The following is a 44,736-nucleotide window of genomic DNA, read 5'->3' on the forward strand; positions in this document are numbered from 1 at the left end:
CCTGAATTTTAATGCGTTATTGGTTGCCAACGAGCAGCAGGCGCAGCTGGTGGTGCCGCAGCTCCAGGCGTTTAATCGCGCGGTGCCGGAAAAAGTCATGGTGTTCAGCCTGGCGGGCTCGTTACAGCTGCCCGGTATTCCGACGATTCCGGCGATTGAATATTCCATGGACGCGATGGCCAGCCAGATAGTCAACTGGCTGACCGAGAAGACGCAAATGCTCGCTAGCAGCCCGCTGCGCGGAGATTTGATCATTCCGAACCGCTAATGGTGACGCCTCCGCGCCCGGTGCTAGGGCGTTGGGCACTGAATGCCGCTAATGGCCTTCTGATAAGCGGCGCTGTTGTTTTTATCCAGCGCCCGCGTCGCGCTTTGTACGGCGGTCTTATTTTCCGCTGATTCCAGCACGCGGTTAGCAAACTGCGTATCATCCAGCGCGCTGCTGGCAGGGCAATTTTTCCTCACATCTTTCACTATCTGCTGCTTTTGCTGTTCAAACTTCAGCCCGGAGAGCGGTGCAGCTGTCGCCACGCTGGAGAACATCAGACTGGCTGCCAGCGAAAGCGCAAAACTCATTCTCTTCATTACGGATATCCTTATTTTTATTAAAGGGTTCCTCTAACTATAGACGCATTCCTGAACCAACATTTTGCGCGCTGGTTTCCATAAGAATGAGTCTGTTTCAGCCGCTGAAATTTATCTTTCGTAGCGGCAAGCAAAGCCGTTGATGCGCAGGTGTTTGCGCTTTTTGGGACGGATATATTCCAGCCATTACGTTTCAGGGATGGCGGACCATGACGCAAAAAGGAACCCCCTCGACGCCACACGATGCGGTTTTTAAACAGTTTTTATCGCATCCCGAGTGCGCCAGGGATTTTATCGAGATTCATCTGCCCGCTTCGCTGCGCCAGCTGTGTAATCTGCAAACGCTCAAGCTGGAGTCCGGCAGCTTTATTGAGGCCGATTTGCGCGCCAGCTACTCCGACGTGCTGTGGTCGCTGAAAACCCGCGACGGCGACGGCTATATCTATGTGGTGATTGAACATCAGAGCACGCCGGATGCGCATATGGCATTCAGGCTGATGCGCTACGCGCTGGCGGCGATGCAGCGTCATCTGGATGCCGGGCATAAAACGTTGCCGCTGGTGGTGCCGATGCTGTTTTATCACGGCGCGAAAAGTCCCTATCCCTTCTCGCTTTGCTGGCTGGATGAGTTTACTGATACGCAGACGGCGCGACGACTTTATGCCGCCGCTTTCCCGCTGGTGGATATTACGGTGGTGCCGGATGACGACATTATGCAGCACCGGCGCGTGGCGCTGCTGGAGCTGATTCAAAAGCATATTCGCCAGCGCGATTTACTTGGCCTGGTGGAGCGATTAGCCGAGCTGTTGGTTAAAGGTTGCGCTAATGACAGCCAGCTGAAAGCGCTGTTTAATTACATGCTGCAGTGCGGCGATGCGCCTCATTTTGGTGAATTTCTTCACGAGGTCGAGCGGCGCGTTCCTCAACATAAGGAGGTACTCATGACGATTGCGGAAAGGCTACGGCAGGAAGGGAGACAAGAAGGCAAGTTGGAGGGCAAGTTAGAAGGTAAACAAGAGGGTAGACAAGAAGAAGCGTTGCGTATTGCTCGTTCATGTCTGGAACAGGGATTTGAGCGCGAGCTGGTGCAGGTGGTTTGTGAGCTGTCGGATGACGACCTGAAGATGCTGCAAACTCAGGTCGCAGCCTCTCCTGGCCGATAATCGTCAGGCCGTTTTAACCCGCCGCCGCGAATCCATGGCGATCAGCACCACCGACGAGAGAATCAGCAGCGTGCCCAGCCAGTCCGGGAGAGTAAAAGTGATGCCGAGCAGCAGCAGGGAGAGCAGGGCGCTACTCAGCGGCTCCGCGCAGCTGAGGATCCCCGCCTTCGCGCCGCCAATCTTCTGCGCGCCGTTCAGATAGAGGCTGAAGGTCAGCGAGGTGCCGATGACCACCAGGTAGAAAAAGGCCAGCAGCAGGCCGCCGGTCACCACAAAATGGTTGCCCTGTCCGGCGTAGAACGGCAGCAGCATCGCGCCGCCGAGCAGCATGCTCCAGCCGACAATCGGCAGCGTGCCGTAGCGGGCAATCAGCGTCGAAGGATAAGTCGTATAAAAAGCGGCGGCAAACGCCGAAGCAATCCCCCAGAATAGCGCCGTGGGGGAAATCGACAGCGTCGTCGGGTTGCCGTGGGTCACCAGCAGGAAAGTGCCCGCCAGCGAGGTGGCGATGGCCGCGAGCACCAGCGGGCTGGGGCGCGTTTTGCGGGCGATGGCAAACCAGGCGACGATAATCGTCGGCGACAGAAACTGCAGCACCGTCGCGGTGGCGGCGTTGGATTGCTCGATAGTCATCAGAAAGGTGTACTGCACGGTAAGCGCGCCGAACAGCGAAAAAATCAGCAGACTGACGGCGTCTTTGCGGTTTTGCAGGACGCGGAAAATCTTATCGCCGTGGAAGAACGAGAGCATCAGAAGGATCAGGCCGGCGAACAGCAGGCGCGTCATGGTCAGAAACGGCGATGACATCTGGCTTTGCTGCATAATATATTGCGCACAGACGCCCGAGCTGCCCCACAGTACGGCGGCGATCAGTACGTTCAGCATCCCTTTTTTGCTGGAGCCCATCTTTCCCTCAGGTGAAAATAGCGCGAAAGCAGTATCATAGCATGAGCACGCGCGGGAAGCGGGGCAGGAAAGGGTAGTCGGAGTATTTGCGTGCCCCTTGCGGCGGAAGATCGTTGGGTTTGGCGATCTGACGCGTAAGCTTGTAGCGAGTTAGATCCCGTCGAAAAGAAAATCCATTGAAGCTTTAACGACTTCGCGCTGGTGATTCAGATTACAAACTTCTTCACCCAGAACACGATGTGGGATGCTGGCGAGTTCGTGAGTCATCACGACGTATTCTTCCCCTTCTACGGTGACAAGCGGTGTTAAACGATCGGCGCGTGGACCTTTATAGTTTTTCAGTGGAAACAGTGGAATCACGACCCGAGTATTGCGCTTGCCGATAATGTCACTCTGTACATCAAGGAGGTAAGGATACGCAGCAATTCGACCTGTATTCTTATAAACGTAATACTGCATATTTAGAACGTCCTGTATTCATCAGAGAGAAGTCCATTTTCCTCAGTTAAATTATTGAGGTAGTCGATTGCCTGGGCATTTTCTTTTTGCCAGCGGGCTATTTCGAGGCTGTGGATTTCGCTTTTTAGAGCGTTAGTCAACGTTAGAGACAGATTGATGCCGACCTCACGAGCCTGTTTAACCAGGCCTGGGTCCAGTGTCACGCTGACGTTCTGCTTATTGCGTTTTGCGGCTGGCATAGGGAATCTCCTGTGTAATCTACACGTGTAGATTACACAGAAATAAATAAACCCGCCATTCGGCGGGTTAAAAAAGATTCAATTTTTATGCGCCGGACGCGCCTCTTAGCTCAAATCAACGTTTTTACTGCCGAACAGCCAGGTCAGGGCGAAGCCGCACAGGTAAGAGACCGCCAGCCCGGCGGCATACACCGCCATTCCGGCGTAAATCCCGCTGCCGGAGGTCATCAGCGGCAGCGCCACCAGCCCCGACGGGCCAAATACCGTATTCAGGCCGACCGGTAGCCCCAGCCAGGCGATGAGCCCGAGGAAGAAACCGCCGCAGGCGCCGCCGAGGCAGGCGGTGATAAAGGGCTTCATGCGCGGTAGCGTCACGCCGTAAATCAGCGGTTCGCCGATGCCGAGAAAGCCGGGAATAATCGCCCCTTTAATCTGCGTGCGCAGCAGAGAACCGTGCTTCGCCCGCCAGAACAGCGCCAGCGCCGCACCAACCTGTCCGGCCCCGGCCATGGCCAGAATCGGAAACAGCGAGTTAAACCCCTGGGCATCCACCAGCGCGAAATAGACCGGCACGAAGCCCTGATGGACGCCGAACATCACCGCCAGCAGGAACAGGCCGGCCAGTACCGCAGAGCCGAACGGGTTACCGTTAAGGTGCAGAAACAGCCATGACATCCCGGTGAACAGCCAGCCGCCGATAGGCATAATGACGGTAAAGGTGATCGCGCCCATGATCAGCAGCGTCACCGCCGAGGTGAGGATCATATCGAGGTTGGCAGGCATGATGCGGCGTACCTGTCGTTCCACCCACGCGCCGATAATCGCGGCGATAAGCACGCCGATAATATTGCCGCGCGGGTCAATACCGTGGCCGAAGAAGGTGGAAATCCCGGAATAGAAGCCGCTGGTGGCTTCCGGGTTATAGCCGAGAACAAACAGCGCAGCGATGATGGCCCCGTTGACCCCGGAGCCGCCGAAGGCTTTCTGGGCGTTATAGCCGATCAGGATACTCAGGAAGGTAAACATCCCTTTGCTGAACACCTTCATGTAGCCGATCAGCGCCATCAATGTCGCGTTCGGATGCGCGTTTTCGAGGACAAATATCTGCTCCGCCAGGGTCGCGAACCCCAACAGCAGGCCGACGGCGATAAAGCCGGGAATGAGCGGGGTGAAGATGGTGGCGAATTTCGCGAGGAATTTTTGAATACCGCTGGTTTGCTTGCTCTTCAGCGCCTGTTTCTTTTCGGCGGCGACATCGGCCAGCGATGGCGCATCCGCCGGGGCCTCTTCCAGTAACGCATTCATCATTTCCGCCGCGCTTTGCGCCTTGCCGGGCCCAAGGACGACCTGGAACTGTTCATCGCTAACGATCACCCCCATTACGCCGTCAATCTGGCGGATGGCGGCGCTATCGGCCCGTGATTCATCGCGCAGGGTCAGGCGCAGCCGGGTCATACAGTTGCCCGCCTGCGCGACGTTCCCGGCTCCGCCAACGTGCTGCAGGATCCGCGCTATCATCTCTTTATTTATTTTTGCCATTGCAGATTACCCGTGAGTCAGCGGTCAGGAGTGGCTCAGCGCCTTGCGGATATAGCCGTTATTTTTTGCCAGCAGCGCCTGGGCATCCGCGGCGCTTAAATCAGCCAGCACCATCACAATCGCCGTTTTGCAGTGGCGATCGCAGGCTTCCAGCGCGCTCTGGGCGGTTGCGCGATCGCATTCGGTCGCTTCCATGACGATGGACACCTGGCGCTCGATAAGCTTGGCGTTGGTCGCTTCCACGTCCACCATCAGATTGCTGTAGACCTTGCCGATGCGGATCATCGCCCCGGTAGAAATCATATTCAGCACCAGCTTCTGCGCGGTGCCCGCCTTCAGGCGCGTTGAGCCGGTCACCACTTCCGGACCCACGACCGGCGTAATAGAGACGTCCGCCAGCTGGGCCATTTCGCCGTGCGGGTTACAGCTGACGATGGCGACAAAAGCGTTCTGGCTGTGGGCATACTCCATCGCGCCGATGACGTACGGCGTGCGTCCGCTGGCGGCCAGGCCGACCAGCACGTCGCGGCTGCTAAAGTTCAGGTTCTGCAGGTCCATCGCCCCTTGCGCTTTGTTGTCTTCGACGTTCTCTACGGCGCTCAGTATGGCTTTATGGCCGCCCGCGATAATGCCCACCACCTGCTCCGGGCGGGTGCCGAAGGTCGGCGGACACTCGCTGGCATCAAGGATCCCCAGACGCCCGGAAGTGCCCGCGCCAATGTAAATCAGTCGACCACCCGCCTGCAGCGCCGCCGCGACCTTATCCACCACCTGGGCAATTTGCGGCAGATAGGGGGTGATGGCGTGAGCCACCTGCTGGTCTTCCTGGTTAATCACCGTCAGCATCTCTTCGGTGGTGAGGATATCAATGTTGGCGCTATTGGCGTTGCGGCGCTCGGTCAGCAGTTTGCTCAGGTCGATACTCATAGGAACCTCTTTATTCACGGTGGCGGGCAGTATAAGGAATTAATTATTCCTTTCCTGTGAAGGTTATCACGATTGGTGTTGAAGGAATAATAGGAGATTACAGTACTGGCGGGAAAAATAGGGGTAATAAAATTGGAATATTTTATTACCCTGGAGGAGGTTATGCGATGGGGCGCGGCTTTTTCAGGCCAATCAGCAGCGCGGCCAGATAGCAAAGGGTCATCGCGAAGCTCATTTTGAGCATCGTTTCGCCGCCGAGACCGGCCAGCGGCGCGGCAATACCGCCGAACACAAACATCAGCGTGCCCATCAGGGCGGAAGCGGTGCCGGACTGGCGGGCGTGAATGGCGTTCATCGCTTCCGAGCCGGCAACGGTACTGATACCGCTCATCATGGAAACGGTAAAAAACAGGCCGACCAGCGCCAGCGTCGGCTGCGGTAGCCAGGCGAAGAGCAGGGTGATGGCGGCAAACGCCACCGCCAGCAGCTGGCCGCCGCGCAGCAGGGCTTCGGCGCTGAAGCGGCGCGCCAGGCGGGAAAAGATCAGCGCCGCGATAATCAGCCCGATACCGTTAAGGCCGAACAGCAGGCTGAACTGCATCGCGCTCATGGCATATTCGCTCTGGATAACGAACGAAGACGAGCCGATATACGAAAACAGCCCGGCCATCATAAAGGCCTGAATCAGGCAGTAGCGCATAAAGCGGCGGTTTTTCAGCACTGGCGCATCAGCCTGCTGCCGCGTAGCCGAGGCGGCGCTTTTGGCCGGCAGCGTTTCGTGCAGCACCGTCAGGCTGAGCAGCAGCAAGACAACGCCGATCGCCGCCATCGCCCAGAACAGGATACGCCAGTCGAAGGCGGTAATGATCCAGCCGCCGAGTACCGGTGAAAGCACCGGCGCAATGCCGTTAACGGTCATCAGCAGGGCGAAAAACTGGGTCAGCAGCGTACCCTGATACCTGTCGCGGGCGATGGAACGCGACAGCACTGAGCCGCCCGCGCCGGCGAAGCCCTGCAGAAAGCGCCAGGCGATCAGCATATGGATATCGTAGGTTATCGCGCACATCGCCGAGGAGAAGATAAACAGCAGCAGGGAGAGCGCCAGCGGCTTTTTACGGCCAATGCGGTCGCTCAGCGGGCCAAAAAACAGCTGTCCAAGGCCGAGGCCAATCAGCGCCGCGGTCAGCGAAAGCTGGGTCTGCGTGCCGGTGGCGCTGAGCTGCTGGGTGATTTCCGGCAGCGCGGGCAGATAGAAGTCGGTACACAGCGGCCCAATGGCGCTGAGCAAACCGAGAACCACGACCCAGGAGAGGGAAATTCGGGACATATCAACGGGCTCCTTGTCATCAAACCGGGCGTTGCCGCCCGGCAAAAGCGTTAGCTGGCGCCGCCTCCCAGCGACTGCCAGAGGGTAATGCGGTTTTCCAGATCCGTTTGCTGGAGAGAGATAAGCGTGGCCTGCGCCGACCACAGCGTCCGCTGGGCGGTCAGCACCGACAGATAATCTCCGACCCCGGCCTGATAGCTCTTCATCGCGATATTCAACGATTTCTGCTCCGCCGCGACGTATTTATTCTGCGCGTCCAGCTGTTCGCTGAGCGTTTCCCGGCGCGCCAGCGCGTCGGCGACATCCTTAAAGGCGCTCTGAATCGTCTTCTCATAGGTGGCGATCAGCCCCTTTTTCTCCGCTTCAGCATAGCGCAGCTGCGCCAGGTTGCTGCCGCCGGTAAACAGCGGCAGGCTGATGGACGGCGCGAATGACCACACCTGCATGCCGTGGCTGAACAGCGACGAGAGCGAGTCGCTGCCGACCCCGGCGCTGGCGGTCAGCGAGATGGACGGGAAGAAATTGGCCCGCGCCGCGCCGATATCGGCGTTAGCGCTCTTCAGATTATGCTCCGCTTCCTGGATATCCGGGCGGCGCAGTAGTACCGATGAAGAGACGCCCGCCGGCACCAGGGTGATACTCCGATCGCCAAGGCTTTCCAGCGTGCCGGGCAGCAGGCTATCCGGCACGGTTTCTCCGGCCAGCAGGTTGAGCGCGTTTTTATCCTGGGCCACCAGCGTGCGGTAGCTGGCGACGCTGGCGCGCGCCTGCTGATAAACGCTTTCGGCATCGCTCAGGTCTCCTGCCGAGGCGGTGCCGACTTCCATCTGGCGGGTGACGATGCGGCGCGAATTCTCCGCGCTGGCCATGGTGTCCTGCGCCAGCACCAGATTGCTGTTGTCCGCGGCGAGCGTTATCCACGCGGTGGTCAGATCGGCGATCATCGTCAGACGCGTATTCTGGGCGGTGAATTCGCTGGCAAGCCAGGTTTCCCGCGCCGCGCGCGTCAGGCTTTGGTTCTTGCCAAACAGATCCAGCTCGAAGCTGGAAACCGCGCCGTCAGCTTCCGCTGACGAGGTGAGGCCGCTGGCCACCGTTCTACTGCGGGTATGGCTCAGCTCGGCGTCGAGGGTCGGAAACAGCGAGGCGCGGGTTTCGCCAAACTGGGCGCGCGCGGCTTCGATATCGGCCAGCGCTTTCTGCACGTCGCGGTTGCTGGTCAAGGCGATGTTCACCACTTTTTTGAGGCGGGCGTCATTCACTACCTGCTGCCAGTCGCTGACTACCGCGGTTGCCTCGCCGTGGCTACCCGGCAGGGTCGCCGGGACAGGCGCGGCCGGACGTTCATAGTGCGGGTCGAGAGAGACGCAGCCCGCCGTCAGGAGCGCAACAAAAACTAAGGTAAAACGAAACATAACTTACTCCTGAGAAGAACGATGGCGGGTGAAGAAACGTTTCACCAGCACAAAGAACAGCGGCACGAAGAACACCGCCAGCAGCGTCGCGGTCAGGGTGCCGCCGATAATTCCGGTACCGATCGCCACGCGGCTGTTGGCCCCGGCTCCGGTGGCGATCGCCAGCGGCAGCACCCCGGCTATAAACGCCAGCGAGGTCATCACAATAGGGCGTAGACGGGTCTGCGCGGCGCGCATGGCGGCACGCGACAGGGAGTAGCCCTCTTCCACCGCCGATTCAGCGAATTCGACGATCAGAATGGCGTTCTTCGACGACAGGCCGATGGTGGTTAATAGCGCCACCTGGAAGTAAACGTCATTGCTCAGACCGCGCATCCACGCCGCCAGCGCCGCGCCGAGCAGCCCAAGCGGGATCACCATGATCACCGAGAACGGTACCGACCAGCTCTCATACAGCGCCGCGAGGCACAGGAAGACCACCAGAATCGAGATAGCGTAGAGGCTCATCGCCTGGCCGCTGGCGAGTTTTTCCTGCAGCGACATGCCGCTCCACGCCCAGGTGGTACCGGCGGGCAGGTTATTGGCTAAGGCCTCCATCTTGTCCATTGCCGCGCCGGAGCTGAAGCCGCTGGCGTTCTCACCCTGGATTTCAAAGGCGGCGGAACCGTTGTAGCGCACCAGGCTTTCCGGACCGTATTGCCAGCGGGTGGTGGCGAAGGCGGAGAACGGCGTCATGCTGTCGTCGCTGCCGCGCACAAACCATTTACCGAGGTCGGACGGCACGGCGCGGGCGTCGCTTTCGCCCTGGATATAGACCTTCTTCACGCGACCGCGATCGATAAAGTCGTTAACGTAGGTCCCCCCCCAGGCGCTGGAAAGGGTATCGGTGACATCGCTTAACGACAGCCCGAGCGACACGGCTTTGTTATTATCGATATCCACCTGCAGCTGCGGCATTTGCGGCAGATCGTTGGCGCGTACCGACTGCAGCTCGGTACTTTGATTCGCCGCGGCCAGCAGCTGGCTGCGCATTTTCATCAGGCTATCGCGATCGGTGCCGCCGCTGGCCATCAGTTCGAAGGTGAAGCCGTTGCTCTGCCCCAGGCCATCTACCGACGGCGGGGTCATGGCGAACAGGGTGGCGTCGCGAATGCCGCCGAGCTCTTTGGTGGCGCGCAGGGCGATGGCCTGAGCGGTATTTTCTTCGCCTTTACGTTCGGACCAGTTTTTCAGCGACACGAAGGCCATCCCGGCGTTTTGTCCGCTGCCGCTAAAGCTAAAGCCGTCGACGGTAAAGATCACGTCGGTATTGGCTTTCTCTTTCGTCAGGAACCAGTCGGTGACCTGGCGGCGAACCTCGGCGGTACGTACCGCCGTCGCCCCGGCGGGCAGCGTGTACTGGACCATGATTTCGCCCTGATCCTCCGTCGGCAGGAAGCTGCCCGGCAGTTTCCACATCGCCAGCGCCATGCCGCCGCAAATCAGGACAAAAGCGCCCATCATCATCGCCGAGCGGCGCAGGCCGCCAACAACACGATGCTGATAGCCCTGCTCGGTGCGTCCCCACAGGCGGTTAAAGGCGCCAAAGAAGCCTTTGGTATGCGGTTTAGAATGGCTCAGCAGCGCGCCGCACAGCGCCGGGGTTAAGGTTAAGGCGACCACCACGGAGAGCATCATCGCCGAGATAATGGTCACCGAGAACTGGCGATAAATCACCCCGGTTGAGCCGCCGAAGAAGGCCATCGGCAGGAACACTGCCGAGAGCACCAGGGCAATGGCGATCAGCGCGCCGGAGATTTCGCCCATTGATTTTTCGGTGGCTTCGCGGGCGGGCAGCCCCTCGTCGCGCATGATACGCTCGACGTTTTCCACCACCACGATGGCGTCATCCACCAGCAGGCCTATCGCCAGCACCATCGCAAACAGCGTCAGGGTGTTGATGGAGTAGCCGAACAGCGCCAGCACGCCGAAGGTGCCCAGCAGCACGACCGGAACCGCCACCGCCGGGATCAGCGTGGCGCGGAAGTTTTGCAGGAACAGATACATCACGCAGACTACGAGGATAATCGCCTCGAACAGCGTCTGAATCACATCCTCCACCGAGATTTTGATGAACTCGGTGCTGTCTTTCGGGTAGGCGATATCGTAACCCTGCGGCATCTGACGCTGGAACTCGGCAATCTTGTTTTTCACCAGCGTCGCGGTATTCAGGGCGTTAGCGCCCGGCGCCATCATCACCGCGATCCCGGCAGCCGGATGGCCGTTGAGATTGGCGGAGGCGGTGTAATCTTCGCTGCCCATCTCAACGCGGGCGACGTCGCTCAGGCGCACCACCGAACCGTCGCTCTTGCTCTTGACGATAATCTCTTTGAACTGGGCGACGGTTTGCAGCCGCGACTGGGCACGCACGGTGGCGGTCAGCTGCTGCGCGTTGGAGGCGGGTAGCGCGCCGATTTTACCGGCGGACACCTGCACGTTCTGCGCCTCAATGGCCGATTGCACATCGGATGGCATCAGCGAATATGAGGCCAGTTTGGTCGGGTCCATCCAGATGCGCATGGCGTATTCCGCGCCGAACACCTGCAGGCTGCCGACGCCTTCAATACGCGCCATCGGATCCTGCATGTTGCTGACCAGCCAGTCGGAGATGTCGGAGCTGGTGGCTTTGTTGTTTTTGTCATACACCGCGAGGATCAGCAGGAAGCTGCTCTGCGATTTCTCCACCGTTACGCCGGACTGCTGAACTTCGCTCGGCAGACGGGATTCCGCCTGCTGCACTTTGTTCTGCACCTGAACCTGGGCGGTATCCGGATCGGTACCCTGCTCAAAGGTGACGGTAATGCTGACCGAGCCGTCGGAGCTGCTGGTGGATGTAAAGTAGAGCAGGTTGTCCAGTCCGGTGAGCTGCTGCTCAATAACCTGGGTGACGCTGTTTTCCAGGGTTTCCGCAGAGGCCCCGGTGTAGGTGGCGGAGATTTTTATCGCCGGCGGGGCGACGTCAGGATACTGGGCGACCGGCAGGGTGCGGATAGCCAGAATCCCGGCGAGCATAATCAGAATGGCGATAACCCAGGCGAAGACCGGGCGTCGCACGAAGAAACGGGAGAACATCAGGCGTTGCCTCCGTCATTTTTGACTTCGGCGGCTTTGACCTGCTGGCCCGGCGCCACTTTGCCGGTTCCTTCGACAATCAACCTGTCGCCGCTCTTCAGGCCGTTGACGATAAGCCATTTGTCGCCGTAGGTTTCGCCGGTTTCCACGCTGCGCTGTTCAACCTTGTTATTAGCGTCAACCACCAGCGCGGTGGCATCGCCTTTGGCATCGCGGGTGATGCCCTGCTGCGGGGCGAGGATCGCATCGTTCATGATGCCTTCGTCTATGCGGGCGCGAACGAACATCCCCGGCAGCAGCACGTGCTGCGGATTGGGAAAGACCGCGCGCAGCGTGACCGAGCCGGTCGATTCATCCACCGCCACTTCGGTCAGCGCCAGGCGACCTTTTTCGCTGTAGGTGCTGCCATCTTCAAGAGTCAGGGTGACGTTAAGGGTATCGCTGTTGCTTGCCAGGCTTTGCTTACGCAGGCGCAGCAGATCGACGCTGGATCGGGTGAGATCGACGTACATCGTATCCAGGCCGCGGATCGTCGCCAGCGCGGTATCCTGATCGGCGGACACCAGCGCGCCCGGCGTGACGGAAGAGATCCCGATGCGCCCGGCAATCGGTGCGGTCACGGTGGTCCAGTTCAGGTTGATGCGCGCGCTTTCCAGCGCCGCTTTTTTCGACTCGACGCTGGCCTTATCCTGGTTACATGTCGCTATCGCGTCATCGGCGTCCTGACGGGAGACGCCGTTATCTTTGACCAGCACCGCGTAGCGCTGGGCTTTTTGGCAATCGGCGATGACCAGCGCCTGGGCCTGTTTCAGCGATGCGGCGGCTTCGTTAAACGTCGCGCGATAGCTTGACGGGTCGATTTGGTACAGCGCCTGTCCGGCTTTGACCATATCGCCCTCGGTAAACAGGCGTTTTTGCACGATCCCGCCGACCTGCGGGCGCACTTCGGCGCTAAGCGAGGCGGTGGTGCGTCCGGTCAGGCTGCTCACCACAGGGACAGGCTGGCCGTGCAGGGTAACGACACCCACTTCCTGCGTCATCTGCTGCGGGGAAGCGTTTTGCGCATTATCGCACCCGCTAAGGAGAAATAATGCTGCTGCGATGGGGGCTAAAGTATATTTCATTATATTTTCTCAGGATGAACGACGTCCGCCCCGCAAATTCACTGGCGGGGTGATGGGCCGGGCGATGATGCATCTCCGGGCAAGCACAAATAACCCAATGGGAAATAAATATTCCTGTTTGCAGTAAATAACTCGGTGAATACCGCTATTGATTAAGCGGTTTTTCCGAGATTTTCCCGTGCGGCGAATACGGCATCAGACGGCGGTTACAGGCTCTGAACCGAGCGATAACGCCTGCTACAGGGCATTACTTGTGGGGTTCTCCATGGTTTTTGGTTTTGAGAATGATCGTTCTCATTTTTCCCCATTATACGTCTGTACCGAATGATGGGAAGGTTTTTTACACAAAATTTAGTGCAGGGAATTTAGTCAGGAAATAATGGAGAAAAAAAGGATATTTTGTGAAAGTAGGGTGGTGAATGGTCTGTGAAAAATAAAAGATGGAGATAATCAATGACATTAATAATAACAGAGAACATTAATCCCGCCGATCAAGAAGAGCTGCTGGCGGGGCTACGGGAATACAATCTGCGCTTTCTGGACCCGGCTCAGTTCGGCGAGCTGGGCGTTTATTCACGCGATGACGCTGGCGCGATGCGCGGCGGGTTGATCGGCAAACGCAAGGGCAGCTGGCTGTGTATTGACTATCTGTGGGTCAGCGAAGCCTCGCGCGGCAGCGGCCTTGGCAGCGAGCTGATGCATGAAGCGGAAAACCAGGCGCGGGCGCGCGGCTGCAGCCACGTGCTGGTGGATACGTTCAGCTTTCAGGCGCTGCCGTTTTATCAGAAGCTGGGCTATCAGCTGCAGATGTCGCTGCCGGACTTCCCGCACGCGGGTATGCAGCGCCATTATTTATCGAAAGTATTGTAAAGCAGGCCCAGGAGACCCTCCCGGAGGCGGCGCTGTGCGCCTGTCCGGGCTACCCGAACGCAGGCGGCTGTGAAGCGGATTGAATCCCCCGGATGGCGGCTGTCGCCTTATCCGGGCTACCCGATCGCAGGCGGTTGTGAACCGGATTGTATTCCCAGGATTGCAGACGGCTGTGAACCTGTAGCCCGGCTAAGCGCAGCGCGAGCCGGGGGAATTAGCCGCCGATCCCCCGGCCTATCAGGGCCAGGGCGTGGCTGACAATCATCTTCCGGTCTACCGATTGCAACCGCGAATCGGTGTGGGTGCGGGAAAACGGCACCAGCACCAGGCTTATCAGGGTGGTAAACAGCAGCTCCGGGGAGAGCGCCGGATTAAGCTTGCCCTCCCTCTGCCAGCGGCGCACCGTCTCCAGCATCTTGTGGTACTTCTCATCGCCAAAACGCGCGTGCATATGCTGGCGCAGCACAGGCATCTCGCCGATGATCTCCTGCATCCACAGCGGCGCGAACCACGCGTTTTTCTCCGCCATGGCCGCCAGGGTTTCAATAAGCAGCGTAAAAGCGGTGACCGGATCGTCGCCGTGCGCGACAAAAATTTGTCCGATCTCGCTGCGTAGCGGCATAAAGCGCTCTTCGACCAGCTTTTCCACCAGCGCTTCGCGCGAGCTGAAGTAGTAGTGCAGCATCGCGGGCGTTACCCCCGCCTCTTTGGCGATGGCGTTCAGCGAAATGCGGGCGATCCCGTGGCGCGCAAACAGCGCCAGGGCAATATCCATCAGCTGTTCGCGGTTGGCGGAGCCGGATTTCTGCCCGCGCGGGCGACCGGGACGACGCGGGGCTTCGTTGTCTTTTTGTGCTGACATCCTGTGGCGATCCCTTGACCAGATTCATCATTTCCCTAAATATTAATTATGCATTTAATTAATTTCAAGCGAGTGATGCTATGACATCTGAAATCGCCAGCCAACCGGCGGTGCCCTCGATCCGCCTGCTCTTCAGCGCCCTGCTGCTGGTGATGCTGCTCTCGGCGCTGGATCAGACTATCGTTTCCACCGCGCTGCCGACCATCGTCGGCGAGCTCGGCGGGCTGGATAAGCTCTCCTGGGTGGTCACCGCCTACATCCTGAGTTCGACCATCGCGGTGCCGCTGTACGGCAAATTCGGCGATCTGTTCGGGCGCAAAATCGTTCTGCAGGTGGCGATTGTGCTGTTTCTTGCCGGTTCCGCCCTCTGCGGGCTGGCGCAAAATATGACCCAGCTGGTGCTGATGCGCGGCCTGCAGGGGCTGGGCGGCGGCGGCCTGATGGTGATCAGCATGGCGGCGGTGGCTGACGTCATCCCGCCGGCGAATCGCGGCCGCTATCAGGGCCTGTTCGGCGGCGTCTTTGGCCTGGCGACGGTAATCGGGCCGTTAATCGGCGGCTTCCTGGTGCAGCACGCCTCCTGGCGCTGGATTTTTTACATCAACCTGCCGCTGGGGCTGTTTGCGCTGCTGGTGATCGGTGCGGTTTTTCACAGCAGCAACAAGCGCAGCCAGCACCAGATCGACTGGCTGGGGGCGATTTACCTCAGCATGGCGCTGCTGTGCATCATCCTGTTTACCTCCGAGGGCGGCAGCGTCCGCGCGTGGAGCGACCCGCAGCTCTGGTGCATCCTGGCGTTTGGCCTGGTCGGGATCGTTGGCTTTATTCATGAAGAGCGGCTGGCCAGCGAGCCGATTATTCCGCTCTCCTTGTTTCGCAACCGCAGCTTTTTGCTGTGCAGCCTGATTGGCTTTGTTATCGGCATGGCGCTGTTCGGCTCGGTGACCTTCCTGCCCCTCTATTTGCAGGTGGTCAAAGAGGCGACGCCGACCGAGGCGGGCCTGCAGCTGATCCCGCTGATGGGCGGCCTGCTGCTGACCTCGATCGTCAGCGGGCGCATTATCAGCCGCACCGGCAAGTATCGCGTATTTCCGATTATCGGCACCCTGTTGGGGGTCGTCGGCATGGTGCTGCTGACGCGCATCACCATCCACTCCGCGATGTGGCAGCTGTACCTGTTTACCGGCGTACTGGGGGCGGGCCTGGGGCTGGTGATGCAGGTGCTGGTGCTGGCGGTACAGAACGCGATGCCCGCGCAGATGTACGGCGTGGCGACCTCCGGGGTCACGCTGTTTCGATCGATTGGCGGTTCCATCGGCGTGGCGCTGTTTGGGGCGGTGTTTACTCACGTGCTGCAAAGCAATCTCCAGCGCCTGCTGCCGGAAGGCGCGCAGCTGCCGAGGGCGCTGAACCCGGCGGCGGTACAGAACCTGCCGGCGGAGATCCGCCTCGATTATCTGGATGCCTTCGGGTCCGCTATCCATGCGGCGTTTCTGATGGCGGCCTGCATTATGGCGGTGGCGTTTGCCCTCTCCTGGCTACTGAAAGAAGCGCCGCTGAAAACCGGCACACGCTAGACGGCGGCGGCAATACGCAGCAGCGCCCGACGCAGAGCCGGCGCGGCGAAATCGATAAATTTACGCAGCTTAAGCGGAGCCAGATCCCGCGAGGTGTACAGCAGGTGCACCGGTGCAGGCTCTGGTTCCATCGCCTGCAGGAGCAGCTTCAGCTCGCCGCGGGCCAGGCCGTCAATCGCCTGGTAATGCAGCAGGCGCGCCACGCCGGCCCTCAGGCGGGCGGCGTCGGCGGCGCTCTCCGGCGTGGTCAGCGACAGCACCGGCTGCAGCGCCACCAGCCGGTCCTCCGCCTCTTCGGCGTTAAAGCGCCAGCCGCGATAAGGCATCGGCGATTCAATACGAATGATCGGTAGCGCGGCCAGCTCGCGCGGGCGTTCGGGTATGCCGTGTTTTTCCAGCAAAGCCGGGTGCGCGCAGGTCACAATGCGCATCTCGCCCAGCCGGGTGGCCACCATCCCGCTGTCCGGCAGCGTGCCGATACGCACCGCTAAATCAATATGATCGCCCACCAGATCGGCGTTGCGGTCGCTAAGCAGTAAACGGACGCGAATCTGCGGGTAGCGGGCGAGAAAATCCGTCACCACCGGCAAAACATGCTGACGACCGAACATGGTTGGGGCTGAGAGAACCAGTTCGCCTTTTGGCTCCTGATATTCGCCCGCCGCCCGGCGCTCGGCGTTCTCCACCTCTTCGAGAATGCGCCGCGCGGCGGCGACATAATCGACGCCGGCATCGGTCAGCGTCAGCTTGCGGGTGGTGCGGATCATCAGGCGCACGCCGAGGGTATTTTCCAGTTCGCCAATCTGGCGGCTAACGGTGGTCAGGGGCATATTCAGCGCCCGCGCCGCCGCCGACATGCTGCCGAGTTCGGCCACTTTCACCAGCAGCGCCATCGCGCTGAGTCGGTCCATAATTATCCCGTTTTACGGAAAGATGATTGTCATATTGCCACTATTATCTTTTCTGCCAGCACAGTCCATGATGAGTTACGCCGCAACGCATCGGGAGGACCTATGCCAGCAGAATTTCTTGATATCGCCATGACGCCGGACGTGATGGATGTCCAGCATGAAATGGGCAGCGATGAGCTGTGGCAGTCGCCGCATCGCCAGCGCCGGGGTGAGCGCTTCGGCGCCAGCGAGGAGGCGATGATTGCCACCCGCGACAGCTTCTATCTGGCCACCCTTTCGCAAACCGGCTGGCCCTATATTCAGCATCGCGGCGGCCCGGTGGGCTTTCTGCATCTGCTGGATGAAACCACCCTGGCGATGGCGGATTTTTCCGGTAATCGCCAGTACATCACCACCGGCAACCTGCGCGGCAGCGATCGGGCCTGTCTGTTTTTGATGGATTACCCGCGCCGTGCCAGGCTGAAAATCTACGCCACCGTAGAGGTTGTGGCGGTGGATGCCGACCCGCAGCTGCTGGCGCAGGTCGCGCCGGAGAACTATCGGGCCCGGATTGAGCGCATCTACCGTTTCCACTTACAGGCTTTTGACTGGAACTGCCCGCAGCATATTACCCCCCGCTACACCGCCCGGCAGGTGGCGGAGTATAGCCAGACGCTGCAACAGCGTATTGACGAACTGGAGCGGGAAAATCAGCGCCTGCAGCAGCTTATATACCCAAAATAATTCGAGTTGCTTAAAGGCGGCAAGGGAGTGAGTCCCCAGGAGCATAGATAACTATGTGACTGGGGTGAACGACAAATCTGCCGGGAGCAGATTTGAACGTCGCTTGCGACGGCCCGTGAGGGCGAGGCCCATGGATGGGCCGAGTAATCCGTAGCCAACACATAAGCAACTTGAAGTATGAAGGGTATTCATACAGGAGATTCATGATGACCGAACAACGTCCGCCTCTGCCGCCGTTCACCCGCGAGAGCGCCGCACAAAAAGTCCGTGCCGCTGAAGATGGCTGGAACAGCCGCGATGCCGCTAAGGTCGCGCTGGCCTATACCGTCGAGAGCGAATGGCGTAACCGCAGCGAATTTGTTCACGGCAGAACGCAGATTATCGACTTCCTGCAGCGCAAATGGCGTAAAGAGCAGGAGTACCGGCTGATTAAGGAACTGTGGGCGTGGAGCGATAACCGTATTGCGGTACGCTTTGCCTATGAGTGGCACGACGACAGCGGCAACTGGTTTCGCTCCTACGGCAACGAGAACTGGGAATTCGACGAGCACGGACTGATGCAGACGCGCTACGCCTGCATCAACGATCTGCCCATCACCGAGAGCGAGCGTCTGTTTCACTGGCCCCAGGGCCGTCGCCCGGACGATCACCCGGGGCTGAGCGAGCTGGGGCTGTAAGGCGCGTCCCCGTTCTGCGCAGCGAGCCTCACCGTTGAAGAGATCCCCGGAGGCGGCGCTGCGCACCTGTCCGGGCTACTCGATCGCAGCCGACGGTGAACCCGTAGCCCGGGCAGGCGCATCGCGCCTGCCCCCGGGAGAAAGGGGGAAGATGATTTTATTTCCGGTTGCGGTTTTTGCGTTTAAAACCCCAGCACAAAGTCGTTATAGTTTCAGACGAAAAAATAATAACGATTTCTATGGACTGACGGGGTGATAACAATGAAATTGCGTTTACGGACAGCCGCCGCCGTGGTGCTGGCGGGCCTGCTGCTGGCGGGCTGCGACCAGAAGGGCAGCGATGCGAAACACATTAAAGTCGGCGTGATTAACGGCGCGGAACAGGATGTGGCGGAAGTGGCGAAGAAAGTGGCTAAAGAGAAATATGGCCTCGACGTGGAGCTGGTGGGCTTTAGCGGCTCGCTGCTGCCGAATGAGTCCACCAACGCCGGCGATCTGGACGCCAACGTCTTTCAGCATCGCCCGTTCCTCGAACAGGATAATAAAGCCCACAACTATCGCCTGGTGGCGGTAGGCAACACTTTCGTCTTCCCGATGGCGGGCTACTCGCGCAAAATAAAATCCGTCGCCGAGCTGAAAGACGGCGCGACCATCGCCATTCCGAACGACCCGACCAACCTGGGCCGCGCGCTGCTTCTGCTCCAGCAGGAAAAGCTGATTACCCTCAAAGCGGGCACCGGCCTGCTGCCGACGGCGGTTGATATCATTGACAACCCGCATCACCTGAAAATTATGGAGCTGGAAGGAGCACAGCTGCCGCGCGTCATCGACGACCCGAAGGTCGACGTGGCGATCATCAGCACCACCTACCTGCAGCAGACCGGCCTTTCCCCGGTGCGCGACGGTATCTTTATTGAAGATAAAAACTCGCCCTATGTGAACATTATCGTGACCCGCGAAGACAACAAAGACGCGGAAAACGTCAAAGCGTTTATCCAGTCCTACCAGTCGCCGGAGGTGGCGAAGGCGGCGGAGACGATCTTCAACGGCGGCGCGGTGCCCGGCTGGTAATCACTCACACAAGGAGACGTGGCGATGACCCGGCAACGCCAGGCTGATTTGCTGCTCATAGCCGCGACGGTTATCGCCGCCTGCGGATGGATTTTTTCCCGTGAAGCGATTGCCGGCATGCCGGTTTTCGCTTTCCTCGGCCTGCGCTTTTTCTTCGCCGCGCTGCTGCTGCTGCCTTTCTGCCGCGGCCTTCGCGTCGAGAGGCAGCAGTGGCCGCGCATGATTATCAGCGGCCTGTGGTTTGCGCTAAACCTGTGCCTGTGGATCTACTCGGTATCAACGACCCCGTCGCTGGGCGAAGGGGCGTTTATCATGAGCCTGTCGATGCTGTTCGTGCCGCTTACCGCATGGGTGATGATGAAGGCGCGGCCGGCGCGGGCCTACTGGGAGTGCCTGCCGATTGCGGTTGTCGGTCTCGGCTTACTCAGCCTGCATATGCCGATTGCGTTTCACCCCAGCCAGGGCTGGTTCCTGTTGACCGCGCTGGTGCAATCGATCTGGTTTTGCTACACCAGCAAAAGCGCCCGCGAGGTGCCGCTGATACCGCTGACCACCGTGCAGCTCGGCATTACCGGCATTGTCGGACTGGGGATCTCCGCCGCCGTTGAAAGCTGGACTCAGCCGTTTACCCTGCCGACCTTCGGCTGGCTGCTCGCCAGCATCGTTATCGCCACCAGCCTGCGCTTCGGCCTGCAAATGAAGGGGCAGAAGTACGCGGCGGTCGCCAGCGCGGCGATTATTATGGTGCTGGAACCGCTGCTCACGGTGATTGCCGCCGCGCTGTGGTACGGCGAACAGCTACCGCTGCAGAAAATTATCGGCGGCCTGCTGATCCTCGTCGCTCAGCTGTGGTTCCGCTGGCGGATGCTGAAGCCGCTACGCTAAACCGGTGCGCCGCTGCGCCATCAGATGCAGCAGCGGCACCAGCGATAGCCCGTCCGGCATCTCGCCGCGGGCGATCAGCTGGCCTATCTCTTCGAGGGTAAACCAGCCCGTTTCCATCACTTCATCCTGATCTTCATCCATTCCCACCCAGGTCAAATCGTGGGCCAGCCAGGTAATAAATAGCTGGTCGCTGCTGCCGTAGGAGGGGTTATAGCGGATAATTTCGTCGGCGCGCTGCGCCTGCCAGCCGGTCTCTTCCCGCAGCTCGCGCAGGGCCGCCTCGCGCGGGTCTTCGCCTTCATCGACGCCGCCGGAAGGAATCGCCCACACCACCCGATCGATCAGGTAACGGTAGTGGCGAATCAGCAGCACTTTGTCATCCTGCATCGCCACAATCCCCACCGCCGGGCGAGGATAGTGAATGGAGTAAAAATCCCGCCGATCGCCGGGGGCCATATCAATTCCGACCTTGCGCATGCTGAACCATGGGGTGTCTGCCAGAACCTCGACATCGTGCATATCGGCGGAGGTGAGTTTCTTTTTCATCGTAGCCACTGTTCCTCAAAGTTGAGCGTTCAGCACACCATAGCCGGGAGCCGATGGCAACCGTCGCAGATTGGCCCGATTTCATCGTTCATTGCCCAAACGCCCATATTGCGCCAGGCTTGTGGGACGTACGATGTTCAGCAGATGACCGCAAAGAGGAATGAACATCATGAAAATCACCCATGTGCGTAATGCCACCCAGCTTATTGATTATGCGGGTAAAAAGTTTCTGATTGACCCGATGCTTTCTGCCAAAGGCGCCTGGGCGGGCTTTGCCGGTACCGCGCGCAGCGAGTTGCGTAACCCGCTGGTGGAACTGCCTTTTTCCATCGAAACGATCGTTGACGTGGATGCGGTTATCGTCACCCACACTCATCAGGATCACTGGGACGAGGCGGCGATCGCCGCGATCCCCAAAACCCTGCCGGTTTATGTCCAGCATGATGCCGACGGACAGCTGCTGCGCGGCCAGGGCTTTTGCGATATTCGTCTGCTCTCTGAGGACAGCGCGTTTGCTGACGTTGCGCTGGTGAAAACCACCTCGGGCCAGCACGGCAGCGACCGCACTTATGCGGTGCCGGCAATGGCCGAGCGCCTGGGCGAAGCCTGCGGCGTGGTGCTGCGCCATCCGCAGGAGAAAACCCTATGGCTGGTGGGGGACACCATCTGGCGCGATGCAGTGGAAGCCGACATGCTCAGGCTGCGCCCTGACGTGGTGGTGCTGAATGCCGGGTATGCGCACGTCATCGGTTTTGGGCCGATCATCATGGGCAAAGAGGATGTGCTGAAGGCGCACTTCGTCCTGCCGGAAGCCAAAATCGTCGCCAGCCATATGGATGCGGTGAACCACTGTCTGCTGAGCCGCGATGAGCTGCGCCAGTACGTGGCTGACAATCAGATTGCCGAAGCGGTCAGCATCCCGCAGGATGGGGAAAGTATGGTCTTTTAGAAGCGGAGTGGGCGATGAAACTCACGGAAGTGGCGATTGTGGCGGTGGACGGGTTTAGCCCGTTTCACTACTCGGTGCCCTGTATGCTGTTTGGCGATACGGTCTCGGAAACCAAACGCTTTAACCTGCATATTTGCGCCGAACGGCCGGGGCTGCTCAGCGCCCGCGACGGCTTCGCGCTGAACGCCAGCGGCGATTTTTCCCTCCTGGCGCAGGCGGATATCGTGGTGGTGCCTTACTGGGGGGCGGTGAATCAGCGCCCACCGCAGCCGCTGCTTGACGGCCTGGTTCGCGCGCGCAATAACGGTGCGCAGATCGTCGGCCTGTGCCTCGGGGCGTTTGTACTCGGCTACGCCGGGCTGCTGGACGACAGGCGCGCGGCGACCCACTGGGAGTTTGAGCAGGATTTTCAGCGCCTGTTTCCACAGGTGCGGCTGGATATCAACGCGCTGTACGTTGACGATGAGGGGATTATCACCTCGGCGGGCACCGCGGCGGCGCTCGACTGCTGCCTGTATCTCATTCGCCAGCGTTTTGGCAGCCTTGTCGCCAATCAGATCGCCCGGCGGATGATCGTCCCGCCGCACCGTGAGGGCGGCCAGGCGCAGTTTATCGCCCAGCCGGTACCCAAAAACACCCGCGACGCGCGGATAAACGGCCTGCTTGAGTATCTCCAGCAGCACATCCGCGAACCGCATAATCTCGACTCGCTGGCGCAGGTGGCGGCGATGAGCCGCCGAACCCTGACCCGCCATTTCGCCAAAGCGACCGGCATGGGCATCGCCGACTGGCTGGCCGCCGAGCGCCTGCGGCGCAGCCAGATCCTGCTGGAGGCCGGGGATTTACCGGTCGGGCAGGTGGCGGAGGAAGTGGGCTATCGCTCCGCCGTAACCTGGCGCCAGCAGTTTAAAGCGCGCTTTGGCGTCAGCCCGGCGGAGTGGCGGCGCACTTTTCGTCGCGGGGCTTAGCCGCCGAGCGTGGCGCTGTCGATGACGAAGCGGTATTTCACGTCGCCTTTAATCATCCGCTCCCAGGCCTCGTTAATCTGGTCGCCGCGAATCAGCTCTATATCGGCGACGATACCGTGCTCGGCGCAGAAATCGAGCATCTCCTGGGTTTCCGGGATGCCGCCGATCATCGACCCGGCAATTGACCGGCGGCGGAAGATCAGATTAAACACTTCCGGCGAGGGATGCGGCGTGGCGGGCGCGCCCACCAGCGTCATGGTGCCGTCGCGTTTGAGCAGGGTGGTGAAGGCATCGAGGTTATGCGGCGCCGCCACGGTGTTGAGTATGAAGTCGAAGCTCTTCAGGTGGGCGGCCATTTCGTTTTCGTTGCGCGAGACCACCACTTCGTCCGCGCCCAGCTCCCGCGCCGCGTCACGCTTGGACTCCGAGGTGGTAAAGGCCACCACGTGGGCGCCCATGGCGTGGGCCAACTTGATGCCCATATGCCCCAGCCCGCCAATGCCCACGATGCCGACTTTTTTGCCCGGCCCGACGTTCCAGTGGCGTAGCGGCGAGTAAGTCGTGATGCCCGCGCACAGCAGCGGCGCGACGGCGGCCAGCTGCTCTTTGGGATGGCGGACGCGCAGCACGTAGCGCTGATGCACAACGATCTGCTGGGAGTAACCGCCGAGCGTGTGGCCGGGCGCGTCCTGCGTCGGGCCGTTATAGGTGAGCACCATACGATCGCAATAGTTTTCCAGCCCGTCCCGGCACTCCTCGCACTCTTTACAGCTGTCGACCATACAGCCGACGCCCACCAGATCGCCAACGGCGTGGCCGGAGACCCGGCTGCCTACAGCGGTCACCCGGCCGACGATTTCATGGCCCGGCACGCAGGGATAGAGTGTCCCTGCCCACTCGGAGCGGGCCTGGTGTACATCCGAGTGGCAGACGCCGCAATAATCAATGGCGATCTGCACATCGTCCGGCCCCGGTTCGCGGCGGGTGATGGCCATAGACCCCAACGGCTGGCTGGCCGAGTTCGTTCCAATAGCGTTGATCTGCATAGCAAAACCTCTTCTACATAACGGCGTTGAATAAAACGGAGGGGGGAGAGCGTTTTTTGAGCGGCAGGATCAAGCGTAGCCTGGTTGAGGCGCGATGGGTGGGGGAGAGCTCAAAGGGTTAAAGATGGGCTCACCCCCGCAAATGGAATGTAGAAAATATCAGGGCGCGACGGGCGTCAGATAATCCAGCCGCAGCGGCCCGGCAAGCAGGCTATCCATCTGCGCAATAAAATCCTGGAAGTGCGGCAGGGCGATATGCGCGTCCAGCGCTTCCTGATTGCGCCAGGATTCGCGCATATAGAACGTATCCGGCGCATCGCGCAGCTGAAACAGGGCGTAATCGAGGTTGCCTGGCTCCTGACGCGTCGGCAGCAGCAGCGCCTGCAGGGCCTGGCGCAGCGCGTCGCTGCGGCCCGGTTTTGCCGTCAGCACCGCGATAAGTGAAATCGCCTCGCCGCTCATCTTAAAAACCCTCCAGCACGATTTTGCCCACCGAGCGCCCGGTTTCCAGCTGCGCGTGCGCTTTTTGCAGATTGGCGGCGGTGATGGCGCCGTAGTGCTCGCCGAGGGTGGTCTTAATGGTGTTGTCGTCTATCAGCGCCGCCACGCGGGTCAGCAGCTGATGCTGGGCGATCATGTCCGGCGTGTCGAACATCGAGCGGGTAAACATAAATTCCCAGTGCAGGGAGATGCTTTTCGCCTTCAGCGGCACCACGTCGAGGGTTTCCGGGTCGTCAATGAGCGCCAGCTTGCCCTGCGGTGCGAGAGCGGCGATCAGCTGCGGATAGTGCTGGTCGGTATTGGTCAGGCTGGCGACGTGGGTCACCGCTTTGACGCCAATCCGCGCCAGCTCTTCGGCGAGCGGTTTGCTGTGATCGATAACATGATGCGCGCCCGCTTCCCGTACCCATTTCTGGCTTTCCGGACGCGAGGCGGTGCCAATGACCGTCATACCGGTGAGCTTGCTGGCGAGCTGGGTCAGTATCGAACCGACGCCGCCCGCCGCGCCGACGATCAGCAGCGTGTCACCCGCGTTGCCGCCTTCCTCTACGCCAAGACGGTGGAACAGCAGCTCCCAGGCGGTAATGGCGGTGAGCGGCAGCGCGGCGGCGGCGGCATTATCCAGAGAACGCGGTTTGCGGGCGACGATGCGCTCATCCACTAACTGAAACTCGCTGTTGCTGCCAGGACGGCCCAGCGCGCTGGCGTACCACACTTCATCTCCCGCGGCGAACAGCGTCACCGCGCTGCCGACGGCTTTCACCACGCCCACCGCGTCCCAGCCCAGCACGCGCGGGGTATCGGCGTTAAACCCGGCGCGGACTTTGGTATCCACCGGGTTGACGGAAATAGCCTTCACTTCAACCAGCAGGTCATGTCCCTCGGCAACCGGCTGCGGCAGCTCGATGTCGGTTAAAAAAGGAATATTGCTGCCTTCTGCCGCCGCGCGGGTAATGGCGATCGCTTTCATACACTCTCCGGTTTTGAATAAGGTTCATCGTTTGAATGTATTGAGGATAGACCGCGGCACGCGGGGGAAAAATGGCCCGACGGCGATAACAGTTATATTGAAAAAGTGAAAATCAGCGGACGCGATAAAAATCGAGCATCACGCCGTCCTGCGTGCGGCCGCCGGAACAGATAAACAGCGAGGTGGTCAGCCAGCGCAGCGCAGGCGCATCCACTTCAAAAGTCGGTACGGTACGAAAATAGATAGCTTCCGGTGGAATATCGCTAAAAAAGCGTATATCGTCGCCGAAAAGACACTCTATGTACTCTTCGGGTAGGCGGCGAATGCCGTTGTTTTCGATGTATACGGTGCCTTCTTCCACGTGTAATGCATAGCGGGCGGAGAGGCGGCAGGTGCCGTCAGGTTCGACGATCTGGCTGTCGACGCCGCCGGGTAAGACGTGGCCGTTAAGCTCACCGCGTACGGTTCCGCTGAGAATAGGGATCAGCTGACGTTTCCCGCTCTGCGGGCTGCGGGAGACGATGACCGGTTTGTCTACCTGAATGGTGAGAGAGAAGCTGTGTTCGAGTTCGGGTGTCATCATTGGTCTCCTTTCTAAGCCACGTTATACCGTTAGTGTAAGGATTTAAAGGTGAAGGGAATAACGCAAACATTGGATGGAAATGATTGGCTGGGGAGATGGAAGTGAACAAAAAACGGCCGCGAGCGCGGCATTATTTGGCGTATTCTGCTGACATAATGCTTTCACACGGACGCGAGGAATAAAGATGAATACGCTATTTCTGATTGGCCCCGGCGGGGTGGGAAAAAGCACGGTTGGAGCGCTGCTGGCGCAGGCGATGAGCTACCGGTTTATCGATCTCGATAGAGAATTTTGCGAGCAGATTTTAAATATTCGCCAATATATTCAGCGCAATGGATACGAGCGCTATGTGCGTGAGAACGCCGCGCTATGCTCTCGCCTGCTGGCGGAGAATCCGCATGAAAAACGAGTGGTGGTGCTCTCCTCGGGATTTCTTGCCGCCGATGTCTGCCCGGAGATTGTCGCCGGGAATCGACAGCTTGTGCGGCAGTCCGGGTATTCCATCCTGCTACTGCCTTCAGAGGATATTAATATCGCTACGCGCATAGTGGTCGCGCGCCAGCTGATGCGCGGCTTTGGTCTGGTCAGAGAAAAAGAAGAGATGAAGTTCCGCCAGCGCTTCAGGGAATATTGTGCATTAGACGATTGCCGGGTGGTTTCGTCTGAGGAGCCGGAGAGGGTGGCGGAGCTGGTGCGGGAGAAGGTGGCTGCGGAACAGCGGAAACAAAAAAGCCTGGCGGCGATGCGTGAACTGAGCGAGCTGTCACAGAAGCTGGGATTGTATAACTAAACGCCACACAGCGCAGCTCTGTGGGAATGACACAGGCCCAAAGATAATCCCGGATCGCGTAGGCCGGGCAAGGCGCCGCCCGGCAGAAAGGCGCGAACAACAGGCAATTATCTCTCGTACGCGCAAGTAAACCCGGCGTTCGCTGGCGCGAATATCTCGGATGCGCTTCAGCATCTCATCGAAATAGTCGGGTACAGCCGATGTACCAACAGGCGGATTTTTTAACCGCTCATCATCCATCACAAACCTTTGATCAGGTATTCCTGGAGCGTCTGGGTTGCCCACTGGCGGAACTGAGTGCCGCGAGGGGAGCGAACGCGATAGCCAACGGCAAGTATCAGAGGCAAACTAAAGTGTTGAACCTGATAATTTTTTCCATCACTGGCAGTTGTTCGGTAAAACCGAACAACTGAATTTTCCTCAAGTTCGCCTTCTTCAAATATATGCTTTATATGCTCGCTGATGGTGGCTTTCGCTTTACCATAGAGTTTGCAGATCATTGCCAAAGCGTATCGCTTTCAAAGCGGCATTCTACGCGTACTTTCCCATCACCGCTGGCAAACATAACGAATTCACCTATTGGGGGCGAAGTTAAATGTTCATTTGCCATATAGCCTCCGGGTTAACCTGCTTTGGTTCGCATAGTATGTCAGAAGAGCATAAATTTCATTAGACGGACGATTAACCCGGCGTCATTTGGGAGCGGCTATCCAGAAGGCGAACATGTCCGGGCGTCAGACGAGATGAAGCGTGTTGTTGACGCTTTTAAAGGATTGCTGAATTTGCAGTAGCTCCGCTTTAAGCATTTCTTCCTTATCGCTCTGCGGCAGCAGAACAATACAGCCATCCATTACCTTAACCGTGAAGCGCTTTCCGGTATCGAACCCCGCAGCACGTAACCACTTGCCGGAAAGGGTGAGACTTACGAGCTGGTTTAAAGAGCTGGCGAGAAGCGCTAAAAGCGAAGGGTATTGAATCGAAAGGCTGATTTTCTGGATAAGTTCACATGGATAAAAATGATTGAACTGGCGGAAGATCACAGGAGTGATATTTTTCTTGTATGATATTGTTTTTATTTGAATTTATAAACATATAGTTATTTTTTATACATATGCTTATACACATTTGTTTGACTGACAAGCTATCTTATAGATAAAGCGCCAGTGACCGTTCTTATCAAAAAACTTTTTTTTAGAAAAACTGTTCACACTGTTCACTACACATTTTTATCTTTATTATTCATATGTTTACGTGGTGAATAGTTGGTGAACAGTGAACACTTTACTGTTCACCACCACAGGTTATAGGTACAAGCGCTATAGTCTGTTTTGAGCGAAAAGCGGAAGCGGAATGTATGCTTAAATCGAGTAGTTTTGAGCTGTATTGCGGTACTGAAGTTCGTTGAAGCAAGCAGAACGATGAAAAACACCTGTATGTGATCACTGCTAAAAAGCCCTCCGCAATAGAGGGCATTAAACTAATATAGGTTGTTTGGTCTCAACAAATAAGGCTATTCAAAGAAGGAGAATTTGATCCTCTTTAATATCTGGCGCAGTCACATTCTGTATAGGCTCTCCAATCATATTGAAATCAGCTAAGTTTGGTGGTGGGATCACGGTGAAGGCTTGCTGTCCTCGATGTTCACATCTATCGCGCAGAAGCATCAAAATGCGCCCCAAAACGTTCATTCCGGAATATGTATGGTTACCAATACTTTTAGCCCCCCAAAACTGATCTTTTTCAGAATACTCAACGATTGGTTTATCACCGGTAGAAAGAAGAAGAGTTGAGAATTTTTCCCAATTTTGACAAAGTTTAACGCAAACCGCCCACTTCATAATTGCCACTCGTTCTTGATCCCAGCATGTGCGGGTTAATGAATGGTATTTTCTTGAGATCCTTTTTCCATACATAGGATTATTTTGAGAAAGGATTTCTTTCTGTACTTCTGGGTATGCAGTAAACCTCATAGCTTGATATAGGGTTTCACTCGACTGAATTTTTATATCATTAACAACAATAGGGTAACCTCGGGCCATATTAGACAACCCGCCCCATTTCTCTGTGGTTTTCCTGAAAACTACAGAGTTATTGTAATTATATTCTCTCAAATCAGACATTTTAGTATGTTTTTCTCATCATCAATGGATACCATTTGCTTAACGGATTCCAATCTTCCATATTTGGATTGCCCCACCAAAAAACAAGAGGGGTGTTGTTAGGACAGTTTCTGTAGGTAAATATGGTGCCACCAAAACCGAGGCCTCTATATGTTTTATAACCTAGTGGTTTCATTGAGGCTGCAGGATTATTACAGAGTGATATTATATAAAATCCTTTTTCACATAAAATCTTTTCAAATCTGTCTCTGTCATTTCCATTTTCGAAAACATAACTCGCAGCGAACCCTGTGCGTCCAGGTGCCTGGCCTTGAGGTGCAGTACTTATAAACCTTATTGGATCGAGATTATTTGGAATGTTAACATTTTCTTCTTTAGGCCAGAATACATCAGACTGATTCCTCATTATGAATTTGTTTTCATATATTTTTCCGAAGCAAACAAGGGATAGACTGATACTCTTTCCTGATATATTTATTGTTTGGATAAGATTTTTTTCTATATTATACAGGGCCGAAGTATGGGTGTACAGAGATGCAATAAGCAATGAACATTGATGTGGCGCTGAATGAATTATCCACTCTTCGAGATCTCGACAAACTCTATCACCAGTGAAAACAACATCATCCTGATAAACGAACCTATCCTTTGTATAATTATTGATATTAATTGGGAAGTTGTGAGTATTTAAACAGCTATTATTAAGTATTTCCAACATGTCACTTTGACTTTTACCGTCAAGTTGCACATCTAAGAAAGAAGTATCATGCAATGTTTTACTTGCCGTATCCTTTATGGCTTTATCTAAAAGTATTTCAAAATTATCTTTGGTAAAATACTGCTTTTTCAAAAGAAGATCAGTTTGTTTTAAAACAAATAAGCGATCATCTTCATCAAATTGGGATACCCACTTTAACACATGATCCTTATCATTTTCATCACAAAAGTCGTTGTTTACATAATCTTTAATGGTATGAGCAATAGACTCAGCCAGAGTATCCATTAGTTGTATTATCTCTTTAGTAATAGGCATTTTATCTTCCTGCTATAAGTTGCTCTCAAACTCTAGATTGTAAGCACTGGCGCCGTCACTGAAGGCTTGCAGTCACTGGACATACTCTGTCCAACACTGATGAGTAGTATCATATGCCCCCCTACGGGGTTTGTCGAATATGGACCGTTAATATTTAAGACTTAGCTAGATATAATTTTATTTTTTTCAATGTGTTAGATGGATAGGCCTACTAGCTACTCCAGCGAGTAAGCTCCGATTGCCAGACGACAATTTTACAGTAGTCATAGTTCGGTTTTTTGCAAAAACCAGGATACTTGGTTTCTATAGCCTATAATTCTTTCACGGAGCGCATCATTGCAGGTAGCTTAAAACAGTTGAACTTCTTCGCCTTTATTAGCATAGGCTGAAAATAGCAATATCCGCTTTTGGCACTGAGCAGCCTGATCACGTTTAAGGGTAAAAAGTTTTTTCTGGAAAAACTGTTCACACTGTTCACTTTGGGTTTTTATTGTTTAATTTCATTGTATTATCTGGTGAGCACTCAGTGAATAGTGAACACTTTACTGTTCACTCTGGCCGGTGTGCAGGTAAAAAAAGACCGGCAATGCCGGTCCGGGTTGGTTATGTTGCGGTAGGTTCGTCGCACTTCGGCAGCCAGTCGGCGTTGCTTTCCTTCCTGAGGGCGAGATTGGTCTGCATGCCCTGATTTGTGCGGCGTTTATCGTAATTCAGACCGTACTCCTTGAGCATGGCTGAGAGCCCCTTGCCGAACATGGTCAGGCTGAGCGCATTCCTGTAGCCGTGGGCCTCCATATACACCAGATAAGCGTGATACAGATACAGGCGCGGCTGGCGCGGGATAATATTGGCGTTCCCCATATACATCCCGTCAGGCTCCGGCAACGCTTCAAGATAGCCGCAAAAATCAAACGTCGGGTCAGCGTCGCGCTTGATGCTCAGTGCCTCATCGGAGTTCTGCTGCGACTGAAGCAGTGAACGGGCACTCATCGGGTCGCTGAACTGCTGCATTAACTGGCGCACGATGACGGCCAGCTCGCGGGCGATTTTATCCCTGAGCTGCGGGTCGCGTTCTTCCGGGGCTATCTGCTCCGGGAAGTGGATGATTACCCGGCGACGTGACACGCCGCCGCTGCGGTCGGTAAAGCGCATCGGGTTATTGTTCACGGCCAGAATCACCGCCGGAATATGTGTCGAGTACGGATTCTGGTATTTCGGGTCGACCGACACCGCATCGCCGCCGGTGATGGCCTTGAGCCCGGCACCGTCCCCGCTCCATTTCTCCTGGTCTGGCAGACGAATGAGCGAGAAGCCAATCAGGGAGGCACGCTTACGGGGGTCTTCCAGCGTGTCGATATCGGCTGATGTGGCGTTATCCTCTCCGGCCAGCATCGTGGCGATTTCGGCGAGAATACTTTTCCCGCTGCCGCCGGGGCCGGTCACTTCGAGAAAGAGCTGCCAGTCGTAGCGGTTCGCCAGCACCATAAACAGCGCGGCCAGGATCACGTTACGTTTTGTCGGGTTGCCACTGGCCGTCCGGTCGAGCCAGCGCCAGAAGTTAGGCGCATGGGTTTCCAGCGTTTCCCCTTCTACCGGCGGGGTGAAATCCACATCGCACAGGGTGCGCAGCCAGTGCGATTTGCTGTGCGGGCTGAATATCCCACTTTGGGTATCGAGTACGCCGTTGCGAAAACCAATCAGACGGCGCGCCGGTGCCTCCTGCTGCGGAATAATCAGCTTCAGCGTCTCCACCACAGAGGTGATTCTCCCCGACGAGAACGGGGCGCGTACGCGCTGGAATAAATCAGCCACACTCCGTGAAAAAGTGGCGGCCGGGATATTTTTCCAGATGCCGTTTTCATAGCGGGACAGAAGCTGGCCGTTGGCGTCCACGGCCAGCGCTTCGCCGTAATGCTCATGCACCCGCATTGCCTTATCGCTGGCGCTCATGGCGGTAAATTCCGCCTCGCTCATTGTGTCGAAGGGGCTTTGGGCCGCTGGCCGGATGGCGGCATAAATGGCTTTCCTTGTGGCATCCTCCCCCTTCAGCATCATCGCATCATTCCAGTCACCAAATACCGGCGGCAGGGCGACAATGCCCTCACAGGCCTGAGCGGCTGCGGTGGCTTTGTTCTGGCCGGTGCCGTTCAGGTCACGGTCAGCGGCGAGGATAATCTGACAGGCCGGGTGCTTGCTGCGGGCCAGGCTCGCCAGAGAAAGGAGGTTCACGGACGACAGCGCCACCATGACGGTTTCCCCGGTCAGGTGATGCACGGTAAGGGCCGTTGCATAGCCCTCCGCTATCCACAGGCGTTTTCCCGCCTGTTTCTGCCCTTCGAAGGTGTGGCATGCCCCTTTGACCTGCCCGCCCTTCAGGGTGCGCTTGAGCCCCTCAGCGTTAATGAACTGGAGGTTAACCAGCGCGCCGGTCCCGTCATACAGCGGCACCACCACATCACCGGCGCGGTAGGCCACGCCCCCGGTTTTGTGCGGTGTGGTCAGCGTCAGACACTCACGACCGGCAAAGCCCTTGCGGGTCAGGTAGGCGTTGCCGGTGGCCGGGCGGGTTTTCTCCAGCAGTCTGACGGCCAGCGCGGCCGCTGCTTTACGGTCGGCCTCCGTTCCGGCGTCTGTGGCTGCAATCACCTCCGGGGCTACCGGCGGCAGATTGCCGGTGACGGCGTTCACCTTCCGGGCGGCCTCAGGTGCCGATATGCCGAACACCTTCTCAACCAGTTTCAGGCCGTCACCGGCGCCGCACCGGTTGCAGTACCATGTGCCGCGCCCTTCCTGGTCATCAAAGCGAAAGCGGTCGCTACGGGCATCACCGCCACAAATCGGGCAGGCCTGAGGCCGGTTTTTTATCACCTTCATTCCCAGCGCCGGGAGAATGCGCGGCCAGTGGCCGCACGCCTGTTTTACCGTGTCCGTTACGTTCATTTTCATGGTTTTTCTCTCCCTCAGTGCAGTACAGGCGATGTGATATGGCGGGCGCAGAGCTCATCCATCACGGCGAGTCCGAGGAAGGACAGCGACGGGGCGGCTTTCAGCGGCCCGGCCTCCATCAAATCTTCCAGCAGCGCACAGGCAATCAGACGGCCTTTTTCCTCGCCGTGCTGGCGCAGATAGAAGCCCTCCAGCTCGGCAGCGATGGCGCTTTCCAGCGCGTCGAGGGTGAGGTGGGGATAGCGGTGCTGACGTTCGCACAGGGTCAGCCAGGCACAGGCGACAGCGCGGCGATACAGGGCGGCACGCAATACGGGCGGCAGAGGCGTTTTCATACGCTGCCCTCCCCGGTGAACCAGCGGTGGTTGCAGCGTTCGACCACGCCGTCAAGCTGGGCGGTCATCAGGTAAATCACGGAGGTGAGCTGTAACTGCTGGGCCGGGTCACGACGCAGGGAAGTACAGTCCTGCACCTGCATCAGCTCGCCGACGAACTGGCCGACGTTACGCAGGTGCTCCAGGCATTCGAGGTCTTTGACGGTGATGGCGGGCTGTTTCATGCGCGCACCTCCGCCACCGGCAGACGACCGGCAAATGAGAGGACGTAATCGCGAACGAGGGAAAGGCGTGCGGCGTGTTCATCCCCGGCGACGGCGCGGAGCATACAGATACGGGGTTTACGGTCTGCGCGACGAACGGCGGCAAACACAAAGACAAACTGCGGGTGTGACGGGGTGAGGGTCGTAGCCATAGGGGCAACCTCCTGTGAATAGCGGTTATTGCCACCACCGGAGTTCCTACGCTCATGGGTGGTGACCCGGACGGGGGTAGGAATACCGGCTCCACAGAATACCGGCCAGCCCGAAAGCTGCCCCGCCCGGACCACCATTATCTTGCCGGAGCTGCGGTGTAAGCATAAACACCACAGCCCGAAAAATGGGTGTGCCTGAGCTACGACGTAAAAAAAGACGCATGGCGCGTCTGTTGTCGCCTGTGAATTACACGGGTTCCTACGCCCGGCTGCCGATTTTGCGACAGCGATAAAACTATACCTGGAAACGGCGAAGGGAAGCAAGCCAGAAAAAGGGGCTTTTTGCAGAACGGGTATCATCATGCGTCATAGCCCTGGTTGCGTTCGGCAATGCGATCCGCCATCCATCCGGTGATTTCCGACTGCGCCCACGCCACGTTTTTCCCGCCGAGGGAGATTTGTTTCGGGAAAGCCTCGCGGCTGATGAGGTCGTAAATCGTGGAGCGGGACAGCCCGCACAGGTGCATCACTTCGGGCAGGCGGATAAAACGCTCCTGAACGGCGTCAGAGACCGGCATCAGCGGCGCGACAGGGGCAGAAGACGGGGAAGAAAAAGCGGTGTGCATCGGGCTACCTCATAAAGTCCATACAGTGCCGGTCGTGTCCGTCCGGCTTCAGGTAGCGCTCTATTTTCAGCATAAAACGGGGCATTGCAACAAGGCGGGATGTGCCGGTCACTCACACAACGCAGGTCAAAAAACACCCACATGGTAAATAAAGGGCAATATGGGGCAATGTGGTACATCCTCGCCCATCCTGAGAAAGTAAAATCATTAATATCAATGGATAGCGGGATAATTAACAGGGAGAAACATTTAATAAACCTTTTTTCTTCCCGTCCTGCCACAAAGAAAAGTGAACAGTAGTGAACAGTCGGTGAACACTTCCACCCTCAACTGTTCACCACTTAACTTACTGTATTACTTATTCTTTTATTTAAAGTGAACAGTAGTGAACAGTTATATGTAAAAAAACAAACGGTGAGTATGCTTTTCCTGAGACCTTTCTCTGGCAAGCCGGGTTTTGACGTCCTGTTTGTGCCAGAACTGCCACAACCGCAACAGGTCGTGTTGTTGTGTGTGCCCCGGCAGAATCACCTCATGTTGAAACCACGAGGAAACCTGCCATGACCGACACCCCCTTTATCCCTGATTACCTGCAACCGGCGCTGGAGCGACTGGCCGCCGCCAGAGCGGCCCATCTTGAACAGGCCCGCCGGATGGAGGACACCCTGACGGCCATCACCCGCGCAGAGGAGCAGAAAGCGGAGCTGGAGCAGGACAACGGCAGCGATACCCGCACATGGCGTGCTGCTTTCCGTGCCGGGGGTGCCATGCTGACCGATGAGCTGAAAAGCGGCCATATCGAACGCGTGGCCCGCCGGGAGCTGGCGCAGGAATGTGACAACCTGACCGAAGTGCTGGCCTTTGAACGTGACCAGCTGAAAGTCGCCTGCAACAGCACCGCGCGGGCATTCCGCCAGGCGCATCATGCCGTACTGTCTCAATATGCTAAGGAAGAGCTCGACCGGGCGCTGAACGACACTCTCGGGCCACTGGTCCGGGCGATGGTGCTGAAAGCGGATGTGATGGCAAATCCGCTGGCCAACACCATCGGCCACCAGGGGTATATCGAGCCGGAGAAAGAGGTCATGCATCAGGTGGTGACCTTCCTGACCAGGAAAGTGAGCGACTTCTCCGTCACGCCAGCGGATGAGCCGGTGCTCTCCCTGACCGGCTTCCCGGCCGTCACCCTCCCGCATATGGACCACGACGCCGCCAGCACGCCCGGCGAGCGTAAAGTCTGGCAGGAGAAAATCCGTCAGCGCGAGGCTGACCTGAAAGCGCGGGGGCTGCTGCCATGATGCACTGTCCGTTCTGCAAAAAGTCGGCGCATGCCCGCACCTCCCGCTATCTGTCGGAGAACGTCAAACAGCGCTATCACCAGTGCACCAATATTGAGTGCTCGGCGACGTTCCGCACCACTGAAGCCATCGACGAGGTTATCCGTCCTCCGGCGGAGAAAGCGCCGCCTGTCGCGGAGCCGGTCACACCCCCGGCACCCCGCAAGGTGCAGGGCTGCTACAGCTCGCCATACCGTCATTAATCAGGGGAGAACTGACCATGACCACCCTTACGCTACAGCAGGCCTTTGAAGCCTGTCAGAAGAACGAAACCGCCTGGCTGAACCGTAAAGCCGAACTGGCGGCCGCAGAGCAGGAATATCAGGAACAGGTGCTGGCCGGGGATGAGCGTATACCGGGCAGAATGCAGACACTGCGCGATATTATCGACGTCAAAAAATGGGAGATAAATCAGGCCGCCGGGCGCTATATCCGCTCCCATGAAGCGGTACAGCGCATCAGTATCCGCAACCGGCTGAATGACTTTATGCAGGCGCACGGGACAGAGCTCGCCGCCACGCTTGCGCCGGAGCTGATGGGACTCAGCCAGCAGCCCGCACTCCTGACCGGCCATGCGCTCGACCGTTCGGCGCATTACCTGCGCGAAGCGCTGTCCGTGTGGCTGAGTACCGGTGAAGAAATTAATTATGCGGCAGAAGACAGCGATATTTTAACGGCCATCGGATTCAGGCCTGACGCGGCTTCGCGGGTGGATAATCAGGAAAAATACACCCCCGCACAGAGCCTGATTTATGCCCGCCGGCGCACGGAACTGACCGGCAGGTAGCCCCGCAAAAAATCCCCGAAAATACCGCTATTTTTCCCGAATTAAGCCATGCATCCACAGGGTGCATGGTTTTGCATGCGTTTCCTCGCCCTGTTATTCCTGTCCGGCCCCTGTCCCGGCGCGGCCTGAGCCCTCCGATGCACCTGCATGAAAACCGACCCACGAAGCGTGCAGGCGAGGCGGGGAAAGCACTGCGCGCCAGCGGTAAAGTATTTATTTAATGATATTTAATTTCGCGGCCTGAGCGCGTCGCTGCGCTGCACGGGTTCACGGGAGTATCGATGGGTGGTGCGGTGCTGTTCGAGAGCGTGGCGAGCCTCTGAGGCGGTCAGGTGAAGTGCAAGAAAAGGCCGTCAGGAGGATGAGGGAAATTAGTCATTTCGGTGTTTCAGGTGAGGGCTATGAAGCGGCTCAATACTTTCCTGATCTTTATGTGCCTGTAGCGGCATGTAACCTCCCTACATCCGCATGAAGCGGGCTTGGCGGGGAGAGTATTGCGCGCTAATGTCATAACTTGACTGACGAGGAATAGGCCGAACATGTATGAGCCTTTCGTAGTTTGTGCTTCCGCAAGATCTGGGGTACAAATATCCTGATAGGGTATCTGGGAAGCTGGTTTAGCTTGAAATCAGTGATAATCAAAGCATCACGATGAGGGATTAGAATATGCGTAATAATGAATACCCCCATGGTATAGTGATTGCAGTTCATCCATATCCGAGGTATTTGAATAGTGATTGGATTCTGCATACGTATATAAGTGAACATAAAGAGCCTTTTAGATGGAAAAAAAAGGTGGATTTTTTTGAGCCATTTGACTATGGGTTAGTTTTTAGTACTTATCAAGAAGCATTAAGTGCAGCCGATAAAATAAATAAAGTGATTCGAGATGCAATTAACCAACTAGACGCTCCTCAAGAAATTAAGCACTCATATTTTTTAAGGGCTGAAAAGGCAATAATGTCTAGGGGGAGACTCAAAAATGAAGAAGATCTAATGTTTAATGAAGCGTTAAGAATTACTTCTTCGTTGCCGCGACCTAAAGATAGTGAAGTCATTATTAAAATTAATGCATATAGGCGAGCAGATATTTCCATAAAAGATGAATTGCTAAAAGAGATTAAAATTAACCCCTTAATTGAAATTGCTCATTTGAAAGAAAACAGGATGGTTATTGGAAAAAATGAAAAAGGTGAGTGGGGGCGTTATCTCTATTACAACGAACGGACCACCCAAGTAGCATTTAGAGAAAAGATTTCAAGGTCTTTCGGTTTTTCAGGCCGTGAGCACTGGGGGAAAGTTAAGTCTGAAATTAGACTGAAACTATTACCACGAGCAAATGAGCTTTTACAACTTGCGAGTGTAAAAAGAATGCTTGCAGAGGCATATTCTCATGGGCATAAAGTTTTAATGGCAGGGGGATATGTATTTTGGTACGAGGAAAATGGTGATATTGGATGGACAGTAAAAACTACTAATAGCAATGAATCGATCAAAAATGGTGAAAGCATTTGGCATGATGGGACAATTATATCAAAAAACCATGGAAGGATCGTAGTTTTCCCATACATTAAAGAAAATGGAGAAAAAGTTCAGGGACATACTAAAAATGCCCCTCATGATGGAAAAGCTAAACCTCGACATCCTAGCGAGTATGTTGAGTTGCCGTTTCACATTCTTGAGGATGACTTGATGGTCGGTCTTTTTGGTGAACTTAAATATGAGTGAAATTGTGAAGCTATAATTCGTTGGCTTCAATAATTTAGCACTTCAGCACCTGCCCGCCCAATGAGGCGGTCAGGTGACGAACGCATTTCTAGTAACACAACTACTATACTTGAACGCCAAGTAATAATTTTTCCTTGAAATATTTTTCAAAGCTATCTTTGTTACCGTTAAATATTGTCATAAGTTCATCGGAATCTAATATTATATTCATGATCACTCTAAGATAATTATCTAGTTTAATGCTTTCTTCTGGTAATTTCCCTACTCTATCAGACTTCAAACTATCACCGTGGGTAACTTTAGAGCGAATATTATAGAATGATTTAATATCATCAAATGTCTTGATGGGATCATAATCATATGGTTTCAAGAAAATAGAAACGCGCTCAGATAATTTGTGTGAGAGTTCAGAGTTATCTGTTGAAAATAAACTCTCTAGTGCACTGCAGTAATGCGATATTTTCATTGCAGGATCAAATTCTCGTTTTGCTGACTTAATGAAACTGAAAGCTCTACCATATCGAGAATATTTTGAATCCACAAAGGAATTAAACACAGTAGAATTATTTTTGTATAGATGAGTTTGAATTTTGTGATTTGTATCTTCCCATTTAATTAAATCATCTCTGCTAAACTCAATATCAGTATGTCTATTTCCCCCAGCTAACGTAAACAGGCTTAATAAACTATTATTAGACCATTCAGAGAATGTTTTACGATCAGTTTTATTGCAGTATGCTATCTCGCAAAGCATACCATTATCTTTAATCAGCCAAGAGGTACTAACAAGCATGTCTATCCATAAAAGCCAACTCATCACTGCATCACCACTTGATGTTGATGGGGAAAAAAAATCATCTTGAAGGTCGGCATAAATTATGTGGTTTGCATTATATAAATGCTCGTATTCAATAATGCCTGTAAAGGATTTAATTTCTTTATTAAGTATTTTTCTTATTTTCTTTCGATCTCTTATCAGTGTTACACCGGGAAGGAGATCAAAATCATCAAAGTTATCGCCCGTAACATGCATGAATCTCAATGTTGTGTAAAATTTAAAATGCATAATTTCCCACCATGTTATTTTCTTGGGTATAATTCATCACAATACCACTGCATCATGTTTTTTCTTTTCTCTAGGTAAAGAGCGTGGTTATATGTTCCGCGAATAGTATTTTTATCCATATGAGCTAATTGCATTTCAATCCATGCACTATTAAAACCCTTTTCATGCAATATAGTCGACATGGTATGCCTGAAACCATGGCCTGTTGCACGCCCTTTGTAACCAAGTAACTCAATCACTTGAGTCACACTTTCTTTGCAAATTGGCTTACTGCGGTTATTCCTGCCGATAAAAATGTAAGAATAATGACCGGTAATGGGCTTGAGCTGCTTAAAGAGTTCAATCACTTGAGTAGATAAAGGGACAATGTGAGGCCTACGCATTTTCATCCTTTCTGCTGGGATTTCCCAAATTGCCTTTTCTAAATCGATTTCATCCCACGTAGCAAAGCGCATTTCCTGCGTCCTCACACCAGTTAACATGACTATCTTAGTCGCATTTTTAGTGATGATGCTGCCGGTATAGGCTTCAAGATCTCTGATAAAATGAGGCAATTCTTCGGCGGATAAAAAAGGATGATGCTTTTGCTTCGGCACGGCTAATGCGATAGCTAAATCAGGGGCAGGGTTGTATTCAGCTCGGCCAGTTATGATCGCGTAGCGAAAAACCTCTCCACACCGCTGGCGTATCTTGCGTGTTTTCTCCAGTGCTCCACGTTTCTCTATTCGTCGCAGCACTTCAAGCAATTCTAAAGGTTTGATCTCACCGATAGGACGTTTGCCGATGAACGGGAAAACATCTTGTTCGAAAGTCTTAATGATTTCGTCACGGTATGCCACTGTCCAGCGGTCGGCTTTGTTTGCATGCCATTCGTGGCTTATGGCTTCGAATGAGTTTTCTGTTGAAAGCTGCTGTGCCAGTTTTTGCGCTTTCCGTTCCTCAACCGGATCAATGCCAGTAGCAACTTGCTTGCGGGCGACCTCGCGCTTTTCACGAGCTTCAGCGAGGCTTATCAAGTCGTAGCTGCCAAATGACATTAACCGCGCTTTCCCAGCAAGGCGGAAACGGAACCGCCAGCCCTTCGAACCATCGGGATTAATAAGCAATGACAGGCCTTGGCCATCGTTCAATGTATATGGCTTGTCCTGGGGCTTTGCTCGTTTGATTTGTATGTCTGTCAGTGCCATGTGTATAAGTCAAAAATGTGTATAAAAAATCTATACACATCACTATACATATTTTTCATGGATTCAGGGAGAACTTGTCGGACAGTTACGGATGAGTGATTAACTATGTACTTTGAAAATAAAGGGATTTTTAGACATTCTCGGATAGCGGCGGAGCAATTTTGGCGGAAGATCACAGGAGTTGAACCTGCCCGGGACCGCTGGCGGCCCCAACTGGATTTGAAGTCCAGCCACCTCACCGGAGATGACGATCTTCCGCGCCTCGATTGCTACATGGAGGCGGGGCGCATTATAGCTACTTTCCTGCATTAACCACATACCCAAACGCACTTTTTTACTGTTAAAACTGGACTTTACAGAACCTTCTTAAACAATTCCTTGCAAAATCCGTGGCTTACACTTTTATACACTCTTTCAGGCTACCGGGATCACATAAAACAAGAAACGTAATTTGATTATGAGATATCGCAATTCATCTTACTGCGCGGATGGGTTACAAAGCATGTAACCGGTACCAACCCGCGGCAGCGCTGAGAGAAGAGTGTGCGATGAAAGATCATATTTTGTCCGTCAAAGAGAAGATTGGCTACGGCATGGGCGATGCCGCAAGCCATATCATTTTTGATAACGTCATGTTGTATATGATGTTTTTCTATACCGATATTTTTGGTATTCCTGCAGGCTATGTCGGTACCATGTTCCTGCTGGCCCGCGCGCTGGATGCGATATCCGACCCCTGCATGGGGCTGCTGGCCGACCGTACCCGCAGCCGCTGGGGAAAATTCCGCCCGTGGATCCTGTTCGGCGCGATTCCGTTCGGCCTCGTCTGCGTGCTGGCCTACAGCTCGCCGGACCTGAGTCATAACGGCAAGCTGATTTACGCCGCGGTCACCTACACGCTGCTGACCCTGCTCTACACCGTGGTCAACATCCCGTACTGCGCGCTGGGCGGGGTCATCACCGACAACCCAACGCAGCGTATCTCCCTGCAGTCCTGGCGCTTTGTGCTGGCGACGGCGGGCGGCATGCTCTCCACCGTCCTGATGATGCCGCTGGTGAACTTTATCGGCGGCGAAGACAAAGCCTTTGGCTTTCAGGGCGGCATCGCGGTGCTGTCGGCGATCGCTTTCCTGATGCTGGCGTTTTGCTTCTTCACCACCAAAGAGCGCGTCGAAGCGCCGCCGAGCTCTACCTCAATGCGGGAAGACCTGCGCGATATCTGGCGCAACGATCAGTGGCGTGTCGTTGGTCTGCTGACCATCCTCAACATCCTCGCGGTCTGCGTTCGCGGCGGCGCGATGATGTATTACACCACCTGGATCATGGGGTCCGCGGGTCTGTTCACCGCCTTCCTCACCACCTACTGCGTCGGCAACCTGATTGGCTCGGCGCTGGCGAAGCCGCTCACCGACTGGCAATGCAAAGTCAGCGTCTTCTGGTGGACTAACGCCCTGCTGGCGGCGCTGAGCGTGGTGATGTTCTTCGTGCCGATGGACGCCGAAATCACCATGTTCGCCTTTATCTTCGTGATTGGCGTGCTGCACCAGCTGGTGACGCCGATTCAGTGGGTGATGATGTCCGACACCGTCGACTACGGCGAATGGTGTAACGGCAAACGCCTGACCGGTATCAGCTTTGCGGGCACCCTGTTCGTGCTCAAGCTGGGCCTGGCGCTGGGCGGCGCGCTGATTGGCTGGATGCTGGCGGGCGGCGGTTACGATGCCGCGGCCAAAACCCAGAACAGCGCCACTATCACCATCATCATCTCATTGTTCACCCTCGCTCCGGCGGTCTGTTATCTGCTGAGCGCGGTTATCGCGAAACGCTACTACACCCTGAAAACCCCGTTCCTGAAAAAGATGATGGCGGAGCTGGCTCAGGGCGCGCGCCGCAACGAACACGACTTCACTTCAGCGCCGACAGGCAAAGAATTGCAAAACTAAGAGGAAGCTATTCATGAAAATCAGTGATGGAAACTGGCTTATTCAACCAGGGCTCAATCTGATCCAACCCGTGCAGGTCTATGAGGTTGAGCAACAGGGCAACGACATGGTGGTCTACGTCGCGTCGCGCGAAGTGCGCGAGCGTGCCGCCCAGCTGGACGTTCCGCTCTTTACCGTGCGCTTCTTCTCTCCGCAGGAAGGGGTGATCGGCGTCCGCATGGAGCACTTCCAGGGCGCGCTGAACAACGGCCCACACTATCCGCTGAACGTGCTGAAAGACGTCAAGGTGGAGATTAACAACGGCGCTGAGTATGCCGAGCTGAAGAGCGGCAATTTGACCGCGCGCGTCACGAAAGGCGACTTCTGGTCGCTGGATTTCCTGCGCGACGGCGTGCGGATTACCGGTAGCCAGCTGAAAAACGATGGCTACGTGCAGGATACGAAAACGCATCGTAACTATATGTTTGAGCGCCTGGATCTCGGCGTCGGCGACACCGTTTACGGCCTCGGCGAGCGCTTTACCGCGCTGGTGCGCAACGGCCAGACGGTCGACACCTGGAACGAAGACGGCGGCACCAGCACCGAACAGTCGTACAAAAATATCCCGTTCTATCTGACCAACCGCGGCTACGGCGTGCTGGTGAATCATCCTGAGCGCGTCTCTTTCGAAATCGGCTCCGAGAAAGTCTCTAAGGTGCAGTTCAGCGTCGAAGGTGAATACCTGGAGTACTTCGTTATCGACGGCCCGACCCCGAAAGAGGTGCTGAACCGCTATACCCGGTTTACCGGGCGTCCGGCGCTGCCGCCGGCCTGGTCTTTCGGCCTGTGGCTGACCACCTCGTTCACTACCAACTACGATGAAGCGACGGTTAACAGCTTTATCGATGGCATGGCGGAGCGCAACCTGCCGCTGCACGTGTTCCACTTTGACTGCTTCTGGATGAAGGCTTTCCAGTGGTGCGATTTTGAATGGGATCCGGTGACCTTCCCTGACCCGGAAGGCATGATTAAGCGCCTGAAAGAGAAAGGGCTGAAGGTCTGCGTGTGGATTAACCCCTATATCGGCCAGCGTTCGCCGGTGTTTAAAGAGCTGCAGGAGAAAGGCTATCTGCTGAAACGCCCGGACGGTTCGCTGTGGCAGTGGGATAAATGGCAGCCGGGCCTGGCGATTTATGACTTCACTAATCCGCAAGCCTGCCAGTGGTATGCCGACAAGCTGAAAGGCCTGGTAGCGATGGGCGTTGACTGCTTCAAGACCGACTTCGGCGAGCGTATCCCGACCGACGTGCAGTGGTTTGATGGTTCCGATCCGCAAAAAATGCACAACCACTACGCCTTCATCTATAACGAGCTGGTGTGGAACGTACTGAAAGAGACCGTCGGCGAGAAAGAAGCGGTGCTGTTCGCGCGCTCCGCCTCGGTGGGCGCACAGCAGTTCCCGGTGCACTGGGGCGGCGACTGCTACGCCAACTATGAATCGATGGCGGAAAGCCTGCGCGGCGGCCTGTCGATCGGCATGTCCGGCTTTGGGTTCTGGAGCCACGATATCGGCGGCTTCGAAAACACCGCGCCCGCCCACGTCTACAAGCGCTGGTGCGCCTTCGGCCTGCTATCGAGCCACAGCCGTCTGCACGGCAGCAAATCCTATCGCGTGCCGTGGGCCTACGATGACGAGTCCTGCGACGTAGTGCGCCACTTCACGCAGCTGAAATGCCGCATGATGCCGTATCTGTACCGTCAGGCGGCGCTGGCCAATGAGTTCGGTACGCCGATGCTGCGTTCGATGATGCTGGAGTTCCCGCACGACCCGGCCTGCGACTATCTGGATCGGCAGTACATGCTGGGGGATTCCGTGCTGGTGGCGCCGGTGTTTAGCGAAGCGGGAGACGTCCAGTTCTGGCTGCCGGAAGGTCGATGGACCCATCTGTGGCACAACGATGAAGCGCAGGGTAGCCGCTGGCATAAGCAGAATCACGATGTGCTGAGCCTGCCGGTGTACGTGCGTGACAACACTCTGCTGGCGCTGGGAAACAATGATCAGAAGCCAGACTATGCGTGGAACGAAGGTACCGCCTTCCAGCTGTTTTGCCTCGACGATGGTCGCGAAGCCGTCTGCCAGGTGCCGGCCGCGGACGGGTCGGTGGTCTTTACCCTGACGGCGAAACGCCAGGGCAACGTCATCACCGTCAGCGGTGACGGTGAGGCCAGCGGCTGGACGCTGTGCCTGCGCAACATCCAGCAGGTGGCGGGCGTGCAGGGCGGGACTCAGGCGGGTAGCGAGCTGGGCGTGGTGGTGACCGCGCAGGGCAATGCGTTGACGATTACGCTGTAAGCGCTTTGTAGCCCGGACAAGGCGCGTCAAGCGCCGCCTCCGGGGAAGGTGCCAAACCTGATGCATCAGCGCTGCTGCTTCCCGGCTCGCGCTGCGCTTAGTCGGGCTACAGGTTTCCAGCCGTCTGCACGCCGTAGCCCGGACAAGGCGCGTCAAG

At 56.2% G+C, this 44,736-nt stretch carries 44 protein-coding genes, 1 tRNA gene and 2 pseudogenes (1 of these 47 only partly in view); 17 read left to right on the forward strand and 30 right to left on the reverse strand.

Annotation, left to right across the window (positions count from 1 at the left end):
• A protein-coding gene (locus ABLV30_RS04810) for a LacI family DNA-binding transcriptional regulator (protein WP_025107585.1) crosses the window boundary here: on the forward strand, positions 1-268 show its 3' portion. 674 nt of this gene lie to the left of the window's left edge; only the last 268 of its 942 coding nucleotides appear in the window; the start codon falls outside the window, past its left edge; the stop codon is at positions 266-268.
• 23 nt (positions 269-291) lie between these two features.
• Here ABLV30_RS04810 and ABLV30_RS04815 read toward each other — a convergent pair whose 3' ends face one another.
• Positions 292-585 carry a YicS family protein gene (locus ABLV30_RS04815; protein WP_014227302.1) on the reverse strand — a complete coding sequence of 98 codons (294 nt, stop codon included), beginning with the start codon at positions 583-585 and terminating at the stop codon, positions 292-294.
• Positions 586-794: 209 nt separating this feature from the next.
• Between ABLV30_RS04815 and ABLV30_RS04820 the strand changes: the two genes are divergently transcribed.
• Complete coding sequence (locus tag ABLV30_RS04820; protein WP_224384573.1) at positions 795-1,748, forward strand: Rpn family recombination-promoting nuclease/putative transposase; 954 nt, start codon at positions 795-797, stop codon at positions 1,746-1,748.
• Between the two features lie 3 nt (positions 1,749-1,751).
• On the opposite strand, the gene ABLV30_RS04825 is transcribed toward ABLV30_RS04820, so the two are convergent.
• The 9 genes from ABLV30_RS04825 to ABLV30_RS04865 form a co-directional block, all read right to left on the reverse strand.
• Positions 1,752-2,654, reverse strand: coding sequence for a DMT family transporter (locus ABLV30_RS04825; protein WP_009654083.1), 903 nt, complete (start codon positions 2,652-2,654; stop codon positions 1,752-1,754).
• A 150-nt stretch (positions 2,655-2,804) separates the two neighbouring features.
• Positions 2,805-3,113, reverse strand: a complete 309-nt coding sequence (locus tag ABLV30_RS04830; RefSeq protein WP_014227299.1) for a CcdB family protein — start codon at positions 3,111-3,113, stop codon at positions 2,805-2,807.
• A gap of 2 nt (positions 3,114-3,115) precedes the next feature.
• Positions 3,116-3,352: a type II toxin-antitoxin system CcdA family antitoxin gene (locus ABLV30_RS04835; RefSeq protein WP_014227298.1), complete on the reverse strand. Its 237-nt coding sequence runs from the start codon at positions 3,350-3,352 to the stop codon at positions 3,116-3,118.
• A gap of 105 nt (positions 3,353-3,457) precedes the next feature.
• A complete protein-coding gene (gene murP, locus ABLV30_RS04840) occupies positions 3,458-4,891 on the reverse strand; it encodes a PTS N-acetylmuramic acid transporter subunit IIBC (protein ID WP_032718833.1) in 1,434 nt (477 codons plus the stop codon).
• A 24-nt stretch (positions 4,892-4,915) separates the two neighbouring features.
• Positions 4,916-5,818, reverse strand: coding sequence for an N-acetylmuramic acid 6-phosphate etherase (gene murQ / locus ABLV30_RS04845; protein ID WP_265801197.1), 903 nt, complete (start codon positions 5,816-5,818; stop codon positions 4,916-4,918).
• Positions 5,819-5,978: 160 nt separating this feature from the next.
• Complete coding sequence (locus tag ABLV30_RS04850) at positions 5,979-7,145, reverse strand: multidrug effflux MFS transporter (protein ID WP_014227296.1); 1,167 nt, start codon at positions 7,143-7,145, stop codon at positions 5,979-5,981.
• Positions 7,146-7,195: 50 nt separating this feature from the next.
• The gene (locus ABLV30_RS04855) at positions 7,196-8,560 is read right to left on the reverse strand and encodes an efflux transporter outer membrane subunit (RefSeq protein WP_265801200.1); all 1,365 of its coding nucleotides are present in this window, start codon (positions 8,558-8,560) and stop codon (positions 7,196-7,198) included.
• Positions 8,561-8,563: 3 nt separating this feature from the next.
• Positions 8,564-11,671, reverse strand: a complete 3,108-nt coding sequence (gene eefB, locus ABLV30_RS04860; RefSeq protein WP_049078925.1) for a multidrug efflux RND transporter permease subunit EefB — start codon at positions 11,669-11,671, stop codon at positions 8,564-8,566.
• The gene (locus tag ABLV30_RS04865) at positions 11,671-12,795 is read right to left on the reverse strand and encodes an efflux RND transporter periplasmic adaptor subunit (RefSeq protein ID WP_014227293.1); all 1,125 of its coding nucleotides are present in this window, start codon (positions 12,793-12,795) and stop codon (positions 11,671-11,673) included. Before ABLV30_RS04865 ends, eefB begins: the two co-directional genes overlap by 1 nt.
• Before the next feature lie 453 nt (positions 12,796-13,248).
• Between ABLV30_RS04865 and ABLV30_RS04870 the strand changes: the two genes are divergently transcribed.
• Positions 13,249-13,665, forward strand: a complete 417-nt coding sequence (locus ABLV30_RS04870) for a GNAT family N-acetyltransferase (protein ID WP_047722801.1) — start codon at positions 13,249-13,251, stop codon at positions 13,663-13,665.
• A gap of 214 nt (positions 13,666-13,879) precedes the next feature.
• On the opposite strand, the gene ABLV30_RS04875 is transcribed toward ABLV30_RS04870, so the two are convergent.
• Entirely contained in the window at positions 13,880-14,527 is a 648-nt protein-coding gene (locus ABLV30_RS04875; protein ID WP_064357603.1) for a TetR/AcrR family transcriptional regulator, read from the reverse strand.
• 80 nt (positions 14,528-14,607) lie between these two features.
• On the opposite strand from ABLV30_RS04875, the gene ABLV30_RS04880 reads away from it, so the two are divergent.
• Positions 14,608-16,104, forward strand: coding sequence for an MDR family MFS transporter (locus ABLV30_RS04880; protein ID WP_032695129.1), 1,497 nt, complete (start codon positions 14,608-14,610; stop codon positions 16,102-16,104).
• On the opposite strand, the gene ABLV30_RS04885 is transcribed toward ABLV30_RS04880, so the two are convergent.
• Positions 16,101-17,015: a LysR family transcriptional regulator gene (locus tag ABLV30_RS04885; RefSeq protein ID WP_265801203.1), complete on the reverse strand. Its 915-nt coding sequence runs from the start codon at positions 17,013-17,015 to the stop codon at positions 16,101-16,103. The genes ABLV30_RS04880 and ABLV30_RS04885 overlap by 4 nt on opposite strands.
• Before the next feature lie 102 nt (positions 17,016-17,117).
• Here ABLV30_RS04885 and ABLV30_RS04890 point away from each other — a divergent pair, with 102 nt between their 5' ends.
• The 4 genes from ABLV30_RS04890 (at position 17,118) to ABLV30_RS04905 (ending at position 20,371) form a co-directional block, all read left to right on the forward strand.
• Positions 17,118-17,738: a pyridoxamine 5'-phosphate oxidase family protein gene (locus ABLV30_RS04890; RefSeq protein WP_025107593.1), complete on the forward strand. Its 621-nt coding sequence runs from the start codon at positions 17,118-17,120 to the stop codon at positions 17,736-17,738.
• A gap of 206 nt (positions 17,739-17,944) precedes the next feature.
• Positions 17,945-18,415, forward strand: a complete 471-nt coding sequence (locus tag ABLV30_RS04895; protein WP_014227287.1) for a nuclear transport factor 2 family protein — start codon at positions 17,945-17,947, stop codon at positions 18,413-18,415.
• A 261-nt stretch (positions 18,416-18,676) separates the two neighbouring features.
• Entirely contained in the window at positions 18,677-19,486 is an 810-nt protein-coding gene (gene nlpA / locus ABLV30_RS04900; protein WP_025107595.1) for a lipoprotein NlpA, read from the forward strand.
• A gap of 24 nt (positions 19,487-19,510) precedes the next feature.
• Positions 19,511-20,371: a DMT family transporter gene (locus ABLV30_RS04905; RefSeq protein WP_014839817.1), complete on the forward strand. Its 861-nt coding sequence runs from the start codon at positions 19,511-19,513 to the stop codon at positions 20,369-20,371.
• On the opposite strand, the gene ABLV30_RS04910 is transcribed toward ABLV30_RS04905, so the two are convergent.
• On the reverse strand, positions 20,363-20,917 hold the full coding sequence (locus ABLV30_RS04910) for an NUDIX hydrolase (protein ID WP_064406011.1): 555 nt from the start codon (positions 20,915-20,917) through the stop codon (positions 20,363-20,365). The genes ABLV30_RS04905 and ABLV30_RS04910 overlap by 9 nt on opposite strands.
• A 169-nt stretch (positions 20,918-21,086) precedes the next feature.
• Here ABLV30_RS04910 and ABLV30_RS04915 point away from each other — a divergent pair, with 169 nt between their 5' ends.
• Positions 21,087-21,866, forward strand: a complete 780-nt coding sequence (locus ABLV30_RS04915) for an MBL fold metallo-hydrolase (protein ID WP_064375678.1) — start codon at positions 21,087-21,089, stop codon at positions 21,864-21,866.
• A gap of 14 nt (positions 21,867-21,880) precedes the next feature.
• Positions 21,881-22,834 carry a helix-turn-helix domain-containing protein gene (locus ABLV30_RS04920; protein ID WP_032751845.1) on the forward strand — a complete coding sequence of 318 codons (954 nt, stop codon included), beginning with the start codon at positions 21,881-21,883 and terminating at the stop codon, positions 22,832-22,834.
• Here the strand turns inward: ABLV30_RS04920 and ABLV30_RS04925 are convergent.
• The 4 genes from ABLV30_RS04925 to ABLV30_RS04940 form a co-directional block, all read right to left on the reverse strand.
• Complete coding sequence (locus ABLV30_RS04925) at positions 22,831-23,880, reverse strand: NAD(P)-dependent alcohol dehydrogenase (RefSeq protein WP_014227281.1); 1,050 nt, start codon at positions 23,878-23,880, stop codon at positions 22,831-22,833. The two genes, ABLV30_RS04920 and ABLV30_RS04925, sit on opposite strands and share 4 nt — an antisense overlap.
• Before the next feature lie 159 nt (positions 23,881-24,039).
• Complete coding sequence (locus ABLV30_RS04930; protein WP_047722807.1) at positions 24,040-24,342, reverse strand: putative quinol monooxygenase; 303 nt, start codon at positions 24,340-24,342, stop codon at positions 24,040-24,042.
• A gap of 1 nt (position 24,343) precedes the next feature.
• Positions 24,344-25,351 carry a zinc-binding alcohol dehydrogenase family protein gene (locus tag ABLV30_RS04935; RefSeq protein WP_265801209.1) on the reverse strand — a complete coding sequence of 336 codons (1,008 nt, stop codon included), beginning with the start codon at positions 25,349-25,351 and terminating at the stop codon, positions 24,344-24,346.
• 112 nt (positions 25,352-25,463) lie between these two features.
• On the reverse strand, positions 25,464-25,931 hold the full coding sequence (locus ABLV30_RS04940) for a DUF3237 domain-containing protein (RefSeq protein ID WP_049083320.1): 468 nt from the start codon (positions 25,929-25,931) through the stop codon (positions 25,464-25,466).
• A 187-nt stretch (positions 25,932-26,118) separates the two neighbouring features.
• Between ABLV30_RS04940 and ABLV30_RS04945 the strand changes: the two genes are divergently transcribed.
• On the forward strand, positions 26,119-26,724 hold the full coding sequence (locus ABLV30_RS04945) for a shikimate kinase (protein WP_257197007.1): 606 nt from the start codon (positions 26,119-26,121) through the stop codon (positions 26,722-26,724).
• 108 nt (positions 26,725-26,832) lie between these two features.
• On the opposite strand, the pseudogene rhuM reads toward ABLV30_RS04945, so the two are convergent.
• The 10 genes and pseudogenes from rhuM to ABLV30_RS04995 form a co-directional block, all read right to left on the reverse strand.
• Positions 26,833-27,334 (reverse strand): annotated as a pseudogene (rhuM, locus tag ABLV30_RS04950) (RhuM family protein); the annotation flags it as partial.
• Between the two features lie 124 nt (positions 27,335-27,458).
• Entirely contained in the window at positions 27,459-27,701 is a 243-nt protein-coding gene (locus ABLV30_RS04955) for a SymE family type I addiction module toxin (protein WP_224237374.1), read from the reverse strand.
• Positions 27,702-28,238: 537 nt separating this feature from the next.
• Complete coding sequence (locus tag ABLV30_RS04960) at positions 28,239-28,844, reverse strand: NADAR family protein (RefSeq protein ID WP_348865561.1); 606 nt, start codon at positions 28,842-28,844, stop codon at positions 28,239-28,241.
• 1 nt (position 28,845) lies between these two features.
• Entirely contained in the window at positions 28,846-29,877 is a 1,032-nt protein-coding gene (locus tag ABLV30_RS04965; RefSeq protein WP_211772528.1) for a hypothetical protein, read from the reverse strand.
• Positions 29,878-30,480: 603 nt separating this feature from the next.
• The gene (locus tag ABLV30_RS04970; protein WP_348865562.1) at positions 30,481-32,823 is read right to left on the reverse strand and encodes a primase-like DNA-binding domain-containing protein; all 2,343 of its coding nucleotides are present in this window, start codon (positions 32,821-32,823) and stop codon (positions 30,481-30,483) included.
• Between the two features lie 14 nt (positions 32,824-32,837).
• Positions 32,838-33,158: a DUF5375 domain-containing protein gene (locus tag ABLV30_RS04975; RefSeq protein WP_004098169.1), complete on the reverse strand. Its 321-nt coding sequence runs from the start codon at positions 33,156-33,158 to the stop codon at positions 32,838-32,840.
• Entirely contained in the window at positions 33,155-33,382 is a 228-nt protein-coding gene (locus tag ABLV30_RS04980; RefSeq protein WP_211639996.1) for a hypothetical protein, read from the reverse strand. The genes ABLV30_RS04975 and ABLV30_RS04980 overlap by 4 nt, the downstream gene beginning before the upstream one ends.
• Positions 33,379-33,573, reverse strand: coding sequence for a host cell division inhibitor Icd-like protein (locus ABLV30_RS04985; protein WP_016831568.1), 195 nt, complete (start codon positions 33,571-33,573; stop codon positions 33,379-33,381). Before ABLV30_RS04985 ends, ABLV30_RS04980 begins: the two co-directional genes overlap by 4 nt.
• A 24-nt stretch (positions 33,574-33,597) precedes the next feature.
• Positions 33,598-33,936: pseudogene (locus ABLV30_RS04990) on the reverse strand (ash family protein); the annotation flags it as partial.
• On the reverse strand, positions 33,933-34,199 hold the full coding sequence (locus ABLV30_RS04995; protein ID WP_114268738.1) for an AlpA family transcriptional regulator: 267 nt from the start codon (positions 34,197-34,199) through the stop codon (positions 33,933-33,935). The pseudogene ABLV30_RS04990 and the gene ABLV30_RS04995, both read right to left, overlap by 4 nt.
• Positions 34,200-34,759: 560 nt before the next feature.
• Here ABLV30_RS04995 and ABLV30_RS05000 point away from each other — a divergent pair.
• From ABLV30_RS05000 to ABLV30_RS05015, 4 genes are all read left to right on the forward strand, one after another.
• Positions 34,760-35,497 carry a glycoprotein 3 gene (locus ABLV30_RS05000; RefSeq protein WP_348865563.1) on the forward strand — a complete coding sequence of 246 codons (738 nt, stop codon included), beginning with the start codon at positions 34,760-34,762 and terminating at the stop codon, positions 35,495-35,497.
• The gene (locus ABLV30_RS05005) at positions 35,494-35,739 is read left to right on the forward strand and encodes an ogr/Delta-like zinc finger family protein (RefSeq protein WP_004185270.1); all 246 of its coding nucleotides are present in this window, start codon (positions 35,494-35,496) and stop codon (positions 35,737-35,739) included. The genes ABLV30_RS05000 and ABLV30_RS05005 overlap by 4 nt, the downstream gene beginning before the upstream one ends.
• 17 nt (positions 35,740-35,756) lie before the next feature.
• Entirely contained in the window at positions 35,757-36,323 is a 567-nt protein-coding gene (locus ABLV30_RS05010; protein ID WP_348865564.1) for a phage polarity suppression protein, read from the forward strand.
• Between the two features lie 666 nt (positions 36,324-36,989).
• A complete protein-coding gene (locus ABLV30_RS05015) occupies positions 36,990-38,051 on the forward strand; it encodes a hypothetical protein (protein ID WP_048979339.1) in 1,062 nt (353 codons plus the stop codon).
• 103 nt (positions 38,052-38,154) lie between these two features.
• Here the strand turns inward: ABLV30_RS05015 and ABLV30_RS05020 are convergent, their stop codons facing one another.
• The 3 genes from ABLV30_RS05020 to ABLV30_RS05030 all read right to left on the reverse strand — a co-directional run bounded on the left by ABLV30_RS05020 (position 38,155) and on the right by ABLV30_RS05030 (position 40,561).
• Positions 38,155-39,117: a HEPN domain-containing protein gene (locus ABLV30_RS05020; RefSeq protein WP_048979340.1), complete on the reverse strand. Its 963-nt coding sequence runs from the start codon at positions 39,115-39,117 to the stop codon at positions 38,155-38,157.
• A gap of 14 nt (positions 39,118-39,131) precedes the next feature.
• Positions 39,132-40,304 carry an integrase arm-type DNA-binding domain-containing protein gene (locus tag ABLV30_RS05025; RefSeq protein WP_348865565.1) on the reverse strand — a complete coding sequence of 391 codons (1,173 nt, stop codon included), beginning with the start codon at positions 40,302-40,304 and terminating at the stop codon, positions 39,132-39,134.
• 162 nt (positions 40,305-40,466) lie between these two features.
• Positions 40,467-40,561, reverse strand: a tRNA-Sec gene (locus ABLV30_RS05030).
• Positions 40,562-40,852: 291 nt separating this feature from the next.
• On the opposite strand from ABLV30_RS05030, the gene ABLV30_RS05035 reads away from it, so the two are divergent.
• Both ABLV30_RS05035 and yicI read left to right on the forward strand, forming a co-directional pair.
• On the forward strand, positions 40,853-42,247 hold the full coding sequence (locus ABLV30_RS05035; RefSeq protein ID WP_265801268.1) for a glycoside-pentoside-hexuronide family transporter: 1,395 nt from the start codon (positions 40,853-40,855) through the stop codon (positions 42,245-42,247).
• Positions 42,248-42,260: 13 nt separating this feature from the next.
• Positions 42,261-44,579, forward strand: a complete 2,319-nt coding sequence (gene yicI / locus ABLV30_RS05040) for an alpha-xylosidase (protein WP_200913931.1) — start codon at positions 42,261-42,263, stop codon at positions 44,577-44,579.
• The last annotated feature ends 157 nt before the right edge of the window (positions 44,580-44,736 follow it).

The sequence above is a fragment of the Klebsiella sp. CN_Kp113 genome, assembly GCF_040064585.1.
GTDB classification, from domain to species: domain Bacteria; phylum Pseudomonadota; class Gammaproteobacteria; order Enterobacterales; family Enterobacteriaceae; genus Klebsiella; species Klebsiella michiganensis.

Excerpts from the sequence above, each read along its gene's own strand:
- ABLV30_RS04885 (WP_265801203.1), bottom strand. The coding sequence starts at position 17,015 with ATGGACCGACTCAGCGCGATGGCGCTGCTGGTGAAAGTGGCCGAACTC.
- nlpA (WP_025107595.1), top strand. The coding sequence starts at position 18,677 with ATGAAATTGCGTTTACGGACAGCCGCCGCCGTGGTGCTGGCGGGCCTG.
- ABLV30_RS04925 (WP_014227281.1), bottom strand. The coding sequence starts at position 23,880 with ATGCAGATCAACGCTATTGGAACGAACTCGGCCAGCCAGCCGTTGGGG.
- ABLV30_RS04875 (WP_064357603.1), bottom strand. The coding sequence starts at position 14,527 with ATGTCAGCACAAAAAGACAACGAAGCCCCGCGTCGTCCCGGTCGCCCG.
- ABLV30_RS04895 (WP_014227287.1), top strand. The coding sequence starts at position 17,945 with ATGACCGAACAACGTCCGCCTCTGCCGCCGTTCACCCGCGAGAGCGCC.
- ABLV30_RS04905 (WP_014839817.1), top strand. The coding sequence starts at position 19,511 with ATGACCCGGCAACGCCAGGCTGATTTGCTGCTCATAGCCGCGACGGTT.
- ABLV30_RS05005 (WP_004185270.1), top strand. The coding sequence starts at position 35,494 with ATGATGCACTGTCCGTTCTGCAAAAAGTCGGCGCATGCCCGCACCTCC.
- ABLV30_RS04855 (WP_265801200.1), bottom strand. The coding sequence starts at position 8,560 with ATGTTTCGTTTTACCTTAGTTTTTGTTGCGCTCCTGACGGCGGGCTGC.
- ABLV30_RS04935 (WP_265801209.1), bottom strand. The coding sequence starts at position 25,351 with ATGAAAGCGATCGCCATTACCCGCGCGGCGGCAGAAGGCAGCAATATT.
- ABLV30_RS04870 (WP_047722801.1), top strand. The coding sequence starts at position 13,249 with ATGACATTAATAATAACAGAGAACATTAATCCCGCCGATCAAGAAGAG.
- ABLV30_RS04915 (WP_064375678.1), top strand. The coding sequence starts at position 21,087 with ATGAAAATCACCCATGTGCGTAATGCCACCCAGCTTATTGATTATGCG.
- ABLV30_RS04830 (WP_014227299.1), bottom strand. The coding sequence starts at position 3,113 with ATGCAGTATTACGTTTATAAGAATACAGGTCGAATTGCTGCGTATCCT.
- ABLV30_RS04945 (WP_257197007.1), top strand. The coding sequence starts at position 26,119 with ATGAATACGCTATTTCTGATTGGCCCCGGCGGGGTGGGAAAAAGCACG.
- ABLV30_RS04835 (WP_014227298.1), bottom strand. The coding sequence starts at position 3,352 with ATGCCAGCCGCAAAACGCAATAAGCAGAACGTCAGCGTGACACTGGAC.
- murP (WP_032718833.1), bottom strand. The coding sequence starts at position 4,891 with ATGGCAAAAATAAATAAAGAGATGATAGCGCGGATCCTGCAGCACGTT.
- ABLV30_RS04880 (WP_032695129.1), top strand. The coding sequence starts at position 14,608 with ATGACATCTGAAATCGCCAGCCAACCGGCGGTGCCCTCGATCCGCCTG.
- ABLV30_RS05010 (WP_348865564.1), top strand. The coding sequence starts at position 35,757 with ATGACCACCCTTACGCTACAGCAGGCCTTTGAAGCCTGTCAGAAGAAC.
- ABLV30_RS04825 (WP_009654083.1), bottom strand. The coding sequence starts at position 2,654 with ATGGGCTCCAGCAAAAAAGGGATGCTGAACGTACTGATCGCCGCCGTA.
- ABLV30_RS04985 (WP_016831568.1), bottom strand. The coding sequence starts at position 33,573 with ATGGCTACGACCCTCACCCCGTCACACCCGCAGTTTGTCTTTGTGTTT.
- ABLV30_RS04865 (WP_014227293.1), bottom strand. The coding sequence starts at position 12,795 with ATGAAATATACTTTAGCCCCCATCGCAGCAGCATTATTTCTCCTTAGC.
- murQ (WP_265801197.1), bottom strand. The coding sequence starts at position 5,818 with ATGAGTATCGACCTGAGCAAACTGCTGACCGAGCGCCGCAACGCCAAT.
- yicI (WP_200913931.1), top strand. The coding sequence starts at position 42,261 with ATGAAAATCAGTGATGGAAACTGGCTTATTCAACCAGGGCTCAATCTG.
- ABLV30_RS04815 (WP_014227302.1), bottom strand. The coding sequence starts at position 585 with ATGAAGAGAATGAGTTTTGCGCTTTCGCTGGCAGCCAGTCTGATGTTC.
- ABLV30_RS04850 (WP_014227296.1), bottom strand. The coding sequence starts at position 7,145 with ATGTCCCGAATTTCCCTCTCCTGGGTCGTGGTTCTCGGTTTGCTCAGC.
- ABLV30_RS04930 (WP_047722807.1), bottom strand. The coding sequence starts at position 24,342 with ATGAGCGGCGAGGCGATTTCACTTATCGCGGTGCTGACGGCAAAACCG.
- ABLV30_RS04940 (WP_049083320.1), bottom strand. The coding sequence starts at position 25,931 with ATGACACCCGAACTCGAACACAGCTTCTCTCTCACCATTCAGGTAGAC.
- ABLV30_RS04920 (WP_032751845.1), top strand. The coding sequence starts at position 21,881 with ATGAAACTCACGGAAGTGGCGATTGTGGCGGTGGACGGGTTTAGCCCG.
- ABLV30_RS04965 (WP_211772528.1), bottom strand. The coding sequence starts at position 29,877 with ATGCCTATTACTAAAGAGATAATACAACTAATGGATACTCTGGCTGAG.
- ABLV30_RS04970 (WP_348865562.1), bottom strand. The coding sequence starts at position 32,823 with ATGAAAATGAACGTAACGGACACGGTAAAACAGGCGTGCGGCCACTGG.
- ABLV30_RS04820 (WP_224384573.1), top strand. The coding sequence starts at position 795 with ATGACGCAAAAAGGAACCCCCTCGACGCCACACGATGCGGTTTTTAAA.
- ABLV30_RS04980 (WP_211639996.1), bottom strand. The coding sequence starts at position 33,382 with ATGAAACAGCCCGCCATCACCGTCAAAGACCTCGAATGCCTGGAGCAC.
- ABLV30_RS05035 (WP_265801268.1), top strand. The coding sequence starts at position 40,853 with ATGAAAGATCATATTTTGTCCGTCAAAGAGAAGATTGGCTACGGCATG.
- eefB (WP_049078925.1), bottom strand. The coding sequence starts at position 11,671 with ATGTTCTCCCGTTTCTTCGTGCGACGCCCGGTCTTCGCCTGGGTTATC.
- ABLV30_RS05015 (WP_048979339.1), top strand. The coding sequence starts at position 36,990 with ATGCGTAATAATGAATACCCCCATGGTATAGTGATTGCAGTTCATCCA.
- ABLV30_RS04975 (WP_004098169.1), bottom strand. The coding sequence starts at position 33,158 with ATGAAAACGCCTCTGCCGCCCGTATTGCGTGCCGCCCTGTATCGCCGC.
- ABLV30_RS05025 (WP_348865565.1), bottom strand. The coding sequence starts at position 40,304 with ATGGCACTGACAGACATACAAATCAAACGAGCAAAGCCCCAGGACAAG.
- ABLV30_RS04910 (WP_064406011.1), bottom strand. The coding sequence starts at position 20,917 with ATGAAAAAGAAACTCACCTCCGCCGATATGCACGATGTCGAGGTTCTG.
- ABLV30_RS04890 (WP_025107593.1), top strand. The coding sequence starts at position 17,118 with ATGCCAGCAGAATTTCTTGATATCGCCATGACGCCGGACGTGATGGAT.
- ABLV30_RS05020 (WP_048979340.1), bottom strand. The coding sequence starts at position 39,117 with ATGCATTTTAAATTTTACACAACATTGAGATTCATGCATGTTACGGGC.
- ABLV30_RS04995 (WP_114268738.1), bottom strand. The coding sequence starts at position 34,199 with ATGCACACCGCTTTTTCTTCCCCGTCTTCTGCCCCTGTCGCGCCGCTG.
- ABLV30_RS05000 (WP_348865563.1), top strand. The coding sequence starts at position 34,760 with ATGACCGACACCCCCTTTATCCCTGATTACCTGCAACCGGCGCTGGAG.
- ABLV30_RS04960 (WP_348865561.1), bottom strand. The coding sequence starts at position 28,844 with ATGTCTGATTTGAGAGAATATAATTACAATAACTCTGTAGTTTTCAGG.